The 57671-nt window shown below is 50.9% G+C and carries 54 protein-coding genes and 1 tRNA gene (2 of these 55 only partly in view); 9 read left to right on the top strand and 46 right to left on the bottom strand.

The genetic code is table 11. The annotated features are described in order from the left end of the window. From TPH_RS05950 to TPH_RS05940, 3 genes are all read left to right on the top strand, one after another. Positions 1 to 465 carry the final stretch of an IS1634 family transposase gene (locus TPH_RS05950; RefSeq protein ID WP_015050288.1) on the top strand. The gene continues 837 nt to the left of window position 1, outside the view, so 465 of the gene's 1302 nt are visible here — the last part of the coding sequence; its start codon lies off the left edge, out of view; it ends in the stop codon at positions 463 to 465. 152 nt (positions 466 to 617) lie between these two features. Continuing rightward, positions 618 to 1460: a LexA family protein gene (locus TPH_RS05945; RefSeq protein WP_049886082.1), complete on the top strand. Its 843-nt coding sequence runs from the start codon at positions 618 to 620 to the stop codon at positions 1458 to 1460. A 12-nt stretch (positions 1461 to 1472) separates the two neighbouring features. Continuing rightward, positions 1473 to 1880, top strand: coding sequence for a PH domain-containing protein (locus TPH_RS05940; protein WP_015050286.1), 408 nt, complete (start codon positions 1473 to 1475; stop codon positions 1878 to 1880). 183 nt (positions 1881 to 2063) lie between these two features. Here the strand turns inward: TPH_RS05940 and TPH_RS05935 are convergent, their stop codons facing one another. Further along, positions 2064 to 2594: an IS110 family transposase gene (locus TPH_RS05935; protein WP_015050285.1), complete on the bottom strand. Its 531-nt coding sequence runs from the start codon at positions 2592 to 2594 to the stop codon at positions 2064 to 2066. Between the two features lie 216 nt (positions 2595 to 2810). Continuing rightward, positions 2811 to 2899 (bottom strand) — tRNA-Leu (locus tag TPH_RS05930). Between the two features lie 162 nt (positions 2900 to 3061). Here TPH_RS05930 and TPH_RS05925 point away from each other — a divergent pair. Next, positions 3062 to 3733, top strand: coding sequence for a TrkA C-terminal domain-containing protein (locus TPH_RS05925; protein ID WP_015050284.1), 672 nt, complete (start codon positions 3062 to 3064; stop codon positions 3731 to 3733). A gap of 98 nt (positions 3734 to 3831) precedes the next feature. Continuing rightward, positions 3832 to 6201, top strand: a complete 2370-nt coding sequence (locus tag TPH_RS05920) for a transglycosylase domain-containing protein (RefSeq protein ID WP_158502659.1) — start codon at positions 3832 to 3834, stop codon at positions 6199 to 6201. Positions 6202 to 6234: 33 nt separating this feature from the next. Here TPH_RS05920 and glgA read toward each other — a convergent pair whose 3' ends face one another. Then, positions 6235 to 7701 carry a glycogen synthase GlgA gene (gene glgA / locus TPH_RS05915; protein ID WP_015050282.1) on the bottom strand — a complete coding sequence of 489 codons (1467 nt, stop codon included), beginning with the start codon at positions 7699 to 7701 and terminating at the stop codon, positions 6235 to 6237. Continuing rightward, positions 7683 to 8723 carry a galactose-1-phosphate uridylyltransferase gene (galT, locus tag TPH_RS05910; RefSeq protein WP_015050281.1) on the bottom strand — a complete coding sequence of 347 codons (1041 nt, stop codon included), beginning with the start codon at positions 8721 to 8723 and terminating at the stop codon, positions 7683 to 7685. The genes glgA and galT overlap by 19 nt, the downstream gene beginning before the upstream one ends. A gap of 254 nt (positions 8724 to 8977) precedes the next feature. On the opposite strand from galT, the gene TPH_RS05905 reads away from it, so the two are divergent. Both TPH_RS05905 and ltrA read left to right on the top strand, forming a co-directional pair. Beyond that, positions 8978 to 10678: an IS1634 family transposase gene (locus TPH_RS05905; RefSeq protein ID WP_015050280.1), complete on the top strand. Its 1701-nt coding sequence runs from the start codon at positions 8978 to 8980 to the stop codon at positions 10676 to 10678. A 577-nt stretch (positions 10679 to 11255) separates the two neighbouring features. After that, positions 11256 to 12560 (top strand): group II intron reverse transcriptase/maturase, encoded by a 1305-nt coding sequence (gene ltrA, locus TPH_RS05900; protein WP_015050279.1) that lies wholly within the window; start codon positions 11256 to 11258, stop codon positions 12558 to 12560. A gap of 327 nt (positions 12561 to 12887) precedes the next feature. Here ltrA and TPH_RS05895 read toward each other — a convergent pair whose 3' ends face one another. From TPH_RS05895 to TPH_RS05770, 26 genes are all read right to left on the bottom strand, one after another. Continuing rightward, positions 12888 to 13355, bottom strand: a complete 468-nt coding sequence (locus tag TPH_RS05895; protein WP_015050278.1) for an MgtC/SapB family protein — start codon at positions 13353 to 13355, stop codon at positions 12888 to 12890. 122 nt (positions 13356 to 13477) lie between these two features. Further along, complete coding sequence (locus TPH_RS05890) at positions 13478 to 14878, bottom strand: vWA domain-containing protein (protein ID WP_015050277.1); 1401 nt, start codon at positions 14876 to 14878, stop codon at positions 13478 to 13480. A 12-nt stretch (positions 14879 to 14890) separates the two neighbouring features. Then, positions 14891 to 15760 carry an AAA family ATPase gene (locus TPH_RS05885; RefSeq protein ID WP_015050276.1) on the bottom strand — a complete coding sequence of 290 codons (870 nt, stop codon included), beginning with the start codon at positions 15758 to 15760 and terminating at the stop codon, positions 14891 to 14893. A 30-nt stretch (positions 15761 to 15790) separates the two neighbouring features. Further along, positions 15791 to 17239 (bottom strand): IMP dehydrogenase, encoded by a 1449-nt coding sequence (guaB, locus tag TPH_RS05880; protein ID WP_028991031.1) that lies wholly within the window; start codon positions 17237 to 17239, stop codon positions 15791 to 15793. Positions 17240 to 17317: 78 nt separating this feature from the next. Continuing rightward, complete coding sequence (gene cobC, locus TPH_RS05875) at positions 17318 to 17938, bottom strand: alpha-ribazole phosphatase (RefSeq protein ID WP_015050274.1); 621 nt, start codon at positions 17936 to 17938, stop codon at positions 17318 to 17320. 236 nt (positions 17939 to 18174) lie between these two features. Continuing rightward, positions 18175 to 18909 (bottom strand): adenosylcobinamide-GDP ribazoletransferase, encoded by a 735-nt coding sequence (gene cobS / locus TPH_RS05870; protein ID WP_015050273.1) that lies wholly within the window; start codon positions 18907 to 18909, stop codon positions 18175 to 18177. Continuing rightward, positions 18906 to 19508 (bottom strand): bifunctional adenosylcobinamide kinase/adenosylcobinamide-phosphate guanylyltransferase, encoded by a 603-nt coding sequence (gene cobU, locus TPH_RS05865; RefSeq protein WP_015050272.1) that lies wholly within the window; start codon positions 19506 to 19508, stop codon positions 18906 to 18908. The genes cobS and cobU overlap by 4 nt, the downstream gene beginning before the upstream one ends. A gap of 21 nt (positions 19509 to 19529) precedes the next feature. Further along, entirely contained in the window at positions 19530 to 20288 is a 759-nt protein-coding gene (locus tag TPH_RS05860) for a class I SAM-dependent DNA methyltransferase (protein WP_015050271.1), read from the bottom strand. Between the two features lie 12 nt (positions 20289 to 20300). Further along, on the bottom strand, positions 20301 to 21626 hold the full coding sequence (locus TPH_RS05855) for a vWA domain-containing protein (RefSeq protein ID WP_015050270.1): 1326 nt from the start codon (positions 21624 to 21626) through the stop codon (positions 20301 to 20303). A gap of 3 nt (positions 21627 to 21629) precedes the next feature. Continuing rightward, complete coding sequence (locus TPH_RS05850) at positions 21630 to 22529, bottom strand: AAA family ATPase (RefSeq protein ID WP_236608828.1); 900 nt, start codon at positions 22527 to 22529, stop codon at positions 21630 to 21632. 16 nt (positions 22530 to 22545) lie between these two features. Then, positions 22546 to 23382, bottom strand: coding sequence for a C40 family peptidase (locus tag TPH_RS05845; protein WP_015050268.1), 837 nt, complete (start codon positions 23380 to 23382; stop codon positions 22546 to 22548). A gap of 84 nt (positions 23383 to 23466) precedes the next feature. Then, complete coding sequence (locus TPH_RS05840; RefSeq protein WP_015050267.1) at positions 23467 to 24288, bottom strand: PHP domain-containing protein; 822 nt, start codon at positions 24286 to 24288, stop codon at positions 23467 to 23469. A gap of 48 nt (positions 24289 to 24336) precedes the next feature. Continuing rightward, positions 24337 to 25272, bottom strand: coding sequence for a dipeptidase (locus TPH_RS05835; protein ID WP_015050266.1), 936 nt, complete (start codon positions 25270 to 25272; stop codon positions 24337 to 24339). A 118-nt stretch (positions 25273 to 25390) separates the two neighbouring features. Beyond that, the gene (spoVS, locus tag TPH_RS05830; protein WP_015050265.1) at positions 25391 to 25651 is read right to left on the bottom strand and encodes a stage V sporulation protein SpoVS; all 261 of its coding nucleotides are present in this window, start codon (positions 25649 to 25651) and stop codon (positions 25391 to 25393) included. A gap of 92 nt (positions 25652 to 25743) precedes the next feature. Continuing rightward, positions 25744 to 26526 (bottom strand): TIGR00282 family metallophosphoesterase, encoded by a 783-nt coding sequence (locus TPH_RS05825; protein WP_015050264.1) that lies wholly within the window; start codon positions 26524 to 26526, stop codon positions 25744 to 25746. 21 nt (positions 26527 to 26547) lie between these two features. Beyond that, the gene (locus TPH_RS05820; RefSeq protein ID WP_148275863.1) at positions 26548 to 27069 is read right to left on the bottom strand and encodes a hypothetical protein; all 522 of its coding nucleotides are present in this window, start codon (positions 27067 to 27069) and stop codon (positions 26548 to 26550) included. A 373-nt stretch (positions 27070 to 27442) separates the two neighbouring features. After that, positions 27443 to 28999, bottom strand: coding sequence for a ribonuclease Y (gene rny / locus TPH_RS05815; RefSeq protein ID WP_015050262.1), 1557 nt, complete (start codon positions 28997 to 28999; stop codon positions 27443 to 27445). Between the two features lie 224 nt (positions 29000 to 29223). Beyond that, positions 29224 to 30270, bottom strand: a complete 1047-nt coding sequence (gene recA / locus TPH_RS05810; protein ID WP_015050261.1) for a recombinase RecA — start codon at positions 30268 to 30270, stop codon at positions 29224 to 29226. A 92-nt stretch (positions 30271 to 30362) separates the two neighbouring features. Beyond that, a complete protein-coding gene (thpR, locus tag TPH_RS05805; RefSeq protein ID WP_015050260.1) occupies positions 30363 to 30941 on the bottom strand; it encodes an RNA 2',3'-cyclic phosphodiesterase in 579 nt (192 codons plus the stop codon). Next, positions 30938 to 32209 (bottom strand): competence/damage-inducible protein A, encoded by a 1272-nt coding sequence (locus TPH_RS05800; protein WP_028991034.1) that lies wholly within the window; start codon positions 32207 to 32209, stop codon positions 30938 to 30940. Before TPH_RS05800 ends, thpR begins: the two co-directional genes overlap by 4 nt. Positions 32210 to 32338: 129 nt before the next feature. Further along, positions 32339 to 33835 carry an AAA family ATPase gene (locus TPH_RS05795; RefSeq protein WP_015050258.1) on the bottom strand — a complete coding sequence of 499 codons (1497 nt, stop codon included), beginning with the start codon at positions 33833 to 33835 and terminating at the stop codon, positions 32339 to 32341. Next, on the bottom strand, positions 33832 to 34383 hold the full coding sequence (locus TPH_RS05790; RefSeq protein ID WP_015050257.1) for a hypothetical protein: 552 nt from the start codon (positions 34381 to 34383) through the stop codon (positions 33832 to 33834). The genes TPH_RS05795 and TPH_RS05790 overlap by 4 nt, the downstream gene beginning before the upstream one ends. Before the next feature lie 84 nt (positions 34384 to 34467). Next, positions 34468 to 35778 carry a 30S ribosomal protein S12 methylthiotransferase RimO gene (gene rimO / locus TPH_RS05785; RefSeq protein WP_015050256.1) on the bottom strand — a complete coding sequence of 437 codons (1311 nt, stop codon included), beginning with the start codon at positions 35776 to 35778 and terminating at the stop codon, positions 34468 to 34470. A gap of 9 nt (positions 35779 to 35787) precedes the next feature. Then, entirely contained in the window at positions 35788 to 36528 is a 741-nt protein-coding gene (locus TPH_RS05780) for a helix-turn-helix domain-containing protein (RefSeq protein ID WP_015050255.1), read from the bottom strand. A 16-nt stretch (positions 36529 to 36544) separates the two neighbouring features. Beyond that, on the bottom strand, positions 36545 to 37543 hold the full coding sequence (locus TPH_RS05775; protein ID WP_015050254.1) for a PfkB family carbohydrate kinase: 999 nt from the start codon (positions 37541 to 37543) through the stop codon (positions 36545 to 36547). A gap of 94 nt (positions 37544 to 37637) precedes the next feature. Then, positions 37638 to 39875 (bottom strand): DNA translocase FtsK, encoded by a 2238-nt coding sequence (locus tag TPH_RS05770; RefSeq protein ID WP_015050253.1) that lies wholly within the window; start codon positions 39873 to 39875, stop codon positions 37638 to 37640. Positions 39876 to 40004: 129 nt separating this feature from the next. Between TPH_RS05770 and TPH_RS05765 the strand changes: the two genes are divergently transcribed. Together TPH_RS05765 and TPH_RS05760 are read left to right on the top strand one after the other, a co-directional pair. Next, positions 40005 to 40739 (top strand): ClpP family protease, encoded by a 735-nt coding sequence (locus TPH_RS05765; protein WP_015050252.1) that lies wholly within the window; start codon positions 40005 to 40007, stop codon positions 40737 to 40739. Next, positions 40736 to 40954 carry a YlzJ-like family protein gene (locus tag TPH_RS05760; protein WP_015050251.1) on the top strand — a complete coding sequence of 73 codons (219 nt, stop codon included), beginning with the start codon at positions 40736 to 40738 and terminating at the stop codon, positions 40952 to 40954. Before TPH_RS05765 ends, TPH_RS05760 begins: the two co-directional genes overlap by 4 nt. 772 nt (positions 40955 to 41726) lie before the next feature. On the opposite strand, the gene TPH_RS05745 is transcribed toward TPH_RS05760, so the two are convergent. The 16 genes from TPH_RS05745 to rbfA all read right to left on the bottom strand — a co-directional run. Further along, the gene (locus TPH_RS05745) at positions 41727 to 43391 is read right to left on the bottom strand and encodes a ribonuclease J (RefSeq protein WP_015050250.1); all 1665 of its coding nucleotides are present in this window, start codon (positions 43389 to 43391) and stop codon (positions 41727 to 41729) included. Positions 43392 to 43559: 168 nt separating this feature from the next. Then, the gene (gene dapA / locus TPH_RS05740) at positions 43560 to 44444 is read right to left on the bottom strand and encodes a 4-hydroxy-tetrahydrodipicolinate synthase (protein ID WP_015050249.1); all 885 of its coding nucleotides are present in this window, start codon (positions 44442 to 44444) and stop codon (positions 43560 to 43562) included. 27 nt (positions 44445 to 44471) lie between these two features. Continuing rightward, positions 44472 to 45485 (bottom strand): aspartate-semialdehyde dehydrogenase, encoded by a 1014-nt coding sequence (locus tag TPH_RS05735; protein WP_015050248.1) that lies wholly within the window; start codon positions 45483 to 45485, stop codon positions 44472 to 44474. Positions 45486 to 45574: 89 nt separating this feature from the next. Next, positions 45575 to 46159, bottom strand: a complete 585-nt coding sequence (locus TPH_RS05730; protein WP_015050247.1) for a dipicolinate synthase subunit B — start codon at positions 46157 to 46159, stop codon at positions 45575 to 45577. 27 nt (positions 46160 to 46186) lie between these two features. Beyond that, a complete protein-coding gene (gene dpsA / locus TPH_RS05725) occupies positions 46187 to 47086 on the bottom strand; it encodes a dipicolinate synthase subunit DpsA (RefSeq protein WP_015050246.1) in 900 nt (299 codons plus the stop codon). Positions 47087 to 47162: 76 nt separating this feature from the next. Then, positions 47163 to 47972 (bottom strand): 4-hydroxy-tetrahydrodipicolinate reductase, encoded by an 810-nt coding sequence (dapB, locus tag TPH_RS05720; protein ID WP_015050245.1) that lies wholly within the window; start codon positions 47970 to 47972, stop codon positions 47163 to 47165. A 160-nt stretch (positions 47973 to 48132) separates the two neighbouring features. After that, on the bottom strand, positions 48133 to 48399 hold the full coding sequence (locus TPH_RS05715; RefSeq protein WP_015050244.1) for a YlmC/YmxH family sporulation protein: 267 nt from the start codon (positions 48397 to 48399) through the stop codon (positions 48133 to 48135). A 52-nt stretch (positions 48400 to 48451) separates the two neighbouring features. Next, entirely contained in the window at positions 48452 to 49714 is a 1263-nt protein-coding gene (locus tag TPH_RS05710) for a M16 family metallopeptidase (protein WP_015050243.1), read from the bottom strand. Positions 49715 to 49813: 99 nt separating this feature from the next. Beyond that, a complete protein-coding gene (locus tag TPH_RS05705; RefSeq protein ID WP_015050242.1) occupies positions 49814 to 50914 on the bottom strand; it encodes a D-alanyl-D-alanine carboxypeptidase family protein in 1101 nt (366 codons plus the stop codon). A 65-nt stretch (positions 50915 to 50979) separates the two neighbouring features. Continuing rightward, positions 50980 to 51645, bottom strand: coding sequence for a polysaccharide deacetylase family protein (locus TPH_RS05700; RefSeq protein WP_015050241.1), 666 nt, complete (start codon positions 51643 to 51645; stop codon positions 50980 to 50982). Positions 51646 to 51774: 129 nt separating this feature from the next. Beyond that, positions 51775 to 53898 (bottom strand): polyribonucleotide nucleotidyltransferase, encoded by a 2124-nt coding sequence (locus TPH_RS05695; protein WP_015050240.1) that lies wholly within the window; start codon positions 53896 to 53898, stop codon positions 51775 to 51777. A gap of 89 nt (positions 53899 to 53987) precedes the next feature. Next, entirely contained in the window at positions 53988 to 54257 is a 270-nt protein-coding gene (rpsO, locus tag TPH_RS05690) for a 30S ribosomal protein S15 (protein WP_015050239.1), read from the bottom strand. A gap of 347 nt (positions 54258 to 54604) precedes the next feature. After that, complete coding sequence (locus tag TPH_RS05685; protein ID WP_015050238.1) at positions 54605 to 55552, bottom strand: bifunctional riboflavin kinase/FAD synthetase; 948 nt, start codon at positions 55550 to 55552, stop codon at positions 54605 to 54607. A 16-nt stretch (positions 55553 to 55568) separates the two neighbouring features. Further along, a complete protein-coding gene (gene truB / locus TPH_RS05680; protein WP_015050237.1) occupies positions 55569 to 56504 on the bottom strand; it encodes a tRNA pseudouridine(55) synthase TruB in 936 nt (311 codons plus the stop codon). Between the two features lies 1 nt (position 56505). Then, positions 56506 to 57501 carry a DHH family phosphoesterase gene (locus TPH_RS05675; protein ID WP_015050236.1) on the bottom strand — a complete coding sequence of 332 codons (996 nt, stop codon included), beginning with the start codon at positions 57499 to 57501 and terminating at the stop codon, positions 56506 to 56508. A gap of 9 nt (positions 57502 to 57510) precedes the next feature. Further along, positions 57511 to 57671, bottom strand: the final stretch of a protein-coding gene (gene rbfA / locus TPH_RS05670) for a 30S ribosome-binding factor RbfA (protein ID WP_015050235.1). It continues 190 nt past the right edge of the window; the window shows 161 of its 351 coding nt (coding positions 191–351); its start codon lies beyond the right edge, outside the window; the stop codon is at positions 57511 to 57513.

The raw sequence follows: 57671 nt of genomic DNA, 5'->3' as shown, positions 1-57671 counted from the left end.
ACCTTTGTTCTGATAGCCAATGTCAGGGATAAGAAAAAGTGGGATGATCGCAGGATTCTCCAGGAATACAAAAACCAATCTTCTATAGAAAACAAGTTTCGTTTCCTGAAAAGCCCCGTTTATCTTGGCCCTGTCTATCTGGAAAAACCCAACCGCATCCAGGCTCTCGGTTATGTTTTTATCCTGGTGCTTCTAATCTCTTCCTACCTGGAGTACCGGGTGCGCAAAAGCTTGAAGGAGAACAAGGAATATGTGCTGCTGCCGGGGAAAAAGAAAACTGACCGCCCTACAACAAAAACTATTATGGAATACTTCAGCTTCATCATGATCGTAATCGTTAACGGACAACGCCTTTTCCCCAGTAATTGCAATAAACAAGCTCTAAACCTGGTGAGATGGGCCGGTTATGACCCTGAGGAAGTTTATCTAAAGCCACTGCCCTGGTATCCAGGTCGTAAAAAATGAGTGTCAATTCTATCATCAACCAAATAAAAGTAAAATGGAATAATCTGACACGCGGAGTATCGGTTATACTAACACATACATTGGCAACCGTGCAACAAAATATTTTAAAATTTTCCTGACCTGGTATGCATTTGTGCAAGAGTTTGATTATAATGACTGGAAAAGAGAGGTGCTTTGCTGTGGAGCAGAATGATTTTGGGAAGATGCTCAGAAGGCTCCGCGAAGAGGCAGGATACAAAAGCCAGACCCGCTTTGCCGCCGCCTGCGGGGTGGACAACTCCACCATCGCCAGGCTGGAGCGCGGGGAGACCAAACCGACGCCGGAAACCTTAAAGAAGCTCGCCCCCTGCCTGGGCGTGCCTTATGAGGAGCTGCTGGCCGCCGCAGGCTACCTGGGAAGAGCCGGAGAGCGGCGCTTCTCCTCGTGCCGGAGGATACCCGTGCTGGGGAGGATCCGGGCAGGAGTGCCCATCATGGCTGTAGAGAACTTTGAGAGGGAGCTGGACATCCCGGCTGACTGGAGGGCCGACTTCGCCCTGCAGGTTGAGAGCGACAGCATGATCGGGGTCGGGATCCACGAAGGGGACTACGCCGTCTGCCGCCAGGCCTCCGCACCGAAGCCGGGCGACATCGTCGTGGCGGTGCACGACATCGCCGCAGGCTTCTCCGAGGCCACGCTGAAGTACTACTCCAACGACCCAGAGAAAGGCCCTGTGCTGAGGGCAGCCAACCCGGAGTATGAGGACATCATCCTGAAAAACGATTACCGGATCGTGGGGGTGATGGTCGCCCTCTTGAAGAACTCCCCACCCCCCTACCAGCGCTACACCGAGTATCTCTCGACCAGAGACTACACCCTGAAGGAGTGGGACCAGGTGATCCAGATCGCCTCCCAGTGCGGAGTGAGGCCGGAACAGGTTCTGGAGATCATCAAGATGCAGTGGCAGATGGCCCAGCGGCTCTTCGAGCGGCAGGAGAAGTACAGGTCGGAATAGGAGGCCGTCGATATGTATTTCCCGTCGAAAAAAGACCTCTGGCTCGGCCTGGTGGTCTGGCTCGCTTTATTACTGTCGCTTGTATTTGCAATCCGTGACCACGAATGGGCCGCGCTGGCAATATTAATTCCCACAATTATTTTTGTAGGCTGGATTTGGTTCGGGACTGGCTACACCATCACCGAAACGGAGCTCCTGGTCAAATGCGGGCCCTTCCGGGAGAGAATCCCCTTCGGCAGGATCCAAAGTGTCAGGCGCACCAGGTCCCCCCTGTCGGGCGCCGCCCTCTCCCTCAACCGGCTGGAGATCAGGCACGGTCACGGCTTCACCGGCCTCACCCTGATATCCCCGGCAGACGCCGCCGCTTTCCTGGAAGAATTGAAAAAAAGGTGCCCCCACGCCGACTTCCCCAGCCTGTAGGGCTTCCTTGCAAAACACCCCAGTGAAAGACCTTCTATGTCAATGAGGAAATTAAATTTTTTCACTGTTAGTATAAACATTTACAGCCTTTAAAGGACAAAGCATCCCCTTGCGCCCGGCGTGGGTTGGTTCAAACCCTGTCCCGCTGGCGGCTTTAGAACATTGACAACTAAATACCAGACCTCACGCTACCCGGTTAAAATGCCTGGAGCGGGCGGCAATGAATGCAGCTTCGTCGTAGCAAGTGCGGTTTTTCCACATGGCAAAGATAGTCCTGACCCAGATGTTCGCCAGAGCCCGCAAAGCTTCGTGGTGAGTTTTCCCCTGGCATCTCTTCGCATAGTAATACTCCCTTGCCCAGGGAACCCACCTGATGCTCTGGAAGGAAAAGAGATGCATTACCCGCCGGAAAGGTTTGACGCAGGACTTGCGCTGTCTGGCAAATCGGTACTTGCCGCTCTGAAAGAGCACAGGCGAGGTGCCCGCTAAAGCCTGAACCACAGCCGCGTTCTCGTAACGGTCACGTTCGTCGCCCCACTCCGCCAGCAGTCTTGGCGCCAGCCTTCTGGCCGCTCCAGGAAGGCTAGCGAAGATTTTGCTGTCGGAGTGCTGCTGAAAAAGGCGGTCGATCTCCTTATCATAAGCGGCTATCTGCTCCTTAACCACCTCCAGCTGGCCCACCAGGGCGAGCATCAAGCGACACTTTGCACGCACGGTGGGAGCCTGGCATTAAGCTGTGGTTCCTGTACCTTCTGCCAGATGGAGATGGCCCTCGACACCTACTCCCACGTCATCCCGACCCTGCAGAAGGAAGTTGCTGATGCCCTTGAAGAACTTTTTGGGCGGCAAATGGGCGGCAACTCCCCCAAACAAAGGAAAAAGGACGGCAACTTCTCACCGCCCTAAAAGGCCGCAAAGCCTTGGATTTCCTGGTGCCGAAGGTGGGAGTCGAACCCACACGAGGGGCTAACCTCAGCGGATTTTGAGTCCGCCGCGTCTGCCAGTTCCGCCACTTCGGCATTTTCTTCTATTGTGCACGCTCATATTATATCCGATACCTGCCTGTTTTTCAACAGGTGCCCTGAAATCCGTCGAAATCAAAACTTCCGGCAGAACAAGCGATGTGCTATACTTCATTAGAAGAGTATCTATATCTAATTTTCTGGGAAGGATGACGTCCGGTGCCTGAGGATACTCAACGCCGTTCCGCCCGCTATGTAAAAATCGCCGTAGACATCGCCACCCGCATTGCTCGAGGGGAATACCGGGAGGGCCAGCGAATATTCGGCCGTTCTTATCTGGCAGGAAGATACAACGTATCTCCGGAGACAATCAGGCGCGCCCTGGCCATATTGGAAGAGCGAAAAGTTGTCAAAGTTCAACCGGGAATCGGCGTTGTTGTCTGTTCCCACATAGCGGCCGAAAATTACCTTGCCGAGTACGGCCAGCGCCAGATTCTGTCAGACATTCAAAAGCAGCTGGGTACTTATTTAGAAGAGCGCAGAAAACTCGATCTGAAGATCATCCGTTTGACTGATGAGCTGCTCGATTATACCTTTAAAATGGCCACCAGATTTCAGCGCATTCATGAATTTCGCGTTGAGCCCGGCTCCCCTCTCATCGGAAAAAACCTTGGGGAAACGCAGTTTCGCAGCCGCACCGGGGGTACAATCCTGGCGATCCGCCGTGACGGGAAGGAGTTTGTCTCTCCCGATGCGAATACAATCATTAGGGAAAACGATGTACTTACCGTCGTCGCTCCAGAAGAAGCCATTAGGCAATCCAAAGAATTGAACCTGTCCATACTGACAGGCTCTCCCGGCTCTTCGAAATTGACGGAGAACGCGGAGTAATCATTAGCCTTTAAAGGAAATGGGTGAGCAAAATGCCCTACAGGGAAATGGGAACGCAACAGACAAAAAGTTCGGGGAAGAAAAAGAGAAAAAAAAGAGTGAGCTTTCTCCGTATTGCGCTGCTGATTGCTGTTATTTTGGGAATCGCCTTGCTCTGTGTCGGCTGTGGCTATGTCGCAGGAGCAGTCTTCTCTCTGCCTGAGTGGGACCCGCAAAAGTTGGCCGGAAGCGAATCAACTATCATCTATGACAAGAACAGCCGCCCCGCCTCAAGGGTCTTCGCGGAAGAAAACCGCACTCCGGTATCTCTAAAGGATTTACCCCCCTACTTACCCGAAGCCTTCATTGCGGCTGAGGATCACCGCTTCTACGAGCACCACGGGGTGGATCTGGAGGCCATCGGAAGGGCTTTAATAGCCAACCTCAAGGGAGGATTCGGAGCTCAGGGGGGTAGCACAATAACTCAGCAGCTCGTTAAGAATTCCTTCCTCACATTTGAAAAAACCTTCAAGCGCAAAATTCAGGAAGCGATTCTGGCCATACAGGTAGAGCGCCGCTACTCGAAAGATGAAATTCTGGAGTTCTACCTGAATCGCATCTATTTCGGTAATGGCGCTTACGGTATTCAAACAGCCTCTCAGCTGTACTTCAATAAAAATGCCAAGGATCTGACCTTAGCCGAAAGCGCCGTTTTGGCGGGTATTGTTCGGAGTCCGAACAATTACAACCCCTTCAATAGTGAAGAACTGGCGAAAAAGCGGCAAGAACTGGTTCTTGATTTGATGGTTAAGTACGGGAAAATTACCCCCGCTGAGGCCGAAAAGGCCAAAAAAGAAAAGCTCAAGTACCAGGAAGGAGAAATTGCCTCTGCTTACGATCATCCCTACTATACAGATCATGTAATCTCAGAAACAGAGCAAATCCTTAAGGAGCAGGGGCTTTCACATGAGGACAGCCAGACGCTGATCTATCGGGGAGGCTTGAAGATCTACACATCACTGGACCCAAAAGTGCAGGAAAAAATGGAGGAGGTTTTTGCCGATAGCTCCTTTTTTCCTGCAGACCAGCAGGGAGAACAGGTACAAGGTGCGATGGTGCTCCTCGACAACAAGAGCGGAGAAATTGTCGCCCTGGTAGGCGGAAGAAAGTACACACAGCAGCGGTCATTCAACAGAGCAACTCAGGCCAAGCGCCAGCCGGGTTCCGCCATTAAGCCCCTTGCAGTTTACGCTCCTGCTCTGGAAAAAGGCATCACCACGGCCATGGTGTTAGAGGACTCCCCTGTTACCTTTGGAAACAAAACATTTCACAATTACGACGGCAGATACAGGGGACTTATTCCTATGCGGACGGCAGTTCAGTGGTCCATCAACACCTACGCAGTAAGGCTTTTGAACCATATCGGTATAGATTACGGTTATGAATTCGTCAAGCGGTTCGGCATAACAAGCCTCGACCCGGTGCGCGACCGAAACCTTTCCTTGGCTTTAGGTGGAATCACCTATGGCATTTCCCCTTTGGAAATGGCAGGGGCTTACAGCACCATCGCCAATCAGGGAGTTTATATAAAACCCCATGCGGTGATCAAAATTCTCGATCGCAACGGTAACGTTCTTTATGACGCCAAGCCCCAGAAGCGGGTCGTCATGTCAGAACAAACGGCCTATATCATGACCGATCTGTTGCGAACGGTCGTTAAGGACGGAACAGGGCAGAGAGCGCAGTTAAACCGGCCCGTTGCCGGCAAAACCGGCACCACGGAAAATACAGTAGATATCTGGTTCGTAGGCTACACACCCGAGTTTACAGGTGCGGTTTGGATGGGGTTTGATAAAGAAAAAAGCATTCAGGACCGGCGTGCGGCAGGAGGTTATTTCCCGGCGCTAGTCTGGAAAGCTGTCATGCAAACGGCAACCGAGGGGCTACAGGTTCGAGACTTTCCGCGGCCGGGTAATATTGTCAGGAAAACGATCTGCTTGAAGTCGGGAAAACTGCCCAATGCCTATTGCCCGCCGAACCATTTAATCAGCGAACTGTTTGTGGCGGGGACAGAGCCCAAAGATACCTGTGATGTCCATGTCATGGCAGAGATCTGCCCTGATTCCGGGCTGCTAGCAACACCCTATTGCCCCAACAGAATCAGCGCAGTATTTATAAAGGGAGAAAGAGGGGGGAATGGAGAAGATCAGCTGCCGACAGAATCCTGCAACATTCACGGACCCGGGAGCGGAGAAAATGATGTGATCGTTCTTAAGGTGTGTACCGACCCGCGCCACAATGGGACTCTCTATCTGGCAAACACTCCGGGACTCTTGGAGACCGGCGGCTGCCCTCCGGAGTTTGTTGAAGAGGTAGAATTTAAAGCAGATGAGGCTCCTAAACTAAGGTGCCCGCTGCCCGACCACCAGGTGCAGAAAATCGATCTTCTCAACCTCAATCAAAGAAGGAACAAGACTCCCCCTGAATGACACTCTAATTAGTGTTTACTACACCCGGTATCCCTAAACCACCATTCGATACCGGGTGTTTTGGTTTTTTTCCATAGCCTTGCGGTAGAGTTTGACATACTCCCCGGCCGACCGGTCCCAGGAGAAATCGCTTTGCATCGCCCGAATCATCAAGCGCCTCCACTGTTCGGGCTGCTGACGATAGATCTTCAGGGCGCGTTTAATGGCTTCCAGGAAGGCACCTGGTTCATAAGGTTTGAAGGAGAACCCGTTGCCTGTTCCCGTCTGTTCATTATAGTTCGTTATCGTATCTGCCAGCCCCCCTACCTCACGAACTACCGGAATTGTTCCGTACCTCAGGCTGATCATCTGGCTGAGGCCGCAGGGTTCAAAGCGGGACGGCATTAAGAAGACGTCAGCTCCGGCGTAGATTTTTTGAGCTAACTCCGCATTAAAGCCGAGATTAATGGCCGCCTGTTGCTGGTACTTCATTTTTAATTCGGAAAATAGCTTTTGATAGTAATCCTCTCCACTTCCGAGCAGGACGAACTGAACCCCCAGGCTCATCAGCTGATCAAAGACATCGGCGATGAGATCAAGCCCCTTCTGTCCTACCAGGCGGGTGATGATCCCCAAAAGAGGTGTGTCCTCTACCGGAAGCCCCATTTCCTTTTGAAGAGCATATTTATTCTTTTTTTTCAAATCCAGAGTCTTAATTCCATAGTTTTGGTAGATTGAAGGATCTGTTTCCGGGTTCATTTCTTCATAATCGATCCCGTTGACTATCCCGTAAAGGTCCTGAGATCTTTTGCGGAGCAATCCGTCCAGGCGCTCTCCAAACTCCGGCGTCTGTATTTCCAGGGCATACTTATTGCTAACAGTATTGATAACGTCCGCATATAGGATCCCGGCCTTCATGAAGTTGACCTGGCCGTAAAACTCCAGGCGCTCCGGATTAAAGAACTCTTCCCCTAAACCGATAAGCCGCAAAACGTTCTTAGGAAATATGCCCTGGTATTGGAGATTATGGATGGAGAAGAGGGTGGCAATTCTCCGGTAGAAAGGATCTTCTGCGTATTTTGTCTGCAAACTTAAAGGAATCAGTCCGCAGTGCCAGTCATTGCAGTGAATGACATCCGGTTGAAAATCTACCTGCGGCAGCATATTGAGAACGGCTTTGCAGAAAAAATTGTAGCGCTCAGCCTCATCGGGAAAACCGTAGATACCATCGCGGTAGAAATATTTATAGTTGTCTATCAGATAGACCGGAACATCATTTCCCCTGATCATGGTTTTTCTAATTATCCCCGTTTCCAGGTGATGGTCCATTTCTACAGGGTAATCCAGCAGATATTCGCCTTCCGTTATCTGCTTGTATCTAGGCATGGCGATCCGCACGTCATGACCGGCCCTCTTTAATGCCTTAGGAAGGGATCCTGCCACATCGGCCAGGCCGCCGGTTTTTGCAAAGGGAGCAACTTCAGCTGAAACGAACAGGATTCTTAATGAATCTGCTGCCATGACAATCTCTCCTTTTCAGCATTTTTCTCGTTATCATAATTTCTTAAGTATTCCGCCGCCGCCTCAGGTGGCGTAGGATTGATAATAATTCCGGTGCCCCACTCGAAGCCGGCAACAATTGTAAGGCGCGGCAAAATCTCCAGATGCCAGTGGTAAAAAGCGACATCATTATAACCCGCAGGTGCCGCATGCAGAACAATATTATAAGGTGGGTTGTTTAGGGTGCCGGTGATTTTTTGTACTGTTTTCTGGACGATCTCACTTAAGCTGCTGAGCATACCGTCATCAATCATCTCAAACCCAGGCTGGTGCCACTTCGGCATGATCCAGGTCTCAAAAGGAAACCGCGATGCAAAAGGGCAAAAAGACAGAAAATCATCATTCTCAACTGCAATACGTGCTTTTTCCCGCAGTTCCTGGGAGATCATATCGCAATAAAGACATTTCCCTTTATCTCCATAGTACTCCTGTGTCCCTTTCAATTCTTCGGCGATCACCGGAGGTACCAGTGGAGTCGCTATCAGCTGACTGTGGGGATGAGACAGTGAGGCGCCGGCAATAGAGCCCTCGTTTTTGAAAATCTGGACGTATTTAAGGGGCTCTCTGTTAATCAGTGCCTGGTAGCGGGCGCGCCAGGCCTTGAATATCTCTCTTACCTGATGTGATGAATGTTTATCCAGAGATGAATCATGGTCCGGTGATTCGATCAGCACCTCGTGAACACCGGCACCCGGCATCTTCAGATAAAAGTTTTGCTCCGGAGCTTCATTTAACTTGGGGTCCAGGGCAGGAAACTTGTTCGGAACAACCCTTACCCACCATCCCGGTGTATCCGGTTCTGTTCCCTCCTCCCGAAAGGCCATAATCTCCGGCGGAGTTTTATCCTCATTTCCGACACAAAAAGGACAATTGCCGCCCTTTATGTTTTCCTGCCGAACCGGAAAGTCAAAGGGTCTTTTACTGCGTTCTATTGCAATAACCACCCACTTTTTGGTGACAGGATCCTGCCTCAGTTCAGGCATCTATCAGATTCCCCCCTGTCCTCGTTTTGTCTTTTACATTCTTCTCTTTCCTCTCGTGTTTTATGCGGACCCCTTGTAACCGAACAGTGCCCAATTCCGAAATCCCAAAATCCACCTCAAGAAATTTTAAATCCCATCTTCCGCACCCTGCCATTTCATTAAGAAAAAATTTTTAAAAAAATTTTCAGAGCAAGGAGGAATTCCAGAAAATTCCGCGAATTTTCCCCTAATGACAATAATCGGGGGAATTTCGAATGAGAAGCCTCATACCCAAATTCAAGATCCTGAATGCCGGTGCTGCCCCGTTGGTTGCAGCCTTTTGCCGGGAGATTAAACTCAGAGACATCATCGATGAGATGGTTACGTGGGATCCAAAGCAGTGCCGCCTGTCTCCCGGTACACTGATTGAGGCGCTCGTCATCAACGTCCTGACGGCCAGAAAACCTCTCTACCGGGTGGAAGAGTTCTATCGTGAAATGAACCTCAGCGTGCTCTTCGGTGAGGGGATAACCGCTGATGCGTTCAATGATGATGCCCTGGGCAGAGCCCTTACCAAACTGGCCAAAGCCCATCCCAACAGGGTTTACCTGGCTCTGGCCTTATCGGCCATTAAAGTGCACCGGATTGAAACCAGAGTTGTTCATGCCGATACCACTTCCATCTCAGTTGCCGGAGAGTACGACTGGGAAGATGAAGATAACCATTTACTCGACATCACCTACGGCTACAGCAAAGACCGCCGCCCTGACCTGAAGCAGTTTCTTTACGGCCTCATCACTACCGGCGAAGGGATCCCCATCTTTGGGGAAATGCGTGACGGCAACATGAGCGATAAGAAATGGAATAAAGAGGTCCTTGACCGGCTGCAAGCCATGCTGCCTTGCGATAGCGGCAAAAGAATCTACGTTGCTGATTCAGCCCTGGTCACCAATGACAACCTTGATCTCCTGTTTGAAAAGAAGATTCCCTTCATTTCACGGCTGCCGGAAACTTTCAGCATCTCCGCCGAACTGAAAGACTGGGCATGGTCGGAGAACCGGTGGCAGCACCTGGGCAGTCTCGTACAGAAAAAGGATGCCGCAGTTTACAGGATCCAGCAGGCGGTCAGGGAACTCAACGGCCACACCTACCGGTTCATCGTAGTGCACTCCTCATCCCTGGACAAGAAGAAAGAGAAAAGCATCAAGAAGATGATCGAAACCAGGAAGTCGGAGCTGCTTTCTGCCTGTGATGAGCTTGCTAAAAGGAAATTCTTCTGCGAGGCCGATGCCAAAAAAGAACTGGAGATCTTTTTGGCAAAGCACGCTTCACCGCTCTTTGAATTGAAGACCGAAATCAAAGAGGAGCAGGTGATCAAGCGCCGGGTGGGGCGGCCTCGCAAGGGTGAGCCGGTGAACTATCAGACCTATTATCGCGTGGTTCCCTCTCTGGTCTCTGTCAATGAGGAGTTTGTCAAGGAGCTCAAGGCAAAAGCCGCTACTTTCGTGTTGATTACGAACATTCTTGATGATAAAGAGCTTTCTCCCGCTGATGTGCTGCGGGAATACAAAAACCAGACTGCAGTAGAACTGTCTTTCCGCTTCCTGAAGAATCCGGTTTATGTGGATGGGATTTACGTCAAGAACCCGGAACGGGTGGTGGCTATAGGCTATGTCTTCCTGATGGCCTTACTGATTTATGCCCTGCTGCAGCGCCGGGTGCGGCGTAATCTCGCCAAAGAAAGTAAGCCTTTGGCGATCCCCGGGAAGCGCAAGTCTTTCAGCCCAACGGGGACAATGCTGCTGGAGATGCTGAAACCCCTTACCATAGCCACTATTGAAACCGATTCCGGTTTTATCCATCAGGTTCCGGAGAACCAGTGGACCGAAGATATCCGCCGGCTTTTGCATCTTGCCGGTTTCAGTGAAGAGATTTACTGCGGTACGAATTATGGGAGGTCTCCTTATGCCAACTAGCTTTTATTAGTTGCCATTTTTAGCCATCATAAAATTAAAGGTCGTTTTCATTTCAGGGTGCGAAATGTGGGGTGCGCCGAGCCAAGCTCGGATTATGCTAGTGGGCTGAAAAGTGCCCACCGCGGTAATTTCCCGTTCGCCGCGAAGTCTGAGGCAGGCGGGCAGGGGTAACCCGAAACGCCAAGCTGCCTGACAAAGGTCCGCAAGGATCGAGACGGAAGGCGGGCCGTAACGCAAGTGAACCCGAGGTGGCCTCGAAAACGCAGTTGCTGCTGGCGACCTTGCCCCATAATGGGGAAGCCTGTCATCCGCTGTGGAGCAACGGGAGGAAGAAACGGCGGGAGCAGCCGTGGTGATTAGGGGCGGCACGTCTTCAAAGCATGACCCGGGAACTCGGGAGACCCGGCGGCGTCGGGATGGCAACCCAGGGGTCAGATATAAGGTGAAGAGCTGAAGTTCTGACCTGCGCCGTCGGGAGTCGGAGGCGCCTATAGTACCAGGGAAGGCAGGACAGCATAACTTGCCGGAGGGAAGGGGCGCTGCTTCACCAACGCTTGCATGAAAAGGAGGACTCCGATTGTCCACCGGACTACTACGGGATGAAGATACCGTCCGCACTTTCCAGCGCAAGCTCTACATCAAAGCCAAGCGAGAGAAGGAGTTCCGGTTCTACAGCCTCTACGACAAAATCTACCGGTCAGACATTCTGAAAGAAGCCTGGCGCCGCTGTAAGCAAAACGGCGGTGCACCGGGAGTAGATGGAAGAAGCTTCGAAGACATCGAAAAAGGTGAAGGCGTAGAGGCCTTCCTGGCCAGCCTGGAGAAAGAACTCCGGGAAAAGCAATACCACCCCCAGCCCATCAGGCGGGTGTACATCCCCAAAGCCAACGGGGGATTAAGACCCCTGGGGATACCCACCATCCGGGACCGGGTGGCCCAAATGGCCTGTCTGATCGTTCTTGAGCCCATCTTTGAAGCCGATTTCATGGGCTGCTCTTATGGGTTCCGGCCCAAAAGAAGCGCCCACCAGGCCATCAAACAGATCTGCCAGCATATAAGACAGGGGTTTATGGCAGTTTACGACGCTGACCTATCCAAGTGCTTCGATACCATTCCCCATGAGCCCCTGATGCAGGCTCTGGCGACAAGGATAGCCGACCATCAGATCCTGAAACTCATCAAAGGCTGGCTCAAGGCACCAGTAGTTGAACCAGGCGGACCCCGTCAAGGCAAGAAGAACCAGCAGGGAACGCCCCAGGGAGGGCCTCTATCACCCTTGATGGCCAACATATACCTGAACAAGCTGGACCGCTACTGGTATAGTACCCAAGGGCCGTACGTTAAATATAACGCCCGCCTGGTACGTTACGCCGATGATTTTGTGGTGCTGGCTCGCTATATTGGGAAACCGGTACAGGAGGCCGTAGAGGAAACCATCGCTGCTTTGGGACTAACCTTAAACCGGGAGAAGACCCGCATCCTTAACCTTCGCGCTGGGGAAGAGTTGAACTTCCTGGGATACACCATTTACATGTGGAATACCCGCCACAGGTCTGTTCAACTTAAACCCAACCACAAGGCCTGCCAGCGTCTTAAGGCCAAGGTGCGGGAGATAGTCAGTCGCCAGAACCTGTGGTGGGGACTAGATGGGATTATCAATACCCTGAACCCCATACTGCGCGGTTGGCACAATTACTACTCTTTGAGCAGCATCACCCGGATCTTTTGGGACCTGGACTTCTTCATCACCGCCCGCTTTTATCGGGTGTGGTGGAAAGCAAGCCAGCGGCCGAGTAAGACCTTCAAGCCAGGGGTCTTCCATGTCCTGCACAAGAAAGGACTATACAGCCTTGCGCCGTCCTGGCAGCCCGCGAAAGCTTGATGCGAATGGTGTCGGTGAGCCGTATGCGGGAAAACTGCACGTACGGTTCGATGAGGGGCTTCTGGCATATCTCCCATGGTTTGGCTAGTGAGGCACTCCCAGAGGAAACGGGGAGACAAACGGATAGGCCAGACCTAAAGATGATATGCCAGGGTCTACTCTACTTAAATAAATGTATAAAATTTTTTATCAAACAAAAAATAAAAAACGAGAAGGTCGTTCGCCTCCTGTTAAGTATTCCGGTTGATACTTAAATAGCCTAACCAGCGAAAAGAGGACAAACGACCTTCTCATTTTCCATAAATACGATCAAAACGCTCTATCTCCTCAATTTTCTCCCCCCTCATCGGGTGGATATTTCAATAATCCCAGCCGACAGAGGATCGGAGAGCTGTACAAGGCCAAGAAAATACAAATAACACTGACCAAAGTGAGGAAATACATCCCTGCGCCAATCGCCATTCCCAGCCCTGCACTTACCCACAGGTTGGCCGCAGTCGTCAAACCACGAATCGTGCCTCTATCCTTCCAGATCACGCCAGCCCCCAGAAAACCGATGCCCGTAACGATCTGGGCGGCAATACGCCCCGGGTCAAGGCGAAAGCCTATCACATGACTGGATGTCCCAGGCAAGCCGTAAGCGCTGATAATCATAAAAAGGGTGGAGCCGATACAGACGAGCGAGTAGGTGCGGACGCCGGCGGGCTTTTGATTCCAAGATCTTTCGTAACCGATAATGAGACCGACGAGGAGAGATACGAGCATTCTGATGAGAATCTCCTGGTTGGAAAGCAAGCTCTCATCCCCTCCCCCCCTTATTTATTTGTTGTTAATATAAATCTAACACAAGAGAATTAGGGCGTCAACGCAACCGGGGCAGGGATGGGAAGGCCGGTGTCGGGTGGAAGTTGGCCAGCTCATAAAATTGCCTCGATGACATCCTCCATCTGCCTGAGGTTGCCGCATTCAAAGACCTGGTAGCAGAAAGGAGAGTATACTCTCATGATGCTGTCCTCTTTGTTCCACTGCTCGCGGGGCTGGGGGTTAAACCAGAGGATCTTCCTGACATGTTCCTGAATCTCTTTGAGGAATTCCTTCTCATCTGATCGGTAATTATTCCTGGCATCCCCCAGTATGATCAAAGTACAGCTGCGGGGAATCCCCGACAGATATCTTCTGGCAAAAATGCTGAATACTTTACCGTAATCGGAAAATCCCGAATAGGAATAGCGAGCTTTCGAAAAAGCCTCCTCGATGGCTTCCTTGATATCCTTGTTCTTAAAGTAATCGGTAACCTCGTCGATCAAATCCACAAATAAAAAAGACCTGACGGCGCTGAACCTGTTCTGAATGGTATAGACAAGCTGGAGCATAAATTCGCTGAAAAGAGCGACCGAACCGGAAACATCGCATAAAAGCACGATTTCCGGCTTGCTGACGACCTTCCTCCGATATTTCAGGCGCATAGGAGTGCCTGCGGTTATCAATGCCTGCCGGACTGTTCTTCTTAAGTCTATCTTACCGTATTTTGCCCTTCGATAGCGCCTCGTATACTTGGAGGCCAGCTTGCGGGCCAGTCTGGTGATGCGCTTGCGTATCTCTTGAATTTCCAGATTGTCCAGTCTGTAAAACTCTTTTTCCCTGATATTAGCAGCTGCCGCTATCTCTTCGAGGGCATCCTTGCCGTACTTCTTGACAAAGATATCCTCCAGCAACTCTTTAATATACCCATCCAGAAAGTCCAGACAAGCCATCCACTTGGCATAAACAACTGCTCCTATTCCTTCCTGAATCCGGATCCGTTCGAGCCTGTTGACAGCTTGATACCAACCTATGGCAACCTTGGCCTGAACTACCAGGTCATCCAGTTTGGGCAGGCTTCCCCTCTCCAGTTCTCCCAAACCCTTTACCGCCATTTCTCCCAGCTGGCGCAGCATGCTGTAATTGCCCTCCCGAACGGCTTTCACGAGCAGAAGATAGGGTGAGGCTCCCCCTCCTCTCCCCATGCCCTTTCCGTCGGCGCTCTGGACGAGTTCGGGCGTTCCCTGCATCTGCCCCGCAGTTTCCTCCTCCAGGTGGAGGTTATCATGCGCGTTTTGACCGCTCTGGGTAAGAAAAAAGAGGCGAAACAACTTATCAAAAAGCGGCCTATCTGCCTGTTCTTTGATCAGGGTGCACCGCAAGGCGGTATAGAAGTCATCCCAGGCCAGGCCCACTAAGGCCACCGACCTCAGAGCATCGGCGATCTGCGTAAAGGAAACGCCGATCCCCCCCTTACGCAGCAACCTGGCGAATTCCAGGATCTTCTCGTCGAGCATTCTAACCCCTTCTTAATCTTCGGGAAGGAGTGAGGATACCTTTGGGAGCAGCTTTTCTATGTCAGTCTGGTATTTTAGAATCAGGCTGAGAGTGCTTTGAACTATCTCCTCGTCGATCTGCTGGACCCCCAACGTCAGAAGTGCCCGCGCCCAGTCGATCGTTTCGGCAATACTGGGAGGTTTTTTCAAGTCCTGCTTGCGAATCACCTGGATAAACCTGACGAGCTGCTGGGCCAGTGCGTTCTGAATTCCGGGAACTTTAAGTCTGACTATTTCCAGCTCCCGCTCAAAAGACGGATAATCAAGATAAAGGTGTATGCACCTTCGCTTCAGAGCATCGCCAAAATCACGGAAATTGTTGCTTGTAAGAACCGCTACGGGAATTTGAGTCGCTTTTATCGTCCCCACTTCAGGGATGGTAATCTGATAGTCAGACAGTATTTCCAGCAGAAAGCTCTCAAACTCCTCGTCACTCTTATCAACCTCGTCGATCAATAAAACTACTGGTTCCCTGGACTCCAGGGCCAAGAGGAGCGGGCGTCGTAGAAGGAATTCCGGGGTAAAAATATCTTCTTTGGCTTCTTCCCAGGATTTACTCTGATTCTGTTTAACCTGAAGACAGAGAAGCTGTTTCTGATAGTTCCATTCATAAAGAGCTTTGGCCTCATCCAACCCTTCATAGCACTGCAGGCGGATCAGCCTGCTCTGGGTGGCAGCGGCGAGAACCTTGGCCAGTTCCGTTTTTCCTACACCAGCCGGCCCCTCAATTAAAAGGGGTTTCTGGAGTTTGAGAGCCAGGTAAACCACCGTGGCCACATTCCTGTCGGTAAGGTAATTGTGTTCGGCCAGCTTTCGCTGGAGTTCCTCAACCGATGTGAACATATCTCATCACATCACTTTCCCGCCTTTCAATCAACTGTAGTTGGGGGCTTCTTTGGTAATATCTACACTATGGGGGTGGCTTTCCCTTAGGCCGGCGTTGGTGATTCGCACAAATTTCGTCTTGGTTTGGAGTTCCTCTATGTTACGCACACCGCAGTAACCCATACCGGCGCGCAACCCCCCTATCAGCTGGTAGACAATTTCCGACACCGTTCCGCGATAAGGGATACGCCCTTCCACACCCTCCGGGACAAGCTTATCAGTCTGCTGCTGGAAGTAACGGTCGGCACTCCCCGAACGCATAGCGCCCAAAGACCCCATACCCCGGTAGACCTTATATTTTCTGCCTTGATAGATTTCCACCTCACCGGGGCTTTCTTCCGTTCCCGCCAGCAGGTTGCCCAGCATCACCGTATCAGCTCCGGCAGCGAGAGCCTTGGTGATGTCACCGGAATACTTGATTCCGCCATCGGCAATTACTGGTTTCCCGTACTTCTTTGCTTCCCGGGCACAGTCCATCACAGCTGTTATCTGCGGAACACCGATTCCGGCTACCACTCTGGTGGTGCAGATGGAACCGGGCCCAATCCCGACCTTTACCGCATCCGCTCCTGCCAGGATGAGATCCCTGGTAGCCTCTGCGGTGGCCACATTGCCTGCAATCAAAGGCAGATCGGGATACAGGCTTTTGATCTTTTCCACGGCTTTAATAACGCCCACCGAATGCCCGTGGGCGGTATCCACCACGACCACATCAACTCCTGCCTCCACCAGTGCAGACAGGCGTTCTTCGAGATCATCACCGACGCCGACAGCAGCGCCGACCAGCAGTCGTCCTTTGGCATCCTTTGCAGAATTGGGATACTGGCGCGCCTTTTCGATGTCCTTAATGGTAATCAAACCGCGCAGGTTATAATTCTCATCGACAATCGGCAGTTTCTCGATTTTATGGCGGCGCAAAATATTTTTGGCTTCTTGGAGGGTGGTCCCTACTGGCGCCGTAATCAGGTTCTCCTTAGTCATCACTTCATGAATCGGGCGGTCTAGATCATCCTCAAAACGGATGTCGCGGTTGGTGATAATCCCTACCAGTTTGCCATCTACCGTAATGGGGACCCCCGAAATGTGGTAATGCTCCATCATTTCCAAGGCGTTTCTCACCAGATGTTGAGGGCTTAAAGAGATCGGATCTGTAATAATTCCATGCTCCGAACGCTTGACGCGGTCTACCTCCCTCGCCTGTTGGGCGGGGGGCATATTTTTATGGATAATCCCGATCCCGCCCTCACGGGCCAGCGCGATGGCCATCCTGCTCTCAGTTACCGTGTCCATCCCCGCACTGAGAACGGGGATATTCAACTTGATCTCTGCAGTCAGATAGGTGGAAATATCCACATCCCGCGGCAGCACCTCCGATCTGCCGGGTATCAGGAGTACATCATCAAAGGTGAGCCCTGTTTTTTCAAATCTGTCCTCAATCACGGCAAGAACTCCTTTCTCTTTCCCCCCGATATTTAAACTACATTTTAGCATCTTTACCTTAGAGAAACAATCGGTTCAGCGACTTTCTTGACAGTCGAGGTGGCTGGTATCATTGAGCAGTGTCAGTACACCGTACCCCTCATAAAATTCGATGATATTCAATGCTCCGTTGTTCTGACGGATGTGAAAAGCATGATTCAAATCGATATCCAAAAGGCTGCAGATAATGGTTCTGATGGTGCCGCCGTGCGTCACAACGATAATCGTGTCGGATGGATGCTTTGCAACCAGCCTCAAGATGGCTCCGTAGGCCCTCTCCTTCAATTCCTCAAAGGTCTCCCCTTCCGGAATGCGGACGGTGGCCGGGTACTGATACCACCTTTCAGCCAGATCGCGATACTTCTCCTGAATTTCTTTAAAAGTCAGCCCCTCCCAAACGCCAAAATGGATCTCTCTCAACTCCGGCACTTCTTTCACCGTAAGCCAATGGGGAGCAGCCAGAATCTCTGCCGTCTCCAAGGCCCGCTTGAGGTCGCTGGAATAAACGGCGGCAACTTTTTCGGCTGCCAGCCTCCTGGCCAGAAGCCTGGCCTGTTCGCGGCCGGTATCGCTGAGCAGCACATCCGTATGCCCCTGGTACCGGGAAATATGATTCCAGAGGGTTTGGCCGTGGCGTACTAGAAGCAATCTGGTCAAATCAGCAACCTCCTGTTGTAACCGTAAAACTATCTCAAAAACCCTAGCTGTCCCGGGAAATACTTTCACTACGGATAACGACAGCCTATCGGTCAATAATTAGCGCTGGGTAGATAAATCCCCGGTGGAAACCAAGGATTCAAAGCGGCTACTGGCGACGATCCCCACCGTGATTTGATCCGGCCGGATCCGAAATCCGGTTTCCGGGAACGCAAAATAAATTGTTTTCTCTAATTTTAACAGCTAAGAAGAAATGCTGCCAGCAGAACAATGATTTCCGTCAATTCACAGGAAGCCCCATAGGTATCACCGGTCAGTCCGCCCAGCAACCTGGTGAGACAACCGCCTAAAAGCAGGATGAAAACCCCTGTAATTAAAAACAGAATGAGTCCGGATAGCCGCAACAAGAGAAAGAGAATTACCAGTGTCATACCTGTAGTTGCTGCAAAAAGCGAAACACTGCCATTAGCGTCAAAGAGCTTGCCGAGGCCGTTTTTCCTCGCATAAGGGAAAAGAACCTGCAGCCAGACCAGCGCCTGTCTTCCCAGCACAGGAGCGGCAATCAGATATGGAAGAAAACCCCGGCTGATCTGAGTGTAAACGCTGAATTTCAAAAGCAAGACGAGAACAACACCGATGACCCCAAAGGAACCGGCGTGGACGTCTTTCATAATGGCGAGTTTTTCCTCGCGGGTCCTCCCCCCGTAGACCCCGTCTACAGTGTCCATTAAACCGTCCAGATGCAATCCTCCGGTCAAGAGAACAGAGATCATAAGCAACAAGGCGGCGATGATGACTGGGGGAAAAAATTTGCCGAGAAAAAACCAGCTCCCTGCAAAAAGGGCGCCGAGGACGGCCCCGACAAGGGGAAAGAAGAAAAGGCTCTTCCGGAATGCATCCGCGCCGTAGTCGAGCCCTCCGGGTACAGGAATTCTTGTTAAAAAAGCAAGTGCACAGAAAAAGCTTCTCATCCTCCGGCTCCATCCCTTCCATCCAGGACTGACTCTGGTTCCCTGTGCAGCGCTTTGATGTCAATGGCCATTCCTGAAATGAGAAAAAAGGCATGATCGGCTTCTCTGGCCATGATCTGGTTGGACCAGCCGGTAACATCGCGGAAGATCCGCCCCTGCGGATAGGGAGGAACCACACCCAACCCCAATTCATTGGATACAATGACGACGTGCGCCCTGCAGCTGGAGGCAACCCGTGCCAGATGCCTGATCTCCTGCAGCACCTTCTCCTTCTGACACTCCTGGACATCGCCATCTGTCGGCGAAGGAAAAAGCAGATTGGCAATCAGAAGTGTCAGGCAATCGATGATGACCACCCCATCCTTTTGCCCGACTTTCTCCAGCACCGCCGCCACCCTGCGAGGTTCTTCAATAGTGCGCCAGCCAGGAGGCCTCCTCAGGCGATGTTCGGCTACCCTTGCCGCCATTTCCTCATCCAGAACCTCGGCGGTGGCTATATAGGTGACCTCCTCACTCAAGCAGGAGGCCACTTTTTCTGCAAAGCTGCTCTTCCCACTCCTGGCACCACCGGTGATAAAGATGAATTTACCTCGTTTCATGGAAATATGGAACCCCTTTTCTTAAATCTTGACTTTTTGAGCTATATAAACAACCCTGAGTGTGCCTTCATGGGGCGGATTGAATGTAAAAGCCTGATAATTGCCCTGCACGACGAACCCGCTGTCGCAGAGAAGGGACCATACCTCCTGCGGTTCGTGGATGCGCTCGCGGTGAGTTTCGGAGAAACACTCAATGTGCTCTCCATTCCTTTTGACCTCCCCGCTGACAACAATCTCCCAAATCCTCTCTTCCTTCAAATACCTGGTACGCCAGCTGAAGGAATACCCCTCGCCCCAGGCGGCGGAAGATCCTTCGCTCTCAGAGAGAATCTGAGGCAGGTAATTCAGGTCAAAAACAAAAAGACCCCCGTTATTGAGATTTCTAAATACCGCTTGGAAGGCCCGCCTTAAATTCGGGAGTTCCAGGATGTAGTTGAAGCCGTCCTGAAAACAAACGGCCAGATCCACCGCCTCCGGCAGCCTCAAAAAGCTCAGGTCCTGTTGCAGGAAAGTGATCTGACATCCCTCCTGCGCCGCTTTTTGCCGGGCCAGTGCAAGCATCTCAGCGGAGAGATCGACCCCAAAGGTACGGTAGCCACGCCTCGCCCACGGCAGAGCAGAACTCCCCGTGCCGCACGCCAGATCCACTACCGAGCCCACCTCTCCCCGGAAACGCTCAATAATTTCTTCCACATAACTGACCCATGCTTCGTAGTCGATCCCCTGCATCAGCAGGTCATAAAAAAAAGACAGTTTCTCGTAATTTAAGTTCGGCTTCAAGCTCTTCGCCCCTTAATCGAGAAATTGCTTTCTGATGATCCTCTCCAGATGGGCGAGGGTATAGCACTCATACATCCGGCACTGCCCCTGAAATTCACGCACACTTCGCAAATCCTTCCATTCCTCCCTCGGCAGGGTGTTCAGCCAGAGGATGTCCTTGACGGAGCGCTTGAGTTTTACCAGTTCCTCCCTGGCGCGTTCGATCTCCAGGGTCTTGGTGTCGCTGACTATTATGACGACCGTCTGAGAAGTCAGGAGCAGAGGGTATTTTACACGCAATGCGCCTAGGGCAGCACCGATATTGGTTCCCTTTCCCCAGGTGCGGCACTTCCCAATAAGGTTTACCATGGTCTTTTCAAAGGGTCGGCGCCTGCTAAAATAGGGTGTGACACATTCCAGCTCTTCAGCAAACACAAAGCTGTCGATGTTTTTAACCGCTGCACTCAAACCATAGATGAACTGAATGACAAAGGCGGCATAGCGAGACATGGAACCGGAAACGTCGCAGATGAGAAGCAGTTTGGGCTTTTGGATCCTTCTCCGCTTGTACTGAAGTTTAAATATTACACCGCCGTAGCGCACATTGGCCTTAATACTGCGCCTGAGATCAAGCCTGTCGATCTTCCTGCTCACCCGGTAACGGCGAGAGATCTTGGTTGCCATTTTGCGGGATAGTGATTTCAGCATGTTCGTTATTTTGGGAAGATCCTCATTCCCGATCCTCTTCATGTCCTCATAAAGCAGGCTGCTGTCTTCTTTCAGATCTTCAATAATGGAGGCGATAACAGGATCGCTTGCATCTCTGCTGCGCAGCACGTGATTATCGTCGGTCTCCCCCAGCCGCTGCTTCCAGTAGCGCAAGGAACCACGCACCTGGCATTCAAGCATCGGCTTAAACCTGCTGAAGCGGTCGTCCGGAAGGCTGCTGGCAGCCAAGTATTCCCGGATCTTTTTTTTCCCCTCTTCCGGCAAATGGGCGTAAAAAAGCTTTTCCTCCTCGCTCAAATCCAGCGCCGTCCCCTTATACGACAGATCTGCTTCTGCCTCTTCGAGCAGCAGCCGGTCTTCCCTCTGTTTCTCCTCCCAGATTTGCTGTTGCCGCTCTTTGATCTCAGGCACCGCAAAGAAACTTTCAAAGGCCTGATTGAAGACTATTTGTTCGTCGTAATTTTTAACCAGCAGGGCTGACAAGGCCAGCTTGACATGCTTCCGGTTAAGGATGTCGATCAGCGAAAGGGCCTTTAGCGCCGTCAGCGACTCCCGGATGCTGACCCTGATTCCCAGATGCCGGAGTATATGCACAAATCGAGCGAAATTATATTCAAGATAGTTTTGCATAACCTACCTCTTGGAGATTTTTTCGATCAGCCCGGCCGGCCCCATTTCCTTATTAAAAAGATCGATGTCCTCCTGATCTTTGAGCAGCAGGTTGAGGGTGCGCCTGATATGGTCCTGCTCCAGTTTTGCGGCGCCCAAAATGACAAGGGCGTTGGCCAGGTCGATCGTTTCCGAAATTGAAGGTTTCTTCTTAAAATCGAAATCGTGCCTTAAATGATGAGCAACCAGAGCAACCTCTTCGGCCAGCCGCGCACCTATCCCGGGAACCTTAACCTTAATTATTTTCAGCTCCTTTTCAATACTGGGAAAGTCAATGTAAAGGTAGACACATCTTCTTTTTAAGCCATCCGAAAGTTCCCTCTCCCCGTTGTTGGTGAGGACGACTACCGGAATGAATTTTGCCTTCAAGGTACCTAATTCCGGTACGGAAACCTGAAAATCGGAAAGAACCTCAAAAAGAAATGCTTCAAACTCCTCATCGGTTTTATCGATCTCATCGATCAGCAAAACCACCTTGCGGGGTGCCTGGATCGCCTTTAGTAAAGGCCTTTCCAGCAGGTAATCCCGGGAAAAAAGATCGTGTTCGGCAAGCTCTTCGGTGCTCTCTTTAGTCAACTGAATTTTGATCAGCTGCTTTTGGTAGTTCCACTCGTAGAGCGCCTTAGTCTCATCGAGCCCCTCATAACACTGCAGGCGGATCAAATCTGTCTGAAAAATTGAGGCAAGCACCTTGGCGATTTCGGTTTTGCCGACACCCGGCGCTCCGGTAACTAAAAGTGGTTTTTCCAGACGCAGGGAGAGGTAAACGGGGATGATGATCTCCTCTTCGGCGATGTAACCGACCTTTTCAAAGCCGGACCACAGTTTCTCAATTGTCAGTTCCGACAGATTTCCGATATTCAAATCCATCACTCCGAGATTACAGAACTCGACGGGCTCCTGCATAACGGGTGCGGTACCAGTTATCCGACAGGGATGTTATAGTCACTCCCTGGCCGCGGTTGGCATGAATAAAGGAATTGTTCCCGATATAGATGCCAACATGAGAAACGTACCCTTTATTTTCGGAAAAACAAACCAGATCTCCTGGGGCAGGAGTTTCTATCCTCTTTCCGCTCCGTGCCTGAGCATCGGCGGTGCGGGGGAGTTTGACGCCGTGTAGCGAGAAGATATACTGCACAAATCCCGAACAATCGAATCCCTTTACAGGGCTGCTACCGCCGTAAACATAGGGAACCCCGATAAACCTCCTGGCGGTATCGACAACAGAGGAAGCCGCTCCACGGGCAGGGGAAACTACGCTGTCAGTTCCGCCCCCGCTCCTGGTTGCGGGAACAATCAGGACCTGCCCGGGATAAATAAGATTGCTTTGAAGGTTGTTGGCCTCCTTCAGAGCTGCCACCTGAACCCCGTATTTCTGGGCAATCAACCAGAGACAGTCCCCCTGTTGAACAGTATATTTATCAACATGATTACTCGCTCCCGCCGCAGCCGCATTATTATTTCCCGCTTGAGTCTGACCAGATACCGCTGGAATCTGCAGTACCTTTCCAGGATGAATAAGATCCCCCGTGAGATTGTTCAGCTCTTTGATCGCCGACACCGTCGTCTGAAAAGAGCAGGCAATTCCCCACAGGGTATCACCTTTTTTGACAGTATAGCTCTGGGCATGTGAAGGACCAGGTGAAGATAAAACCCCAAAACCGACAATAACCGTCCCCAGGATCAAGAACTTCACATTTTTGAATCTCAGCATCTTCTAACCCCCGTGCTTTCGATAAAATGACACGCCCTTTTAAGATTTCGTTACAAATACGGGGATTCCTTCTCCGCTGATGATTTAATCGATAAAACTATGCAGCCTCTGAAGCTTTTCCACCGTTTCCATAGGGACAGACACAGAACCCAAAGGAGGGTAATCGGAATCAGGGCCGTGGTAGTCGGTACCGCCCGTCATCACCAAGCCGTACTTTTTGCTGTACCATCGGTACTTCTCAATCATCTCGGGGGTATGCAGAGGATAATAGACCTCCAAACCGAGAAGCCCTTTTTTTACGAGAGCCGGTATCAGATCATCCCTGTCGGCAAGGCCTGGGTGAGCCAGCACGGGAACACCTTTTGCCTTTTCGATCACGGCGATCGCGGTAAAGGGATCCAATTTGGAATGCGGTACATAGGCCGGTAATCCGCGGCCGATATATCTCTCGAAGGCCTCTTTTTTCGAGGCCACATAGCCTGCTTCCACCATTGCCTGGGCAATGTGAGGGCGGCAAATCGCCGCCTCTCCGGCAATCCTGGCAACATCCTCAAAGCGCAGCCTGATTCCCAGATCGGCCAGCTTGGCGAGCATTCCCTCGGCGCGCGTCAGCCGGCTCCGGCGCATCTCAGCGAGTGTATTCAGGAAAAATGGTGCCCGATATTCTACGTAATAGCCTAAAATATGGATATCTGTACCCTCCCAATCGGTGTTCAACTCCACCCCCGGTATCAGCTGCAACCCCGTTCCTCGAGCCTCAGCGAGAGCAGCCTCTATTCCGTCTGTTGTATCATGATCGGTCAAGGCAATCGCAGAAAGCCCTTTAGAAAGAGCGATATTGACAATTTTTTTTGGTTCATCACTTCCATCTGAAGCCGTGCTGTGCACATGAAGGTCGGCAAACATTGAATCTTCTCCTTTGCTCATTCTCTGCAGAGCCAGCTACAGCAGATTCTACAGAAGAACCTGTCTTAGCAGCCTCACACAATTATCGCTACAGATTTTGCGGAGAGTTGCCTCCGAGTAGCCATTTTTTATCAGCATCGCAATAATTTCTTGAAAAGAATTAACATCCTTGACCCCTCTAACCAGCCTCTCGGTACCGTCGAAGTCGGAACCAAAACCCAGATAATCGTCACCAACCAGGCTGCTGATGTGATCGATATGCCGGTATAAATACTCCAAACCGCAACCAGGAGGGCCAACCAGTTCGGCAGCAAAGTTTATCCCGACAACCCCCCCCTTCTGAGCGATCCCCCTGATCTGGTCATCTGTAAGATTCCTGGGGTGATCCCATACAGCCTTGCAGTTGGAATGAGAGGCAATTATCGGAGCTTCACTCAATTCCAACACGTCCCAGAATCCTCTTTCGGAAAGATGGGAAACATCGATAAGCATCCCCAAACGATTCATCTCTTTTACGACATCCCTGCCGAAGGATGTCAACCCACCTCCGGTTTTCGTCTCGTCCACACCGTCGGCAATTTCGTTGCGGTTGTTCCAGGTCAGGCAAAGACTGCGCACACCAAACCGGTATAAAACGCTCAACAGCCGGATGTTCCCCAGTAAGGCCTCCCCCCCTTCGACGGTCAAAATGGCACCGCTCCTTTCACCATGCAAGACATCCAGAAGCTGTCTCCCAAAAGTAATAACATCCCAGTACACCCCCTCTGACGCTAATTGCTCCCAGAAAAAGTCCCCCAGGAGAAGCACTTGCTGCAGTGGATTCATATAGGGTGCTATCCCGGGAAATAAAGCAAAGAACTGGATCTTGACTCCCGCCTGCCGGAGTCTGTGAAGATCCAGGTGGCCGTCCTGGCTTTGTTCCGCCAGCGAATACCGGTTAACGTAGGCGGCAAGAATCGAGTCACAGTGCATATCTACAATCATTGAAGACACTTCCCTTTAATAATAATAAATAACAAAAGCCTGTTTATTTTCAGCAAAATAAACAGGCTGCGATCAATAATATAAAATAATATAAATCAATTATAAATATATTATTCCTCTAACGGGGTTCTACAATGAGCTTGATTGCCGTCCTTTCCTCACCGTCGATAACAATGTCCGTAAATGCAGGGATACAAATGAGATCCACACCACTGGGAGCCACAAAGCCTCTTGCAATCGCTACAGCCTTTACAGCCTGGTTTAAAGCCCCAGCCCCGATTGCTTGCAGTTCTGCGCAGCCCTTCTCTCTCAAAACCCCTGCCAAGGCACCGGCTACAGAGTTCGGGCTGGATTTTGCTGACACCTTCAATACTTCCACAGACCCAACCTCCCCTATTGAATTTCCCTCTAATGAATATATTTATGCCATTATATTTTTAATGATAGCACCGATGGAAATATATTGCAAGGTTAATTTTTGAAGATCTGTATTCTTTTTATTATCAATGTTCTGCCATTATCTGGATCGATCTGCAAATACACGGCATTCAGCTGTACGGGGCCGCCGGCAACCTCGAACCGCACAGGCTGCATCGTCACGAATTTTTTGATCACCGGTTCTTTTTTAACCCCAAGGATCGAATCGCAAGGCCCTGTCATCCCTACATCAGTGATATAACCCGTTCCTTGCGGCAAAATCCGCTCGTCAGCGGTCTGGATATGGGTATGGGTTCCGATTAAAGCACTGGCTCTTCCGTCAACATACCATCCTAAAGCCATTTTTTCTGAAGTAGCTTCCGCATGGAAATCAATTATAATTACAGGCGTCTCCTTCCTGAGCAAAGGAAGTATTTCGTCCAGCATACGGAACGGGCAACTCAAGGGCGGCATATAGACCCGACCGGACAGATTGATAATTCCAACTTTAGTTTCACTTTGCGTGTGCGCAAGCAGATATCCTCTCCCAGGCGTACCCGGAGGGTAGTTGGCAGGTCGAACGATCCTTTTCTCCTCTTCGATAAAATTATAGACATCTTTTTGATCCCAGACATGGTTCCCCATAGTTAAAATATCGATTCCGGCACCAAAAAGCTCATCAGCAGTTTGCCGGGTTATGCCCGTCCCACCGGCAGCATTTTCGCCGTTGGCAATAACAAGTTCGGGAGCATATTCCTCCCGCAGTGAAACCAACAACTCCTTAACGGCCCGCCGGCCGGGACGACCGACAATATCTCCTAGAAAGAGGATCCGCAAATAGATAACCTCCTGGCACGATTACTTGTTGTACACCACCACTTTTCCCTCATCACGCAGAGCAATCAACTCGATATTGGCACGCTTCTGCTTGACACTTTCCAGCATATAACCGAGCAGCTCTTCATGCAAGGCCATATCATCGACCTGCAGGTCATCATCCTCATCTGTTACCAAGGTCGCTCCCAACTCTTCACGCAACAAAGCAATAAGCAGATTAATTTCTTTTAAAGAGAGAGAACCGACATCCCTTTGGAACTCCAGAATAGTAAATGATTCCAAAGGTTCAAAGAAGAAAGTGGATACCGCAACCTTCATTTTACAAAGATAATAATAGGCATCCATGGATTGCCTCAGGTAGTTCTGTGCCATCTTTATTTTCTCCGGGGAAATTGCATTCTTCAGATAAAATGTAAACTTGATTATTTGTTTTCTGGGATCCAGATTAATGGTAGCAATTTCCGGATAATAGATTAAAAGTGATGTCAACAGATTAGCGATCTGGGGAGCGCTGCTGTCACCTTGACGGTTTGCAACTTCCAACTTAATCCCTTCCTCTTCAGCCTCAAGGAGTGCTAACATAATGAGATATTTTCTCCAAAGATCGAATAAATCCTGCTACCTATCGATTTCCTTTTCTAGCATCTTACCGCAAAATGCACCATCTCAGATATTTCACCCCTAATCCAGCTGAAGCCGAGGGGTGAAAGCAAGCGAGGCCTGCTGCTCACCGGGAGACGGTTCACTTCATCTTCGCAGGCCGACAGATAAGCCGAGCCAACTAAAAAGGGGGCATCGCAAGATGACCCCTTTTTATACCCGGTTACCGTCGACCCGGGAGCTTGCTACCGAACAGGTGTTACCTGATGCAGTCCAAAAGCATGCAGCAATTTAGAGATCTAGCGTTTAACCGGTTTTACTTCGCGTAATCCACATACCTGGTTTCCCTGATCACGGTCACCTTGATCTGACCAGGATATTCCAGGCTGTCCTCAATCTTCTTAACAATTTCCCGGCTCAGGTGCGCGGCCTGAATGTCATCGATGACCTCGGGCTTGACCAGTATCCTGACCTCCCGCCCTGCTTGAATGGCAAAAGATTTCTCCACTCCTTCAAAGGAATCAGCGATTTCTTCCAGTTTATCCAGTCTCTTCAAGTACGCCTCCAGCGTCTCACGGCGGGCACCGGGGCGGGCAGCCGATATGGCATCGGCGGCCTGAATAAGCACAGCCTCAACGGTTTCCGGCTCCTGATCCCCGTGGTGAGCCAGAATACAGTGGATAACTTCCGGATTTTCACGGTATTTCCGGGCAAGATCAGCCCCTATGGTAACATGAGGACCTTCAATCTCATGATCGACTGCCTTGCCGATGTCGTGAAGCAATCCGGCACGCTTCGCCAGTTGAGCGTTGGCACCGAGTTCGGAGGCCATGGCGCCTGCGAGGTAAGCTACTTCCAGGGAATGTTTGAGCACATTCTGTCCGTAGCTTGTCCGGAACTTAAGTCTACCTAAAAGCTTGATCAGCTCGGGATGAATGTTGTGAACACCGACCTCAAAGGCAGCCTCTTCTCCTTCTTCTCGTATCTTCTGCTCAATCTCTTTCTGGGCTTTTTCCACCATCTCTTCGATCCGGGCCGGATGGATCCTACCGTCTGCAATGAGCTTTTCCAGGGCAATGCGGGCAGTTTCCCTCCGAATCGGATCAAAACTGGAGAGAATCACGGCCTCCGGAGTATCATCAATTATCAGGTCAACCCCAGTCAATGTTTCCAGGGTCCTGATGTTCCTCCCCTCCCTGCCGATAATCCTCCCTTTCATTTCGTCATTGGGTAGAGGAACAACGGACACAGTCGTTTCTGCTACTATGTCGGCTGCACCCTTCTGAATCGCCAGCGTCACTATTTCCCTTGCCCGTTTATCGGCCTCTTCCTTGGCCCGCGCCTCTTCTTCTTTAATGATGAGAGCCGTTTCCCGTTTAATTTCTTCCCGGACGTTATTCAAAAGAATAGTCCGGGCCTCTTCCGTTGTCAAACCGGAGATGCGCTCCAGTTCTGCCACATGCTTTTTCAACAGCTCGTCCAGCTGACTGCTTCTATGAGCAAGCTCCTGTTCCTTTTTATACAGGTTCTCTTCCTTCTTTTCCAGGCCTTCTAATTTCCTGTCCAGCGCTTCTTCCTTCTGTAACAAGCGCCGCTCCTGGCGCTGGATTTCGTTACGCCTCTCCCTGTTTTCCCGTTCGGCATCAGTGCGCATCTGATGGATTTCTTCTTTTGCCTCAAGTATTGCTTCTCTTTTTTTGGCATCTGCTTCTTTTTGGGCTTCCTCGATAATGCGCCTGGCCGCTTCCTCAGCGGAAGCAATACGGGCTTCTGCCAGGTACTTGCGCAATAAATATCCGCAGAGAACCCCTATCAGGAGTGCTATCACAGCTAAGACCACATAAACCGACGTTGTCAGAGAAATGCCTTTCACCTCCCTCCAATCAAGCCCTCATATCGTTAATTTTAATAATAAAACCGAGTAGAAACTCGGTTTACATAGAAACTTCTCCACATTTCAGATTTCCGTTAGTTGATTAGAATTACCGACCACTTGTAATACTAAATAAACTGTGGTAGAAGTTCTATCCACTGTTTCCGCTTTATAAATTCTATTATCGTTTCCGGAGTGTGTCAAGAAAGAGCCGGAAGGTTCTCCTAATCCTGAGGGGTAACATCTTCATCACTAAACGCGCTTCCGGTTCTGAAAATGCCCTGCTTTATGCTCGTCACTTCCCTGATTTTCTGCTCTATCTCCTGGGCAATCTCCGGATGCTCCCTCAAAAATTCTTTGGCATTTTCACGTCCCTGTCCCAAGCGCTCCTCCCCGTAAGCAAACCATGAACCCGATTTGGAGATAATACCGAATTCCAACCCTAAGTCGAGGAGGCCTCCTTCCCGGGAAATACCCTTACCGTACATGAGATCACATTCAACCTGTTTAAAGGGAGGGGCAACCTTATTCTTAACAACCTTGATTCTCGTCCTACTACCAACGATATCCGTTCCCTGTTTAATTAAATCGATTTTTTTGACTTCTAAGCGCACTGATGCGTAAAACTTAAGCGCTCTCCCACCCGTTGTCACTTCGGGATTGCCGAACATTACCCCTACCTTTTCTCGGATCTGATTGATAAAAATGGCCGTCGTTTTGGTCTTGCTAATGGTACCCGTCAGTTTCCTCAGGGCTTGAGACATGAGGCGGGCCTGCAAGCCCACATGAGCATCTCCCATTTCCCCCTCCAGTTCAGCCCTGGGCACCAAAGCAGCTACGGAGTCGATGACGATAACATCCAAAGCGCCGCTGCGCACAAGGGTTTCCGTGATCTCCAGAGCCTGTTCACCTGTGTCGGGCTGGGAGACATAGAGGTTATCGATGTCGACCCCTAAAGCCTGGGCATAAACAGGATCCAGGGCATGCTCGGCATCGATGAAGGCGGCCATTCCACCTCTTTTTTGGGCTTCAGCAACCACATGCAGGGCAACGGTCGTTTTTCCAGAGGATTCGGGCCCATAAATCTCTATAATCCTTCCCCGCGGTATCCCGCCTACCCCTAGGGCCAGATCCAGCGGGAGATTGCCCGAAGGGATCACATCGACATTGAGCTGAGCAGGCGTATCCCCCAAACGCATAATGGAGCCCCTACCAAAGGCTTTCTCAATATGAGACAGCGCCAACTCTAAAGCCTTGAGCTTGTCGTTCATTCTCCCCATCCCTTTCGAAACAAATGTTCGTAAACATTATATTTTACTTGGGAATCGTTGTCAATAAACGAACAACAACAATCCTAATCCTCTCACTCCCTTCGGAGGGGAAAGACTGCTAGGGGTTTATAGCGAGGCCCTTGAGGCGTTAATTCACTTGCCATGAGAATGATTTCCCGAACTGGAAACTCTTCCTCAAAAGGAAGTGCGGCGTTTTCTTGAAGTAGGTGGAACAGGTCTTGACTGTTGCGGAGGGAACGAAATCTGCCCAGGGTGATATGCGGGTGGAATTTCTTCTTTTCAGCTGGGAAACCCGCTTTGACAAGCTCACGCTCTGTTTTCTTTTGAAGCCTGTGCAGGGCCTCCAGATCTCCTGTAAGGGCAAGGGAAAAGACCCGCGGGCGATTCTGATCAGGAAACAAAAGGTAACTGTCGCCACAGTACAGATAAAAAGGAGTTTCTGCGCCAATCAATGCCGGCAGAATCACTTTTATTCTCCGGATTTGATCGGGGGTGAGGTCGCCAAAAAACTTTAAAGTCAGATGATAATTCTCTTCCTCTACCCATTTCACATCCAGGGCAAGCCGCCGGATTGGAGTGAGACCTCGATAAATCCTCCTCTTCAGCTCTTCAGGCAGCGGAATGGCGAGAAAGGAGCGCACCTTCTTCATAATGACGAACCGCCCTCTGATAGGGATAACAGATACCTGCGCAACAGATCAAGAGCTCTCTTAGCTGCTATGCTTTTGACGGTAATTCTCCCTAACCCCGGAAAGAAGATCCTTTGAGCGACAACATCATCCCGTGTTGCCAATCCAAGGTAGACCGTTCCCACGGGATCGTCGGGGGTTCCCCCTTCAGGGCCGGCAAACCCCGTCGTGGCCAACCCGATGGAGGCTCCCGTAAGACGCCGGACCCCCTCTGCCATCTCTTTGGCCGTCTGCAGGCTCACCGCCCCATATCGGTTCAGCGTCGATTCCTGCACCCCCAGGACCCGCATTTTAACCTCCTCTGTATAGGCAACAACCCCACCCCGAACATAACGGGAACTTCCGGGTACATCCGTTAGATAATTCGCCACCAGCCCCCCTGTACAGGATTCGGCGACCCCCACAGTTAAGCTGTTCTGCGAAAGCAACTCCCCAACCTTGCCAGGCAGGGTATCTTCGTCCAGACCGTAAAGGTCCTCTCCCAGGACTTTCATTAGCCTTTCCTTAAGCTGCTCAACGGCACCAGCCCTCTTCAGGGAGTCATTCCATTTGAGAACGAGATGGACCTCCCCTCCTTGGGGGAGGAAGCTGATGCCGACATCCATCTTTTTGGCTTCTGCCAGCACTTCTTTGAGCCTTTCCAGCAGAACCGCTTCTCCTGGGCCGCAGGTCTTAAACACGCAGACCCTTCGGCCGGACACAGGCGGATAGCGTCTGCTCAGGTACTGTTTAACCTCCCTTAAAAACATTTCTCTGGCCTCCCCAGGTGGTCCGGGGAGAACCACAATAGTCTTATTGGTGATTGGTATTATGAAGCCCGGAGCAGTTCCTAGGCAGTTGGATAAGGGTTCGGCACCGCAGGGAAGGTAAGCCTGCTTCATATTGGAGGGGGGGACGGAATTGCTGCGTCGGAGCAAACCGGCCTGAATCTCCTCCCAGATATCAGAGCGGAATTCGAGCGGCCTCTTAATTGCCTCGGCAACGGCCTCTCTTGTCACGTCATCAGGGGTTGGCCCCAGCCCCCCCGTTACGAAGATGAGATCAGCACGGTGCAGTGCTTCGCGCACTGCACCGGCAATATCATTAAGGTTATCGCTAACAGTTAACGTTCTTCTTACTTCATAGCCGAGCAAGGCTACCTGTCTGACCAGAAAAGGGGTGGTCGTGTTATCCTTTTCCCCAATCAAAAGCTCATCGCCAGTTGCGATGATCTCCACCAAAACAGCCATTTTCAAACGTTCCCTCTTCCTAAAAATTATTAACCTCTCGGATGAACCCCTAAAATTTCAGGGGAAAAATTTAGGTAACGGGTATCCCCCAGGCCGGAAACCCTTTTCCCCGTAAAACGGGGAGCAGGTTCAATGCACAACCCCGTCTTTTCCCTGACGGTTTGCCTCAAGTATTTCCCTCAAGGCGTCGCCGCTCAGGTATTCATGTTCCATTAAAACCCGCGCAATTTCCTTCAGAGAATGGATATGAGCTCGGAGCAATTCATCTACAATATTCTCCTGCCGCTTGATGATCTCCTGCAAGACCTGGTGATAGCGCTCATTAGGAATGATCTCCTCGCAGATGACACCGAGCGGCGAGAGGCCGGAGTTGATGATCTGACGGGCTACCTGCACCGCCTGTTGAAAATCGTTGCTGGCACCAGTGCTCTGGGAACCGAGCAGGATCTTTTCGGCGACCGCTCCCGCCAGGTAAATCTGAATCTGCTTCTCCAGAGATTCCAGCGTATACAGGTAGATGTCATCCTCCGGTACCTGCCTCATGTAACCCAACGCCCTGCCGCGGGTCGTCACTGTCAGATGAGAGACAGAGCGCGGCCTCAGCAGCTCGCTGATAAGAGCGTGACCCGTCTCATGAACGGCTATGCGGTAACGCTCATCCTCATTCGGTTTGCGGTCGATCTTTTCACCCATCATCACCTTGTCAACCGCTTCTTTGAAGTGTCTATGGTGGATCAGCGGCGAATTGTCTCGCAAGGCCAGGATCGCCGCTTCATTGGCTACGCTCTCCAGATGGGCTCCGGAAAAGCCGAAGCTTTCTTGAGCTATTTTCTCTAAAGAAACATCATCGGCCAGCGGCTTATTGCGGCAGTAGATCTGAAGGATATGGTAACGGGCTTCTTTATCGGGAAGATCAACACGGACAATCCGGTCAAAGCGCCCCGGTCTGAGCAAGGCGGGATCCAGCATGTCCTCCCGATTGGTAGCCCCGATCACCAGAATCCGCACCTGATCATCCTGCTTCAGCCCGTCCATTTCCACAAGCAGTTGGTTGAGAGTCTGATCGTATTCCAGATGTCCCGTCTGGCTTCCTCTCCGGCTCCCTAAAACGTCGATTTCATCGATAAAAATGATCGCTCCGTCTTTCTTATCCCTGCGGGCTCGCTCTTTGGCCGTTCTAAATAACTGTCTCACCCGCTGCGCTCCCACACCGGCATAAACCTCTATAAACTCACTCCCCGAAGTAGCCAGGAACAATGAGTGTGTATAGGCGGCAGCCGCCTTGGCCAGAAGTGTTTTTCCTGTGCCGGGAGGGCCCGTCAACAAAATGCCCTTCAAGGGACGGATTCCGAGCTCCCTGACCTTATTGGTGTGAAGAACGAAGTCAAGGGCTTCTTTCAGCTCCTGTTTGGCCGGAGCCTGTCCCCCGATATCATCAAAACTGAAGTTAACCTGCTGCACGCATTCTGAAAAATGGGTGCCACTGGAAAGACCTCTTTTATCAATGACAGTGTACAGCAAAAAACCCAACCCTGCCATCAACAGTAAAGGAATAACATTGTATCCGAGCAGTACGAGAAATATCAACACGGCCAGCGACGCTCCTAAACAGACCTCTTTGATCATAAAATTTCACCACCTGGTTGTTCAAAGTTCTCGGGCTGCTCACACCTCGGATAGCGCGGTATCACCTCATAAAGATAACCATGGTCGTCCCGCAGTTCCAGGTAAATAGCGGAAGAATCGATAAACAGGCGATAGTGCACCCCAGCCGCTTTGGCCAGCTCTGCGATCTTTTTTTCCATATTCTGATATCTGCCGGTTGCTATTGCCTCCTGGATGATAAAACTACATTTTTCATACAGGCCTTCCAGCTCCGGGGTCCTGTTATCAACCAGGACGATTCTATAGCCGGCACCTAACCGTTTTGCTACCACATTTTCTATATTTAAATAAGCCTCTCGCAGGTTATCGATTTCCGGAGCGCGAAGATATACCGCTGGAGGGTCCTCTTGCTTTTCAATGCGGATCTCCTCCACCTTTATTATCCGGCCGATCTCATTCTGCAGATTGTTTTTAACATAATGGCTTTCATAAAGATGGTGTCCGCCGAGCAGGATACAGAGGGTAATAATCAGAACTGTTAGCACTGTCGTAAATCGAATCTGCCCCAAAACTCTCCTCCTCCCCTGTTACCTATGACAAAGATTATACCATACCTCCTCTCGTCCCTCTTTATGAAAGCATTGGAAACAGAACTATAATGATACGCCGATGAGATCAAACGCAGCAGCAGCAGTTATACGCACCGTCACAAACATACCCGGCCGCAGGTTTTCCCCTCGCACGATCACGCGGGGGTCGATTCCCGGAGCCTCCCGGTAGCTGCGCCCCCACCAGATGTTGTCACCGAGCCTTCCCTCAATCAGGACCTCGAGAGTACTCCCCACCAGCCCCTCGTTATTACGGCGGGATATGCAGCGCTGCAAACGCATGATCATTCTTGCCCTGCGGCGCTTGGTGATGTAAGAAATATCATCTTTTTGTCTGTACGACCTTGTACCCTCTTCGTGGTAATAGGGAAAAACTCCCAAGCGGTCCCACCTGGCTGCAGCAACAAAATCGAGGAGTTCCCGGAATGCTTTCCGGTCCTCCCCCGGATATCCTGTGATGAGAGTGGTACGCAGGACAACACCTGGCAGAGCGGATCTCAATTGACCTATCATTTGTAAATAAGACAGGGCATCCCCCTTCCTCCCCATGCTCCGTAAAATATCCCGGTTGACGTGCTGGATGGGGATATCCAGGTAGCGACAGACTTTCGGTTCATTGCTCAGGATCTCAATTAACTCCGGAGTCAAGGAGGTGGGGTTGAGATAAAGGAATCTAACCCAGTGAAGGCCGTCGAGTTTGCAGATTTCTCTGATCAGGCCTGCCAGGGAGGGCCGTTCGGGGAGATCTCTGCCGTAGGCCCCGGTATCCTGTGCGACTAAAATTATCTCTTTGGTCCCCCCGGCAACCAGCTGTGCAGCTTCACGCAAAATGGACTCCGGTTCCCTGCTCTTAAGGGGCCCCCTGATACGAGGTATCAGGCAGTATGAACAGGCATGAGAGCACCCTTCGGCGATCTTCAGGTAAGCTGTGTAGGGAGGAGTAGAAAGCAGTCTTGGATATTCTCCTTGTTCCGTTCCCCCTTGCGCCGCTCCTTTCCTTTGGAGCAGTCTCTCCAAACAAGAAAGGATGTACGGCGCTGGATTAACCCCAAGCCACCCATCGACCTCGGGTAACAATTTTGCCAACCGCTCTGCACCATAGCGGGCGGTGAGACAACCGCAAACGATCAGGATTCGGCAATTTCCTTTTTTTTTCAGCTGGATACAGCGGTTGATTGTCTCCAGCGCCTCTCTAACCGCCGGTTTAATGAAACCGCAGGTGTTGACAAGAACAATTTCCGCCTCATCGAGAGCAGAAGTTATCACATATCCAGTACCGGCCAGTACGCCGAGGATTGTTTCGCTGTCCACAAGATTCTTGGGACAACCAAGGCTGATCATAGATACCAGTTTCATCGATAACCCCTACCGTAATTCCTTTCTACTCGGTGGAGTGAATTCCTTGTCGACAACCTCACCTCTCCCCCCTACCGGAGGCTGCTTTTCTCCATTATAAATAACGTCTACCCCACCGGCATTGCCCAATCTGATTTTAATAGATTCCTTAGCCCTAAATGTTTTTTTATCTCCTGGCTGAAGATTACCGGAAAAACTCTCCTCCCCGTCGGCAACAACCCTGACCCAGCATACTTCCCTGCACACCAAATCCAATACAACTTCTTCTTCCTGTATTTCATCCGCCGGTTCTTCTTTTTCCTCTTCTTCCGTAACCGGGGGAGGGGGTGCAGGCTCCTCCTTTTCTCGGAGCACACTGTGAGCAAAGGCTAGGACGATCAGAGCGAAAACAGCGATCACCGCGGCAATTCCCAGCCTTTTTCCCCACCGGCGAGCCCCAAAAGGTTGCTTTTCTACTGCCTCTCTCTTTTGCTCCTTCACCTGTTCCGTCTGGAGTTGAGGTGCTGCACTCGCAACCTGATCGCCGCTTAGGGATTTATAAGATTCTACCAGGGCATCGGAGTCAAGCCCCAGATAACGGGCATAATTACGCAGAAATCCGACCCGATAAATCTCACCTGGTATCTCCTGATAATCATCGTTCTCCAGGGCCTCCAGGTACTTGACCCGGATCTTCGTCGCCGCTTCCACTTCAGGAAGGGAAAGCCCCTGTTTTTCTCGCTCCGCTCTTAAAATTTCGCCGGGCTTCAAAAAACCACCTCTTTAATTATTTCTCACAGGCATCAGTTGCCTGCGTCCTTCCCAAAGCTCGCCTTACTGCAAAACGAAAACCATGACCTGCCGCCAGACCTACTGCTATCCCAGCGCTGATGCTCAAAGCAGAACTCATCCCTTGCAGGGGAGAAAAAGGAAGATATACGGCCTCTTGAGGGGTGGCCAGAACCACTCCCTGCTCGTCAAAAATAACAATAAGCGCAGCCAATCCCCTGCCCACAATTTCCCGGCAGACGGGAAAACAGCTTTCCGGATCCTCTCCGGAAAAACCGGGGAGCTCATGATTCCAGCAGACAAGAAAAACCTGCGGATAGCTGCAAAAATCCTGTCGCAGACACCAGTCCAAGGAACCTCCAACAAAGGTGGTTAAGATATCGTAAGATTTAGCCAGTTTTAACAGATATTTGATTTCCGCGGACGACAGGGAGGCATCAATGAGGAGCACCTTCGCCGTCTTGATGATCTCACCGCAGGCAGCAAGCTCTTTTTCGCCGAGGGTTTGCGTAATCCTCATATCTTCAAGATGATAAAGAACGTTTTCGCCGTCAAAAACATGGAGGCGTTTAGCGGTAGAACAATCTCCGCTGCGGATAACATGCCGCAGCTCGACACCCTTTTTTAAAAGATAGTTGTAAATCTGATCACCGCTCTCATCCTGCCCCAAAACTGTTATAAGAATTGGTGCAATATTGTAACCGGCCAGCTCAGCTGCCATCTCGCAACCCAACCCACCGCAAGAAATGCTGATTTCCCGGCTGTTAACATAAGCGGCGATCTCCAGCCAGGACTTTCCCACTATCAAAACACCGGACCGTTCTTGAAGAATGTAACCTCTCCCCAATATGTATCCTTTGCGCATCAGGTTTGATATGTGCACTGCTGCTGCCGATCGCGAGATCTTCATCTTTGCCGCCAGTTCATCCTGGGAAACCAGCGGATCCTCTTTCAAACAGGCAAGAATTTCCTTTTCCCGTTTGGTCAGGTGTCTCATGGGCAGCCCCCACTTGCCTCAACAGTGCAAGTAGTTGACGGAATTCGGATTCACTAATATCATAAACGAACAGCAGTAGTCTTTACAACAGCCTTTATCTCCCAAAGTACCTGTGATACTGTTCCACAGTCATCAATACCTCTCGCGGTTTGGCCCCTTCATAGGGGCCAACAACACCTTTGGCCTCGAGAATGTCCATCAGTCGGGCGGCCCTGGAATAACCGATTCGCAGCCGGCGCTGCAACAGGGAAACGGAGGCATGCCCGGCATCGATAACAACTTTTGCGGCTTCGGGGACAAGGCTGTCCCCGTATTCGACTTCTTTATCGGCGTCTTCCTCATCAGGGGAGGGAAACTCGGAAAGGTACACCGGTTCACCGTGTTTTACCAGATAAGCAACGACATCTTCAACCTCCTTCTCCGTTACCAGAGCTCCCTGAATGCGAATAGGCTTGATCGCGCCAACCGGCATAAAAAGCATATCACCCCTGCCGAGCAATTTTTCGGCACCATTCAGATCGAGGATGGTTCGAGAGTCGATCTGAGAAGAAACGGCAAAGGAGATCCGGGAAGGGATATTTGCCTTAATCACCCCGGTGATGACGTCTACAGAGGGCCGCTGGGTAGCGATCACCAGATGGATACCGGCGGCGCGAGCCATTTGGGCAAGGCGGCAAATGGCATCCTCTACATCCACAGGTGAAACCATCATCAAGTCTGAAAGTTCGTCGATGATGACCACAATATAGGGCAGGGGCTGATGCTGCCGAGGATCCCGAGAAGAGAGCAGTTTATTATATCTGTTGATATCACGCACGCCGAGAGAAGAAAAGGTCTCGTAGCGATTTACCATCTCCGAGACCACCCATTTTAGTGCCCCAGCAGCCTTTTTCGGATCGGTAACAACCGGGGCCAACAGGTGTGGTATCCCGTTGTATGTAATCAACTCGACCATTTTCGGATCAATCAAAAGAAACTTAACCTCACTGGGGGCTGCCTTGAAAACCAAACTACAAATAATGGCGTTAAGACAGACACTCTTCCCGGAACCGGTCGCTCCTGCGATAAGAAGATGGGGCATCTTCATCAGATCGGCAACTATGGGGTTGCCGGCGATGTCTTTGCCGAGGGCAAAGGTCAGCTTGGATGCTGCATCCTGAAATTCAGGCGTCTCAAGAATCTCCCTGAGATAGACAGTCGATACCTCTTTATTGGGAACCTCTATCCCCAAAGCAGATTTTCCAGGAATCGGCGCCTCAATGCGGACGTCGGGAGCAGCCAGGCTGAGGGCAATATCATCTGCAAGCCGTACAATCCTGCTCACCTTGACACCAGGAGCAGGCTGAACCTCGTAGCGAGTGATGGCAGGCCCCCTGTGCACTTCGTTGACACAAACCTTGATGCCAAAATTATCCAATGTCTCCTCAAGAATCCGCACATTTTCAATAAGATCTTTATTCAACCTGCTGCTTTTGACCTTGATCGGCTTTCTCAAAAGTGTAAGCGGAGGGAGAGTATAATTTTCTCGGTTACTTTCTCCCACCTGCGGAGCAGAAGTGCCGGTGCCGACATCTTTCTCTCTCTTGGCTTCCTTAGCCTCGCTCTCCTCGGTGACTAAAGGTGGAACGCCGCTCTCACTGCTATCGATAATAACCGGGAGTCCATTTCTTTTCCCATCCCCCTCACCCTCTCTTTGTGTCCTCTCTCTTTTTGTCCGTATAGAGGGCACATCCTCTTCTTCCTCTTCGATAAAGAGAAATTGCTCTAGTTTTAGTTTTAATCTCTGACCAGCCTTCACCATCACGGCACCCAGCTTTTGAAAGATTCTGCTGGATGGTATCCCGGTCAAGAGGGTGATATCTATTATCCCCAGAGCAATAATGAGAATAACCGTTCCGGGTCGCGCCAGGAGGTAGTATAATGACATGCTGAAAAGTGCACCGAGCACTCCGCCTCCCTGCCCCTGCAGCCCGGCGTCCCATAGAGAAGAAACAACCATCCGGCGCGGTGTCTCCGCCGGTATGATAGCCAAATGGAGGACAGTCAAAGATAGCGCCAGCAACAAGAGAACCCCTTTACTGCGAGACTCTCCTATCACCGGTTTTCGATGCCGCCAACACGCCCAAGCAAAGTAGAAAAGCACACTGGACGCCAGATAACAACCTTTTTCACCTGTTACTATAGTTAATAACTGCAGTAAATAGGCGCCGATGAGCCCCGTTGAGGTGAAGATACTGACAAGTAAAAAAAAAGCCAGAGCAAAAAGGAATACTCCGAGTATTTCGTACTTCAGATTATTCTGGAGCCTGTTTTTGCTTTTTTTAGCCGCCAATCTCTCACCCCACGTTCCCCTTTCCTTCTTCCCAAATTATAACACTTCTTATCTGGAAGGGAAACCGCATTATTTTAACCCTATAGAACATAATAACACTGGGAACAAACCTGGTGAAAGGATGCTGTTATGCAGGAAAAAGAGCAACTGACAACCCCCAACCCCTCAAAACAAAAAAGAACGACGCAAGGGGTCAGAAAAATCGATACCATCAAAGAATTCGGGCAAATGGACGTTCCGGCGTTAAAATCCAACATCCACTGCCTCCCTGTTATTGGACAGATCGAGGGGCATTTAATTCTTCCGCCCCAAAACAAGACAACGAAATACGAACACATCATCCCCCAGCTTGTCGCCGTAGAACAAAATCCGGAGGTTGAAGGGTTGTTTATCATCTTGAATACGGTAGGAGGGGATGTGGAGGCAGGTCTGGCAATCGCCGAAATGATCGTGAGCATGACCAAACCAACCGTCTCCCTGGTGCTGGGAGGCGGGCACTCCATCGGGGTTCCCATCGCGGTAAGCGCCCGCTATTCCTTTATTGCAGAGACGGCCACAATGACCATTCACCCCATCAGGCTGTCCGGCCTGGTCATTGGGGTTCCGCAGACATATGAGTACCTGGACAAGATGCAGGATCGAGTGGTGCGCTTTGTGGAGAAACACTCCCGGATCTCAGAGAAAAAGTTTCGCGAATTGATGTTTCAGACAGGGGAGCTGGCACGGGATATCGGTACCGTTCTCGTCGGCAAGGATGCGGTGGAAGTCGGATTGATCGACGCCGTCGGAGGCCTCGGGGATGCCGTTAAGAAACTTCAGGAACTGATAGAAGAAGACAAGAAAAAGAAAGGTGTTCTCCATTGATCTTATACACACCCTTGCCTTTGGAACTGGTTTTTGCAGAAAAGGATGGCGCAGTGCCATACCAGGAGGTCGTTGTCTCCGGAGTTACGCTGGTGGTACAGCCGGTCGGTTCCGGCCTGGGAAAGATCGTTCAGATCCGAAGCACCGATCCCGCCGTTTATCTCAAACCGGAATTCCAGCCGGGGCAACAGATCATCATATCCTATCGCCCCTAACCCCTCCTGCTTTTTTAATTTGGCCACTTAAAAAAGCAACTTTTGAGTCACCTTAAATCAAACAGAAATCGAGTAGGAGGGGGCGGCTAGCCCCCGTCCTCTCACACCACCGGACATGCGGGCCCGCATCCGGCGGTTCACCAAGCTTGACGAAGATAAGAATAGCGTTCAGGCCGCTACCTTGTCCTCCGCGAGGTGCCGCTCCGCTTTGTGCCGGAGAAGGTCTCGGCCCTCCCGCGGTCCCCCGTGGCTTCACCACTTCCTCCCGCGGGCAGGCCCCTCTCGGGGAAATCTAGAGTCTTCGACCTTCTCGCGAACGCATCGGTCTCACCTCCGTCTTGATGTTCGGGCCTTCCCCCTGAGTTCATGTCCCCCAGGGTACTATGCCCTCTGCTGACTCCTGCCGGTTCAGCCGCGCCTTTCGACACGGGTTACCAGCTCTACCTGGCTTATCCGGCAGGCCTCCCCGGGTAAGAGCGTTAACCTTCACCCCGCGCCCGCCCCATATACCCCGCCGTCCTTTGGCAGCCTGGGATTTCGCTGTGTTTCGCCAGCTCCTCCGAACGGCTTAGCCTCTTATGGGGTTCTTGTTCATCGGGCCGTGGTTTTGCCGCCAGCTTCCTTCGGATTCCACCTCGCGATGGACACCCTTGCCTTTGGCTAGCAGACTCGTGCTGCCTCGCCTGCAGTGGACTTTCACCACCAAGTTAACGCCCATGCCGGGCGCACGAAAAATGCAAAAGAGAGCCTGCTCGGCCCTCTTTTGCATCATTCAAACATCAACGATTATGGGCAGAATCATCGGCCTTCTTCTGGTTCGCTCGTAGAGAAACTTACCAACCGTTTCTCTGACATAGGATTTGATTGCCGGCCAATCCGTACTTTGCCGAAGCTCACAATCTCTCAGAATAGACCGCACTTTATCCTTCGCTTCTTCAATCAGCTCCTCGGACTCACGCACATAGACGAAACCCCGGGAAACGATATCCGGCCCCGCAACCACCTCACCGCTCTCCCGATCGATAGTGATTACGACAATGAAAAGCCCATCTCGGGAAAGCTGCTTGCGGTCGCGAAGAACGATGTTTCCTACATCACCCACACCGAGGCCGTCAACCAATACCCTCCCGGCGGTTACTCTCCCTGTAACAACCCCGCGCTCCGGTGTGAATTCCAGCACCTGCCCGTTTTCTGCGACAAAAATGTTCTCCGGGGGTATCCCGACATCCCGGGCCAGCTGGGCGTGCTTGATTAACTGCCGGTACTCACCGTGGACTGGTATAAAGAATTTCGGCCTGACCAGATTAAGCATCAGTTTTAGCTCTTCCTGGCTTGCATGGCCGGATACATGGACACCGGAAACGGACTCGTAGATCACCTCCGCTCCCTGTTTGAAAAGGTGATCGATAGTCCTGTGCACCATCTTTTCGTTTCCGGGAATCGGATTTGCCGAAATAATAACCGTATCTCCGGTTATTATTTCGACCTTTCTGTGATCACACATGGCCATCCTGGTGAGTGCAGACATAGGCTCTCCCTGGCTACCGGTAGTCAGGATAACCACCCTGTTCTTAGGAAGATGCTGGATGTCTTCAAGGTCGATCAGCGTTTCCGGCGGTATATCAAGGTAACCCAGTTCCCTGGCAATATTCACCACATTGACCATGCTCCTTCCCACAACGGCCACTTTTCTCTTATAGCGGGCTGCCGTCGTGATCGCCTGCTGGATACGGTGAATATTCGAGGCAAAGCTGGCAATGATAATCCGCTCCTTGGCGTTGCGGAAGGTTTCATCGAAGGTCTCCCCGACCACGCGCTCCGAAAAGGTAAACCCCGGCCGCTCCGCATTGGTGCTGTCCGAAAGCAGGACAAGAACGCCCTCTTTGCCTAATTCGGCGAACTTGTGGTAGTCGGTAGGCTGGTTGTTTACCGGTGTCTGGTCGAACTTGAAATCACCGGTATGAACCACGGTCCCTACCGGGGTTTTAATCCCCAGGGCGACGGCGTCGGCGATGCTGTGGCTGACGCGGATAAACTGGACCTGAAATGCACCCAGCTGTATGGATTCCCCGGCGCTGACGCAGCATGTCTTGACCTTGCCCGTAAAATTGCTCTCTCTCAGCTTGGCGTCAACCAGCCCCAGCGTTAACCTGGTTCCGTAGACGGGAGCGTTGATTTCCCGCAAGATATAAGGAAGTGCCCCGATGTGGTCCTCATGTCCGTGGGTCAGCACAATCCCTCTGATGTGCTCCCTGTTCTCAATCAAGTAGGAGATATCGGGAATCACTAGGTCGATGCCCAGCATTTCATCTTCTGGGAACATCAACCCGCCGTCTATGACGATCAGATCATGCTGGTATCTCAGGGCAAGTATATTCTTGCCGATCTCCCCCAGACCACCGAGCGGTATTATTTTCAGAGACCTCTTTCCCTTCATGTTTCACCTCCTTGTCCAACAAAGTAGTCCCGAAGTAAAATAAAAAACCTACCTCTTAGCGCTTCCGAAAGGTAGGTTGCATTTGCACAAATCAGCCATTCCCTTTCTCCTTAATATTATAATGAGAGGCTTCGAAAAAAGCAAGGAGGCAATCGATCAATCACCGGTTCACTTTAAGAGTGCCAGTTTCCGAAGCTCCTCGGCAATAGCAGCGGTCTCCTGTTCCGTTGCCCTAACAAGGGGAAGCCGCGGGGGACCTGCCTTGATTCCGATGAGTTCCAAGGCCTTTTTGACGGGCACAGGGTTAGTTGTAATAAAAAGTACCTTAAATAGAGGGAAGAGCTTTAAATGCAGTTCACCGGCCTTAACCACATCGCCGGCCAGATAAGAATTCACCATCTCTTTAATCATCTTACCTGCTACGTGGGAGGCCACACTGACAATTCCATGTCCGCCTACCGCCAGGATAGGCAGCGTCAACGCATCATCCCCGCTGTAAATCAGGAAATCGGCAGGTGTCCGCCGTCTGATTTCGGCAACCTGGTCCATGTTTCCGCTCGCTTCTTTGACGGCTACGATATTTTCAATCTCAGCGAGCCTGGCAACTGTTGCGGGTAGCAGGTTGACAGATGTTCGCCCGGGTACGTTATAGAGAAGGATCGGAAGTTTCGTTTCCCGGGCAATAGCCCGAAAATGCTGATACAAGCCCTCCTGGCTCGGCTTGTTATAATACGGGGTAACCAGCATGACACCGTCGCAGCCCAACTTCTCCGCTTCTTTTGTGAGTTCAATTGCTGCTGCCGTATTGTTGGAACCCGTCCCCGCAACAACAGCTGCCCGCTCACCTACCGCTTCTCTGACGACGGCAAATAAACGGCGCTTCTCCTCAAATGTGAGCACAGGGGATTCACCGGTTGTGCCGGCTACAACAATACCATCGGAACCCGTTTCCACAAGATGCTGTGCCAGCCTGGAGGCCTCTTCGTAAGCGACATCACCGCTCTCGGTCATCGGCGTAACCATAGCAGTTAAAACACGGCCAAAACCCTTCATCCTTGTCACCCCTTCAAAGAATATGGATCACAGGAGGTTCCGCTTGCTGAGAGCTTCAGCAATCTGGACGGCATTTGTGGCCGCCCCTTTGCGCAACTGATCGGCAACAATCCAGAAATTGAGCGCTTTCTCGTGGGAAATATCGTCCCGGATCCTGCCTACATAAACCTCATCGCGGTCTGACGTGAACAGCGGCATCGGGTACTGACAGTTATCAACGTCATCCTGGACTACAATCCCTGGAGCCTCTTTTAATATTACTCGCGCTTCTTCAGAGGTTAACTTCCTCTCAGTCTCTATATTGACAGACTCAGAATGGCTGCGCAAAACCGGTACTCGAACCGTTGTCGCAGTTATTCGGATTTCCTCGTCATGAAGGATTTTCCGGGTCTCTAACAGCAATTTCATCTCTTCCCGGGAATAGCCGTTCTCGAAAAAAACATCGATATGTGGAATGAGGTTGAAAGCGATCTGGTGGGGAAACACCCGCGGGACCGCTGATTCACCGGCAAGCACCTGCCTGGTTTGCACAAGCAGCTCGTCAATTGCCTCTTTCCCAGCCCCGGAAACGGCCTGCATGGTGGTAACCACCGCTCTCTTCACCCGGGCAGCGTCATGAAGGGGCTTCAACGCAACAACAAAGATGATAGTCGAGCAGTTGGGATTGGAAATTATTCCCCGGTGCTTTTCCAAGTCTTCGGGATTGACCTCAGGTACAACAAGGGGCACCTCCGGTTCCAGCCTAAAGGTGCTGCTGTTGTCGATAGCCACAGCACCCCGTGCTACCGCTTCCGGAACAAGTTCCTTGCTAACCGCACCCCCGGCGAAAAAGGCGATTTCCACCCCTGAAAAAGAACTAGGCTTGGCTTCGGAAACCGTCAGTTCCTCGTCGCCGAACTTTAACTTCTTCCCCTCGGAACGGGCGCTAGCCAGCAGCTTCAAATCGGCAATAGGAAATTTCCTTTCTAGCAGAATCTTCATGATCTCCTGGCCTACTGCTCCTGTCGCACCTACGATGGCAACGCGAAAACCTCCGGACATCGACATAAACCTCCTACAATCACTGGTTCATCTAGAAAATAAATTTGACAAAAATCCGTCAGATCCTCTTGCAGCCGTCCCCATTTATATCAGTACTGCAGCAGAACGGGCTGAATCTGCTTCCCTTCGAGGGCATAAATTACCGTATCCACTATTTTATCCATCCGGGCAACAAGGGAATTCGCTTTTTCTACCGGATTGTCCTGGCCGAAGGGCACCAGATAAATATTCTTGGTAATAAAAAGAGTAGCGATATTCCTTGCATTCAAGCCCAACCCGTCATTTGTAGAAATGGCAATTACTACAGGGCGCTGATTGCGCAGGTGTGCCTTAACGGCCATCAAAGCCGGCGTATCGGTAATTCCGTTGGCCAACTTGGCCAGAGTGTTCCCCGTACAGGGGGCAACTACAAGAACATCAAAAAGCTTTCCGGGACCAATGGGTTCAGCATCAACAACAGTTTTAATTATTTTGTTCTTCGTTATCTGTTCCAGCTGGGCACACCAGTCTGCCGCCTTCCCGAATCTGGTATCAGCCGTACTTACCGAGTAAGAAACTACGGGAAAAACATTCGCTCCCTCGGAAATCAGTCTTTCGACTTCCTTCATGATCTTATTAAGCGTACAGTGAGAACCTGTGACAACAAAACCGACCTTAACTCCCTGAAGATGCATCCCAGACACCTCCCGTCACCTATTCTCCTAAAAGTAGTCCTGGGGGATTTCTCTGAGAATAAGTTGGGGAATGACCTGGGCGAGAATTCTGCCGCTTGTTTTCGGAGCAGCGATCCCCGGCAAACCAGGGGCCAGAACGGCGTTAATTCCCAGTTTTTTTGCTGCTCCGAAATCCGTGCCTCCCGGTGAAGCGGCAAGATCGATGATCAGGGTATCCTTTCTCATTAAAGAAAGCATTTTCTCATCCAGAATCAGGGCAGGCACAGAATTAAAAATAACATCGGCTTCCGCGATCACCTGGTGCAGCTGGCTGCAGTGCACCGGGCGATAGCCGATTTCAAAAATGCGGGCAAGATCAGCACGCTTCCGGGCAACCACAGTTGTGTTGGCGCCAATACCTCTGAGCATCCGGGCAAGGGTCTTTCCCAACCTCCCAAAGCCGAGAACAAATGAATTGCTGCCATGGATGGTGATCGGCAGCTTTTCCATTGCCAGTTGGATGGCACCTTCAGCAGAAGGGATGGCATTGAGAATGGCGATGGTATCCATTTCAGCTATTTCTAGCAGTTTCCAGCAGTATTTTGTTGCCCATTCTTTGATAAAATCCCTGGCAGAACCGATGATCACCAGCGCCCCGTGAGGTATGGCTGCTGCCATTGCCGGTGTAAAGCACAGCTTGACATCCTGGTCATAGGTCCTTATGTTGCCCGCCTGATCCGTTCCCTGCATGGGGAATATCAGGACCTGAGCATCCTGGAGCGCGGATTCGACTTTCTCCACCAGACGGACCTGCTCCAATTCAGGACAGGGGAGAAATCCAACTGCGGTAACGGTTGCACCCAGCTTGATAAGTTCGGGCATCAGATAGATATGGCGTTTATCCCCCCCGATAATCGCAATCTTGATACCCCTTAAATCCAAGCCCATTACGATTCCCCTCTTCTCCCTCGATGGCTGGCTGTAACAGTATATGAGGGAAAAAAGGAGAAGGTGCTCTCATCTCCTAGTCCAGGATCTTCTCCAGGCCTATCACGACTCCTCTCAGGTCCCTGACCTTGCGGATGGCCATAATCACACCGGGCATAAAGGATTCTCTGTGTAGAGAATCGTGCCTGATCGACAGGATCTGGCCGGGGCCTCCGAAGATCACCTGTTGGTGAGCTACCAGCCCCGGCAAACGGACACTGTGAATTCTGAGCCCCTCAAATTCGCCCCCCCTGGCGCCAGGCACCTTCTCGTACTCTTCCGGGTGTCCCTGCTTGAAAGAGCCCCTCTCCCCAGCTATCATCTGCGCCGTCTTGATAGCGGTACCGGAAGGAGCGTCTATTTTCTGGTCATGATGCATTTCAATGATCTCTACATGCCGAAAGTACTGGGCGGCACGCCGGGCAAACTCCATCATCAGCACCGCTCCCAGCGCAAAATTGGGTACGATCAGAACGGCAACCCCTACCCGTTCGGAGATTTCCCGGAGTTCGGCAATATCCACCTCATCCAGGCCGGTGGTTCCGATCACCGGTGCAACACCATATTCCAATGCTGTTTTGGCATTACTTAAAACTGCCTGGGGGTTGGTAAAATCCACAAGCACATCTGCTTTCACCCCCTGCAACAGCCGGTTTAAATCACCTCCGATGATAATTCCTCGCCCTTCCGCCAAACCCAGGTAGTCTCCAAGGTCTTTACCGTCCGCCCTGGGATCAACCGCCCCGACAAGTTTCAACGCGGGGGCCTCGGCCAAAACAGCCTTTGCCGTCTCTCTCCCCATCTTACCTGCGACTCCGGTGATGACAACGCTTATCTCCTTATCCACCTTGACCCCGCTCCACTCCTTTGAATGTTGTGTAATAAATAATCTTGCCTATATTCTCTTATCTATGTCACTTAATGTCAACAAAGGCAATGCAATTTTTAAACTTCAAAGATTTCAAAGTTAAGAGATGCCTAATTATGGAGCAGGAAAAAAGCGCTGTCTATACAGTTTTTTCATACAAAGAATAGGTTCGATCGAGATCGACGATAATCACCTCGCTGCCAACCTTTTTAACGGTAGACCAGGGAATTATCACTTCTCTTCGCTCCAGCCAAAAGCTTAAGAAACCTGAGCGCTGAGGCAAAACCACTGATAACACTTCACCGCTCTCCGGGTCGATTACCAAGTCGGAATCCCCAACCGGCCCAAGGCGCACTCCGTCAAAGATATTGATTATCTCTTTACCCGCCAGTTCACTAAGCCTCAAAACGCCTCCCCCCGTTCCTTTTTTCTTTGAGTTTATGTTTGCGGACATCTTATTATGTTTTTAAGAGCAAACGGGGGTAAGAAATCTCTCCATCCTCAAGGGGGCCCAGGATGGTCACAGTTAAGAGATCCGGATTAAACAGCTGCCTTGCCAGGTACTGGACGTCCGTCCTGCTAACAGCAGCAATCCTTCGAATGATATCATCGCTGGTAATAAAGCGCCTATAGATAAGCTCTGATTTGCCTAAACGGTGCATGCGGTGAAGAACGCTCTCCGAGGCCATCAACAGGCTTCCTCTAATCTGCTTTTTGGCGCGTTCCAGCTCCTCTTCATCTACCCCTATCTCTAAAATCTTTTCAATCTCCTCCCACGACAAATCCAGCACCTCCTGGCAGTTAGAGGGATTGGTGCCGGCGTAGATAGTAAAGAGCCCGCTGTCCATATAGGAGAGGTAATAACTGTAAATAGAATACACCAGTGCGCGCTCCTCACGGATGCGCTGGAACAGGCGCGAGCTTGCACCTCCCCCGAGGATGCTGTTCAGGACCTGTAATGTGTAAATCTGAGGATCGTGCATCGATACGCCCGGTACACCCAGACAGATCTGTACCTGTTCCAGATCGCGGTAGATATTCTTGAAGGCGGCATTTGCGCTGGGAGGATTGAGTTCATTTTCACAACCTTTTCCCGGTAGGGTTGCAAGTAACGGCTCCAACAGGGAAAGCGCCTTTCCGTGTTCTACCCGCCCGGCAAGAGCGACTACCAGATTAGAGGAACAATAATGTCGCTGGTAATAACTAATGATATCCTCTCTTGTGATCCCGGCAAGGGAATCCCGTGTCCCGATAACCGGCCTCCCTAAGGGATGACCTCCCCAGATCGTTTGAGAGAACAGATCATGAACGATCTCATCTGGAGTGTCCTCATACATTCTGATTTCTTCTTCGATCACCTTCTTTTCCCGCTCTAAATCCTCTTCCTTGAACAAAGAAGAAAACAGCATATCGGTGAGGACATCGATGGCCAGAGGAAGGTATTCACTCAAAACACGGGCATAGTAGCAGGTATATTCCTTGCTGGTGAAGGCATTGAGCTGGCCGCCAACCGATTCTATAGATTCGGCGATCTCTTTGGCAGTGCGCTTTTTCGTGCCTTTAAAAAGAAGATGTTCGATAAGGTGAGAAATCCCCATCTCCTCAGGCTTTTCGAAACGGGATCCGGTTCTCACCCAGAAACCAATGGCAACGGATTGAACTCCTGGCATTTCCTCACTGACAATGGTAACCCCGTTAGGCAACACATCTTTATGGTACATGAAACGGCCTCCTAAAGAGATTTGACGTTTACTCTAAAATATTAATAAAAAAATAAAGCTAGTGTCGAGGGGTACCTAGCTTTATAGCTTTATAAGCAATTAACCTCTGGGCACATTGTTTAGAGTGACCAGATCGGTCTGAAAGAGCACCTTGTTCCCCAGCAGGATCTCCATTCTGCCTACTTTCCTCCCTCTGGCGCAGGGAGCCTTCAGGTATGGCTCGAGATAAATCCTCTTCTCAAGAAAAGGCAACAGTCGCGGTGGTATTAGGAGAGAAATGTCCTTTTCCGGAGCTACAGCAACCGTCATTCGGGAACCACGCCACACCGGCACATCCCTCAACGGTTCCCGGCGGCGCACAAGAACCAGGTGGCAGTTTTTAATTCCGTATTCCAGGACACGCAGTGTGTCGGCATAGCGATCGCTGCTCCCCAGCACCACACTGATAAGTATCTGATCATTCTTTTCCGCCGCTGCGATAAGGCATTGCCCTGCCTCGGAGGTCGTGCCTGTTTTGACTCCGGTGATCCTCCATCCCATTTCCTCGTGGCCGAGGAGCCTGTTTGTGTTATACAAAGGCATGACTTCTCCTTTCGACCGTTCCCGGATCCGCCCGCTTCTGGTGCCGACGATGCTGCGGAAGAGGCCGTTCTGCATGGAGTAGCGGGTAATCACGGCCAGATCGTAGGATGTTGTCAGGTGTCCCATTTGCGGAAGGCCGTGCGGGTTGCCAAACCGACTCGCCAGGCAGCCAAGGGTTTGGGCTTTATAATTCATCAGAGCCGAGAACTTTTTCTCGTCTCCGGCTAAGTGAATTGCAATGGCGGAGGCCGAGTCATTTCCGGAACTGATCAAAGCCCCCTTTATCAGGTCACAGAGCCTATAAACGTCGCCTCCCTGCAGGTAGATGGTGGTGCCCTCAATCCCTGCGGAACGGGAGTCCACATGGACTGGTTCACTGATTGAGCCCAATTCCAGCCCCAGGATTCCAGTCAAAACCTTGGTCGTGCTGGCCGGGGGAAGCGGACGGGTAGCGTTATAGCCGTACAGAACCAGACCGGTGTGGCCGTCGATCAGAACAGCAGCGCGAGCTGAAAGAGTTAACGATTCCTCCCCGGCCTCTGCCGCAGCACAAGTTGCAGCAATCCCCAGGATAACCATCATAATGCTCAATACAATCCTGCATAGGCAACCTGTCATTGAGGTTTGTCCCCCCTGACTGCAACTCGGATCCTTCCTGGCTTTTGGGCAGCCCTGTGGCCCGGTCAATCAGATATTAGTTTTTCCAAAGGCGCGATTTGATAACCCTGCTCTTCAAGCCCCTTGCAGATCTCCGACAATGCTTGGAGGGTGGGCGCTGTGGGATGCATCAGGATAATGGCTCCATTATGAACATTGGAAAGAACACGAGAAACAATGGTCTCCGGGGGCGGTTTTTCCCAATCGATCGTATCTATCGTCCAAAGGATAACCTTATGCCTTGTCTTCGCCGCTGCCTCCAGAACGACCTCATTGAATTCGCCGTAAGGAGGGGCGTAGTACCTTGTTTTCTTTTGGGCAAGCCTGGAGATAACCCCCTGTGTCTTTCTGATTTCTTCTATGTTCTCAGAAAGGCTGAGCTCATTGACATGAAAGTGGGAAAAGCCGTGATTTCCGATCTCATGCCCGCCCTGTGCGATGGCCCGCACCAGTTGTGGATGCTCCTCTGCCCATCTCCCACTTAAAAAAAAGGTTGCCTTAATCCCGTTATCTTCAAAAAGATCCAGCATCTTCGGAATATACTCTTCGCCCCAATCTACATTAACAGTAAAGGCAACTCTTTTTTTCCCGGGATCACCCTGGTAAACAGGAATCTGGTTTCTGAATACCATCTCTGCCGAATAAGATGCGGTAGATAAAATGAGGATCAGCAAAAAAACTGCTCCGGCCAAGAAAGCAGCCTCTTTTTTTCCCCAGAAAAAAACAAACACTTCCACACCCCCAGAAGAGATCGTTAAAAATTTTAATTCTGTTTGATCTTATTCAAGGGGATAGGAAGATATTTGGTTAAGCAGCTTTCCTTATTTTTCTGTTTTCCTGCGCAGTGCTTTGATGGCTTCCTTGCGTGAAAGATTAATTCGCCCCTGTTTATCAATTTCGATTACCTTGACAATAATCTCGTCCCCTTCTTTAACGACATCCCGGACACGGTTTACCCTGCGTTCATCCAGCTGGAAAATGTGCACAAGCCCCTCTTTGCCTGCGCTCCCGAACATCCCGGGGATGATTTCCACAAAGGCACCGAAATCCATTAATCTGACGACCTTGCCGAGATATATTTTACCGACCTCGACATCCTGGGTCAGGTTTTCAATGATGCGCACGGCATTTTTTCCCGCTTCTTCATCGGTTGCCGCAATAAAAACCCTGCCGTCATCTTCGATGTCAATCTGGACACCAGTTTCTTCGATGATCTTGCGGATCACTTTACCGGAAGGCCCGATAACATCGCGTATCTTTTCAGGGTCAATGGTCATGGTGATGATTCTCGGAGCGTAGGGTGAAAGATTGGGACGCGGTGCGCTGATGACTTCCTTCATTTTACCTAAGATAAACAATCTTCCCTCCCGGGCCTGGCTGAGGGCTTTTCGCAAAACATCCTGGGAAATGCCTTTCACTTTGATGTCCAACTGCAGCGCAGTAATACCTTCTTCAGTTCCGGCAACCTTAAAATCCATGTCCCCCAGGGCATCCTCGATCCCCTGGATATCGCTCAGAACCGCAAAGGTGTCATCAGCAGTGACAAGCCCCATAGCAATACCGGCAACAGGTGCTGAGATGGGCACACCGGCATCCATCAAAGATAGAGTGCTTCCACAAACGCTGGCCATCGATGTCGATCCGTTCGATTCCAGAACCTCGGAAACAAGCCGGATGGTATAAGGAAACTTGTCTTCGTCGGGAAGAACCGGCAGTAATGCCCTCTCTGCCAGAGCACCGTGGCCGATCTCCCTTCGCCCTGGTCCCCTGATCGGCCTGGTCTCACCTACACTGTAGGGCGGGAAGTTGTAATGGTGCATATATCTTTTCGATTCTTCAATCCCCAGGCCGTCGAGGATCTGTTCCTCGCTGATGGTACCCAGTGTCGCTACGGTGAGAACCTGGGTCTGGCCGCGTGTAAAAAGACCGCTTCCGTGAGCGCGCGGTAGGATCCCGACCTCACAGCTTATCGGTCTGATCTCCTCAAGCCCTCTCCCGTCGGGTCGAACCCTCTCCCGCAAAATCATCTCCCGCACGATCTCCTTGAGAACCTTGAGAAATACCTCCTGGACGGCTTTTTCCTGTTCCGGATAGATCTCAGCAAAGTGCTCGATCGTTTCTTTCTCCAGCGCTTCAAGGGCGCTCTGGCGAGCCTGCTTATCCGGATTCCTCACCTCCGCAGCAATCTTATCGCTGACATACCCTCTGACATCACTTTCAATCTGAGGATCTACCTCAAAAACGGGGATATCCAGCTTCTCTTTACCGATGGCCTGGGCAATCTCTTCTTGTAAAGCCACAATCTCCTTAATTGCCTGATGTCCAAATTCGATCCCCTGGAGTATTGCTTCCTCAGTAACCTCCTTGGCTCCAGCCTCAACCATCAGAACCGCATCCTTCGTCCCCGCAACTACCAAGTGCATATCGCTGTGCTTTTCCTGTTCTACCGTCGGGTTGATAACGTACTCTCCATCCACCCGCCCAACGACAACCCCTCCAATGGGCCCCGCAAAAGGAATATCGGATACTGAAAGCGCCGCCGAAGCACCGTTCATGGCTGTTACATCAGGGGCACAGTCCTGATCCACGGAAAGAACGGTAGCAACAACCTGGACATCGTTACGAAAACCGGATGGAAAAAGTGGCCGGATCGGCCTGTCGATCAGCCGGGCCGACAAAATGGCCTTTTCCGTAGGCCGACCTTCTCTTTTGATAAACCCACCGGGAATTTTACCAACTGCGTACAGGCGTTCTTCATAATCAACGAGAAGCGGGAAAAAGTCGATCCCCTCACGCGGCTCCTTTGATACAGTTGCCGTAACCAGCACAACCGTATCGCCGTAGCGTACCAACACAGAACCGTTGGCTTGTTTGGCCACCTTGTTGAATTCGAAAATTAAGGGACGGCCACCAAGCACCATTTGATATATCAACGTATCCTGCATAATATACCTCCCGATTAATTTGCCTATATGCAAAAAAAATAATCAGAAAGAGCGGTAAACCGCTCTCCTCCTCAAAAACCAATAAATTCCTACCGGCGCAAACCAAGTTTTTCTAAAATCGTCCGGTAGCGGTTAGGGTCACTTTTCTTCAGGTAGTTTAAAAGTGCTCTTCTTTGACCCACCATTTTCAACAGACCTCTGCGCGAATGGTGATCCTTCTTATGGATTTTCAAGTGTTCTGTCAGGTAGTTAATGCGCTCTGTCAGTAAAGCAATTTGTACTTCAGGAGAGCCTGTGTCGCGATCGTGAATCTGGTATTTCTCAATGATTTCCTTTTTAACCGCCGGATCGAAAGCCAATTCTCAATAACCTCCTTATTTCTTATCGCTCTTTTCTTCTCAATATTATTGCCTGCCGACAACCGTGATCACGAGCCGCCCCGCCGGTATATCTTTGACCATCAGGTCAAAGATGCGTCGTGATTTGGCGAAAAAGCCTCGAAACCTGGATGCACTCATAAATTAGGCCGAGAGCTTCCGGGTAGCATTGAAAACATCCTCTATCTTTATTTTATCTTGGCTAAGGCTATTTAACCCCTTTTTTATTTACGTACTTAATCTTATCATACAATAAACCCAATGTAAATCTGTAGCAGCTATAAGTCCGCCATCATAATAAATAAAGGCGGTTTTCAAAAAGTAGTTCCCTAACATACCGAAAATGCTTCGATTTTCTCAAGAATTCTGACAGCACTCTCCACATCTTTTCGGATCTGGTTGATCAAGTCCTGCTTGCTAGCAAACTTTTTTTCGCTCCGTAGCCTTTGAAACAGCCTTATCTCCATCTTAGCCCCGTAGATGTTGCCTCTAAAATTCAACAGATGAACCTCTATCAGCGGGTTGCGGCTGCACCCGAAAGTGGGATGTTTTCCGATATTCAACACTGCGGGATAAAAATCTCCCTCTAGAAGAGCCTGACAGGCATATACTCCGCTTCGGGGTACCAGCATCTGTTCGGGTACCTGGATATTCGCCGTTGGATATCCGAGTTTCTTCCCCCTTCCGTCCCCTGGAACTACCCTGCCCCTGATAACCGGCCAGTAACCGAGCAAACTTTTTGCCTCAGAAATATCACCTTCAAGAAGAGCTGAGCGAACAGAAGTGCTGCTCACCGGCGTTCCATTGAGGATCACCGGTGGCATTACCCTCACATAAAAGTTCAATCTCTTCCCATAATCCAGCAGCAGCTCCGGTGTCCCCGTAGCACCGCAACCGAAGCGATAATTGAACCCGACAAAAACCCCCGTTACCTTTAACTTCGCCAGCAGTATCTCCTCAATAAACTGCTGCGGAGAAAGTGCGGCCATCTGCCGGTCAAAGGGCAGCATGATAACGGCCTCGATGCCCAAAGCCTCCATCAGTTCAAGCTTTTTTTCATTATCAATTATCAACCCGGGCGCTTTTTCGGGATTGAGCACCTGTTGGGGGTGAGGGTAAAAAAGAAGGGCTGCCGGAACCGCTTCCAACCGGGAGGCAAACCGGCACATTTCCTCCAACAGCAGTTTATGGCCGCGATGTACCCCATCAAAGTTCCCAAGAGCCAGGATCAATTTCTGATCGGAAAATGTTTGATCTAACTCCTGCAACACTTTCATATAGAGAACCTCTTTATTATATATTTTGATGGAGAAGACAAAAGACTTTTTGCGGTTTATAGTACCACTCACCGTTTTTTGAGCACCGGTAGTTGCCTAGGGCTAAAAGACTGCCGTCCGGTGCGTAAAGGCGGACCACGAGAGGCCTGTCACTCTTTCCCACCCCTCCCATGATTCCCGCCGGAGCCAGAGGCTGGCCGTTCAAGACATGAGGCACAGCCTTCTCTTTCACGATCAGAGCGGGGAATTCCTCCAGCGCATAATCGATAGGGAGCAAGAAGGAAAAATCCTGCCTTTCATATCTATCTTTTATTTCTTCCAGTGTGTAGGAAACGCTCAGCTGAAAGGGACCGCTGGCTGTTCGAACCAGAAAGGATAAAAAGGCACCGCATCCCAGCTTTTCGCCGATATCTGCACACAGGCTGCGCACATAGGTGCCCTTGGAGCAGGTGATATCACACAACAAGCGCGGGTAGGGTAGCTCGCCATCAAAGCGGATCAATTTGATTTCATAAATATGAACCTTCCTCGCCCTGCGATCTACCGTTTTCCCCTCACGCGCCAGCTTATAAAGCCTCTTCCCTCGGTAGTGAAGGGCCGACGTCATCGGGGGCACCTGTTTGATTTCCCCGATAAAATCCTGCAAAACCTCTTCTACTCGCGCACGTTCAAGCTTGACACCTGGAAGCCTCTTGAGCACCTTACCACCGGCATCATGGGTTTCGGTCGTGATGCCAAAGGTCATCTCAGCACGATAACTTTTCGGTTTGTTGACAAGGTATTCGGCAACCCTTGTACCCTGTCCAACGCAAATTGGGAGAACACCCGCCGCTCCCGGGTCCAGAGTACCCGTATGACCGATTTTCTGCACCCGGAAAAGGCGCCGCAAACTTAGCACTACCGCATGGGAAGTAATCCCCGGCGGTTTTAAAACGTTAATCAAACCATTCACTTCAGGAAACGCCTCCATTGTTCATGGCCAGACGCAGATGTTCCTCAGTCGTTCTCACGATCATGGCCACCGCGTCTGCAAGGTTGCCCTTAACGGTGCAACCGGCAGCCCGTTCGTGGCCGCCCCCTCCGAAAGAGGCAGCAAGTCGGTTAACGTCCAGGTATTGCTTCGAGCGAAAGCTGACCTTGATCTCTCCTGGCTTTACCTCCTTGAAGAGGATTCCGACTTCTACCCCGCGGAGAGATTTGGGATAATCGATGATGCCCTCACAGTCTTCCATATTACATCCGCTGGAAAGAATATCCTCATAGGATATGGCCATCCAGGCGATACGCCCGTCTTTGCTAAGGGACAAGGTCTCCAGTCCAGCCTTCAAGAGCATAAGGCTGCTCAGAGTCCTTTGTTCATACAGGCAATTGTGAACAAGCACATGGTCAGCGCCATATTCCAGTAACACCGCTGCCGTTCGATGACACCTGGCAGTTGTGTTTTGATGTCGAAAAGACCCGGTATCCGTAATCAGGGCGGTATAGAGGTTCGTAGCGATATCCGGTGTCACCGGAATCCCCATCAACAACAGGAGGTCGAGAACGATCTCCCCGGTAGCTGCAGCCTTCGGATCGACGGCATTGACATCCCCAAAGTGGGTGTTGCTGATATGATGGTCAATGTTTACGACGCTACCAGCACCATTCAACAGCTCAGGGAGGTCTCCTCCGATGCGAGAAAGGTCCGTGCAGTCCAGGACGACACCTGCTTCGAACTCTCTTGTGGAGAGCATAGAAGGCAATTGAAGCAGCTCGCTCCCCGGCAGATATTGATAGACAGCAGGGATCGGTGCCGCCGTCACCATCATCACGTCCTTGCCTGAATTAACCAAAGCCAGCCCTAACCCAAGCAGTGACCCAACAGCATCACCGTCGGGGTTGACATGGGTGGTCATCAGAATTTTATTGCTTTTTTCAATAATACGAGCTACAGCATCAAGAGACCCCATCTCAATCCTTCATTCCTGTTCTTTTGCCAGATCATGGAGGATCTGGTTGATCTTCAAACCGTGCTGGATCGAAGAGTCCAGGCAAAAAGTTATCTCCGGGTTATAACGCAGCCGTATTTGTTTTCCCAGCTCGGAACGGATGAATCCGGAGGCGTTTTGCAAACCCTCCA

Source organism: Thermacetogenium phaeum DSM 12270 (assembly GCF_000305935.1).
Classification (GTDB): Bacteria; Bacillota; DSM-12270; order Thermacetogeniales; family Thermacetogeniaceae; genus Thermacetogenium; species Thermacetogenium phaeum.
Note: the sequence above shows the minus strand (reverse complement) of the source record. Positions and strands in the feature narration are given on the sequence as shown.

Coding starts and splice junctions, on each gene's coding strand:
- TPH_RS05835 (WP_015050266.1), bottom strand. CDS start 25,272: ATGATTGTAGATATGCACTGTGACTCGATTCTTGCCGCCTACGTTAAC.
- TPH_RS05735 (WP_015050248.1), bottom strand. CDS start 45,485: ATGTCCGGAGGTTTTCGCGTTGCCATCGTAGGTGCGACAGGAGCAGTA.
- TPH_RS05885 (WP_015050276.1), bottom strand. CDS start 15,760: ATGTTCACATCGGTTGAGGAACTCCAGCGAAAGCTGGCCGAACACAAT.
- recA (WP_015050261.1), bottom strand. CDS start 30,270: ATGAACGACAAGCTCAAGGCTTTAGAGTTGGCGCTGTCTCATATTGAG.
- TPH_RS05905 (WP_015050280.1), top strand. CDS start 8,978: ATGAGAAGCCTCATACCCAAATTCAAGATCCTGAATGCCGGTGCTGCC.
- TPH_RS05890 (WP_015050277.1), bottom strand. CDS start 14,878: ATGCTCGACGAGAAGATCCTGGAATTCGCCAGGTTGCTGCGTAAGGGG.
- dpsA (WP_015050246.1), bottom strand. CDS start 47,086: ATGGGCTTGGATTTAAGGGGTATCAAGATTGCGATTATCGGGGGGGAT.
- TPH_RS05775 (WP_015050254.1), bottom strand. CDS start 37,543: ATGAGACACCTGACCAAACGGGAAAAGGAAATTCTTGCCTGTTTGAAA.
- cobU (WP_015050272.1), bottom strand. CDS start 19,508: ATGAAACGAGGTAAATTCATCTTTATCACCGGTGGTGCCAGGAGTGGG.
- TPH_RS05940 (WP_015050286.1), top strand. CDS start 1,473: ATGTATTTCCCGTCGAAAAAAGACCTCTGGCTCGGCCTGGTGGTCTGG.
- TPH_RS05840 (WP_015050267.1), bottom strand. CDS start 24,288: ATGTTTGCCGACCTTCATGTGCACAGCACGGCTTCAGATGGAAGTGAT.
- TPH_RS05795 (WP_015050258.1), bottom strand. CDS start 33,835: ATGATCAAAGAGGTCTGTTTAGGAGCGTCGCTGGCCGTGTTGATATTT.
- TPH_RS05845 (WP_015050268.1), bottom strand. CDS start 23,382: ATGCTGAGATTCAAAAATGTGAAGTTCTTGATCCTGGGGACGGTTATT.
- thpR (WP_015050260.1), bottom strand. CDS start 30,941: ATGAAGAAGGTGCGCTCCTTTCTCGCCATTCCGCTGCCTGAAGAGCTG.
- dapA (WP_015050249.1), bottom strand. CDS start 44,444: ATGAAGGGTTTTGGCCGTGTTTTAACTGCTATGGTTACGCCGATGACC.
- TPH_RS05710 (WP_015050243.1), bottom strand. CDS start 49,714: ATGTACCATAAAGATGTGTTGCCTAACGGGGTTACCATTGTCAGTGAG.
- galT (WP_015050281.1), bottom strand. CDS start 8,723: ATGCCTGAACTGAGGCAGGATCCTGTCACCAAAAAGTGGGTGGTTATT.
- TPH_RS05765 (WP_015050252.1), top strand. CDS start 40,005: ATGCAGGAAAAAGAGCAACTGACAACCCCCAACCCCTCAAAACAAAAA.
- TPH_RS05745 (WP_015050250.1), bottom strand. CDS start 43,391: ATGAAGGGAAAGAGGTCTCTGAAAATAATACCGCTCGGTGGTCTGGGG.
- TPH_RS05695 (WP_015050240.1), bottom strand. CDS start 53,898: ATGCAGGATACGTTGATATATCAAATGGTGCTTGGTGGCCGTCCCTTA.
- glgA (WP_015050282.1), bottom strand. CDS start 7,701: ATGGCAGCAGATTCATTAAGAATCCTGTTCGTTTCAGCTGAAGTTGCT.
- TPH_RS05730 (WP_015050247.1), bottom strand. CDS start 46,159: ATGCATCTTCAGGGAGTTAAGGTCGGTTTTGTTGTCACAGGTTCTCAC.
- TPH_RS05685 (WP_015050238.1), bottom strand. CDS start 55,552: ATGAAAGTGTTGCAGGAGTTAGATCAAACATTTTCCGATCAGAAATTG.
- rimO (WP_015050256.1), bottom strand. CDS start 35,778: ATGAAACTGGTATCTATGATCAGCCTTGGTTGTCCCAAGAATCTTGTG.
- TPH_RS05945 (WP_049886082.1), top strand. CDS start 618: ATGACTGGAAAAGAGAGGTGCTTTGCTGTGGAGCAGAATGATTTTGGG.
- TPH_RS05675 (WP_015050236.1), bottom strand. CDS start 57,501: ATGGGGTCTCTTGATGCTGTAGCTCGTATTATTGAAAAAAGCAATAAA.
- TPH_RS05800 (WP_028991034.1), bottom strand. CDS start 32,209: ATGGCTGTTTTGGTGGAGATCATCGCAACTGGCGATGAGCTTTTGATT.
- TPH_RS05705 (WP_015050242.1), bottom strand. CDS start 50,914: ATGACAGGTTGCCTATGCAGGATTGTATTGAGCATTATGATGGTTATC.
- TPH_RS05855 (WP_015050270.1), bottom strand. CDS start 21,626: ATGCAAAACTATCTTGAATATAATTTCGCTCGATTTGTGCATATACTC.
- cobS (WP_015050273.1), bottom strand. CDS start 18,909: ATGAGAAGCTTTTTCTGTGCACTTGCTTTTTTAACAAGAATTCCTGTA.